At 40.0% G+C, this 56,014-nt stretch carries 64 protein-coding genes (2 of these 64 running past the window's edge); 22 read left to right on the top strand and 42 right to left on the bottom strand.

Features of this window, described 5'->3' with window-relative positions:
* From trmD to CYO89_RS03620, 15 genes are all read right to left on the bottom strand, one after another.
* Positions 1-160: the start of a tRNA (guanosine(37)-N1)-methyltransferase TrmD gene (gene trmD, locus CYO89_RS03690; RefSeq protein WP_103597170.1), read on the bottom strand. The gene continues 533 nt to the left of window position 1, outside the view; only the first 160 of its 693 coding nucleotides appear in the window; the start codon lies at positions 158-160; its stop codon lies beyond the left edge, outside the window.
* Entirely contained in the window at positions 157-687 is a 531-nt protein-coding gene (gene rimM / locus CYO89_RS03685) for a ribosome maturation factor RimM (protein ID WP_103597169.1), read from the bottom strand. Before rimM ends, trmD begins: the two co-directional genes overlap by 4 nt.
* Positions 680-922, bottom strand: coding sequence for a KH domain-containing protein (locus CYO89_RS03680; RefSeq protein WP_009293991.1), 243 nt, complete (start codon positions 920-922; stop codon positions 680-682). Before CYO89_RS03680 ends, rimM begins: the two co-directional genes overlap by 8 nt.
* Positions 922-1,149: a 30S ribosomal protein S16 gene (rpsP, locus tag CYO89_RS03675; RefSeq protein ID WP_009293992.1), complete on the bottom strand. Its 228-nt coding sequence runs from the start codon at positions 1,147-1,149 to the stop codon at positions 922-924. Before rpsP ends, CYO89_RS03680 begins: the two co-directional genes overlap by 1 nt.
* 71 nt (positions 1,150-1,220) lie before the next feature.
* Positions 1,221-2,561: a signal recognition particle protein gene (gene ffh / locus CYO89_RS03670; protein ID WP_103597168.1), complete on the bottom strand. Its 1,341-nt coding sequence runs from the start codon at positions 2,559-2,561 to the stop codon at positions 1,221-1,223.
* Between the two features lie 63 nt (positions 2,562-2,624).
* Positions 2,625-3,383 (bottom strand): RluA family pseudouridine synthase, encoded by a 759-nt coding sequence (locus CYO89_RS03665; protein WP_103597167.1) that lies wholly within the window; start codon positions 3,381-3,383, stop codon positions 2,625-2,627.
* Positions 3,380-4,516 (bottom strand): lipid IV(A) 3-deoxy-D-manno-octulosonic acid transferase, encoded by a 1,137-nt coding sequence (gene waaA, locus CYO89_RS03660; RefSeq protein WP_103597166.1) that lies wholly within the window; start codon positions 4,514-4,516, stop codon positions 3,380-3,382. Before waaA ends, CYO89_RS03665 begins: the two co-directional genes overlap by 4 nt.
* A gap of 8 nt (positions 4,517-4,524) precedes the next feature.
* The gene (locus tag CYO89_RS03655) at positions 4,525-5,232 is read right to left on the bottom strand and encodes a zinc ribbon domain-containing protein (RefSeq protein WP_002941798.1); all 708 of its coding nucleotides are present in this window, start codon (positions 5,230-5,232) and stop codon (positions 4,525-4,527) included.
* Positions 5,233-5,249: 17 nt separating this feature from the next.
* Positions 5,250-5,972 carry a Nif3-like dinuclear metal center hexameric protein gene (locus CYO89_RS03650; RefSeq protein ID WP_103597165.1) on the bottom strand — a complete coding sequence of 241 codons (723 nt, stop codon included), beginning with the start codon at positions 5,970-5,972 and terminating at the stop codon, positions 5,250-5,252.
* 6 nt (positions 5,973-5,978) lie between these two features.
* Positions 5,979-6,839, bottom strand: a complete 861-nt coding sequence (glyQ, locus tag CYO89_RS03645; protein WP_021084368.1) for a glycine--tRNA ligase subunit alpha — start codon at positions 6,837-6,839, stop codon at positions 5,979-5,981.
* 10 nt (positions 6,840-6,849) lie between these two features.
* A complete protein-coding gene (locus tag CYO89_RS03640; protein WP_103597164.1) occupies positions 6,850-7,266 on the bottom strand; it encodes a GyrI-like domain-containing protein in 417 nt (138 codons plus the stop codon).
* A gap of 3 nt (positions 7,267-7,269) precedes the next feature.
* Entirely contained in the window at positions 7,270-7,743 is a 474-nt protein-coding gene (locus CYO89_RS03635; RefSeq protein WP_002942132.1) for a DUF3972 domain-containing protein, read from the bottom strand.
* An 11-nt stretch (positions 7,744-7,754) separates the two neighbouring features.
* Positions 7,755-8,249 (bottom strand): 5-(carboxyamino)imidazole ribonucleotide mutase, encoded by a 495-nt coding sequence (gene purE / locus CYO89_RS03630; RefSeq protein WP_021088047.1) that lies wholly within the window; start codon positions 8,247-8,249, stop codon positions 7,755-7,757.
* Positions 8,246-9,505 carry a peptidase U32 family protein gene (locus tag CYO89_RS03625; protein ID WP_103597163.1) on the bottom strand — a complete coding sequence of 420 codons (1,260 nt, stop codon included), beginning with the start codon at positions 9,503-9,505 and terminating at the stop codon, positions 8,246-8,248. Before CYO89_RS03625 ends, purE begins: the two co-directional genes overlap by 4 nt.
* Positions 9,505-10,263: a chemotaxis protein gene (locus tag CYO89_RS03620; RefSeq protein WP_103597162.1), complete on the bottom strand. Its 759-nt coding sequence runs from the start codon at positions 10,261-10,263 to the stop codon at positions 9,505-9,507. Before CYO89_RS03620 ends, CYO89_RS03625 begins: the two co-directional genes overlap by 1 nt.
* 136 nt (positions 10,264-10,399) lie before the next feature.
* Between CYO89_RS03620 and CYO89_RS03615 the strand changes: the two genes are divergently transcribed.
* Positions 10,400-11,179 (top strand): histidinol-phosphatase, encoded by a 780-nt coding sequence (locus CYO89_RS03615; RefSeq protein ID WP_103597161.1) that lies wholly within the window; start codon positions 10,400-10,402, stop codon positions 11,177-11,179.
* A gap of 87 nt (positions 11,180-11,266) precedes the next feature.
* Complete coding sequence (gene glnA, locus CYO89_RS03610; protein WP_103587267.1) at positions 11,267-12,697, top strand: type I glutamate--ammonia ligase; 1,431 nt, start codon at positions 11,267-11,269, stop codon at positions 12,695-12,697.
* Between the two features lie 516 nt (positions 12,698-13,213).
* Here the strand turns inward: glnA and CYO89_RS03605 are convergent.
* A complete protein-coding gene (locus CYO89_RS03605) occupies positions 13,214-14,875 on the bottom strand; it encodes a DNA polymerase III subunit gamma/tau (protein ID WP_103597160.1) in 1,662 nt (553 codons plus the stop codon).
* A 117-nt stretch (positions 14,876-14,992) separates the two neighbouring features.
* On the opposite strand from CYO89_RS03605, the gene CYO89_RS03600 reads away from it, so the two are divergent.
* On the top strand, positions 14,993-15,601 hold the full coding sequence (locus CYO89_RS03600) for a LysE/ArgO family amino acid transporter (protein WP_258032517.1): 609 nt from the start codon (positions 14,993-14,995) through the stop codon (positions 15,599-15,601).
* Here CYO89_RS03600 and ccoS read toward each other — a convergent pair.
* Genes ccoS through CYO89_RS03585 form a run of 3 tightly spaced genes read right to left on the bottom strand, consistent with a single transcriptional unit; the run spans position 15,563 to position 18,800 of the window.
* Positions 15,563-15,805: a cbb3-type cytochrome oxidase assembly protein CcoS gene (gene ccoS, locus CYO89_RS03595; protein ID WP_103597158.1), complete on the bottom strand. Its 243-nt coding sequence runs from the start codon at positions 15,803-15,805 to the stop codon at positions 15,563-15,565. The two genes, CYO89_RS03600 and ccoS, sit on opposite strands and share 39 nt — an antisense overlap.
* Complete coding sequence (locus CYO89_RS03590; protein WP_103597157.1) at positions 15,805-18,183, bottom strand: heavy metal translocating P-type ATPase; 2,379 nt, start codon at positions 18,181-18,183, stop codon at positions 15,805-15,807. The genes ccoS and CYO89_RS03590 overlap by 1 nt, the downstream gene beginning before the upstream one ends.
* Complete coding sequence (locus CYO89_RS03585; RefSeq protein ID WP_103597156.1) at positions 18,180-18,800, bottom strand: helix-turn-helix transcriptional regulator; 621 nt, start codon at positions 18,798-18,800, stop codon at positions 18,180-18,182. The genes CYO89_RS03590 and CYO89_RS03585 overlap by 4 nt, the downstream gene beginning before the upstream one ends.
* A gap of 146 nt (positions 18,801-18,946) precedes the next feature.
* On the opposite strand from CYO89_RS03585, the gene CYO89_RS03580 reads away from it, so the two are divergent.
* From CYO89_RS03580 to CYO89_RS03565, 4 genes are all read left to right on the top strand, one after another.
* Positions 18,947-19,330, top strand: coding sequence for a RidA family protein (locus CYO89_RS03580; protein WP_002941830.1), 384 nt, complete (start codon positions 18,947-18,949; stop codon positions 19,328-19,330).
* Positions 19,331-19,351: 21 nt separating this feature from the next.
* The gene (locus CYO89_RS03575) at positions 19,352-20,437 is read left to right on the top strand and encodes a pyridoxal-phosphate dependent enzyme (protein WP_103597155.1); all 1,086 of its coding nucleotides are present in this window, start codon (positions 19,352-19,354) and stop codon (positions 20,435-20,437) included.
* A 163-nt stretch (positions 20,438-20,600) separates the two neighbouring features.
* The gene (rho, locus tag CYO89_RS03570) at positions 20,601-21,944 is read left to right on the top strand and encodes a transcription termination factor Rho (protein WP_009294026.1); all 1,344 of its coding nucleotides are present in this window, start codon (positions 20,601-20,603) and stop codon (positions 21,942-21,944) included.
* Between the two features lie 159 nt (positions 21,945-22,103).
* Positions 22,104-22,574: a hypothetical protein gene (locus CYO89_RS03565; RefSeq protein WP_103595116.1), complete on the top strand. Its 471-nt coding sequence runs from the start codon at positions 22,104-22,106 to the stop codon at positions 22,572-22,574.
* A 57-nt stretch (positions 22,575-22,631) separates the two neighbouring features.
* On the opposite strand, the gene CYO89_RS03560 is transcribed toward CYO89_RS03565, so the two are convergent.
* Positions 22,632-22,844, bottom strand: coding sequence for a transcriptional regulator (locus CYO89_RS03560; protein WP_103597154.1), 213 nt, complete (start codon positions 22,842-22,844; stop codon positions 22,632-22,634).
* A 161-nt stretch (positions 22,845-23,005) separates the two neighbouring features.
* On the opposite strand from CYO89_RS03560, the gene CYO89_RS03555 reads away from it, so the two are divergent.
* Complete coding sequence (locus tag CYO89_RS03555; protein ID WP_103597153.1) at positions 23,006-23,608, top strand: outer membrane beta-barrel protein; 603 nt, start codon at positions 23,006-23,008, stop codon at positions 23,606-23,608.
* 67 nt (positions 23,609-23,675) lie between these two features.
* Here CYO89_RS03555 and CYO89_RS03550 read toward each other — a convergent pair whose 3' ends face one another.
* Together CYO89_RS03550 and nusA are read right to left on the bottom strand one after the other, a co-directional pair.
* Positions 23,676-24,155, bottom strand: coding sequence for a GNAT family N-acetyltransferase (locus CYO89_RS03550; protein WP_103597152.1), 480 nt, complete (start codon positions 24,153-24,155; stop codon positions 23,676-23,678).
* Positions 24,155-25,258: a transcription termination factor NusA gene (gene nusA / locus CYO89_RS03545; RefSeq protein ID WP_012139939.1), complete on the bottom strand. Its 1,104-nt coding sequence runs from the start codon at positions 25,256-25,258 to the stop codon at positions 24,155-24,157. Before nusA ends, CYO89_RS03550 begins: the two co-directional genes overlap by 1 nt.
* 172 nt (positions 25,259-25,430) lie before the next feature.
* Here nusA and CYO89_RS03540 point away from each other — a divergent pair, with 172 nt between their 5' ends.
* The 9 genes from CYO89_RS03540 to CYO89_RS10325 all read left to right on the top strand — a co-directional run bounded on the left by CYO89_RS03540 (position 25,431) and on the right by CYO89_RS10325 (position 30,776).
* Positions 25,431-25,673, top strand: a complete 243-nt coding sequence (locus tag CYO89_RS03540) for an HP0268 family nuclease (RefSeq protein ID WP_002941786.1) — start codon at positions 25,431-25,433, stop codon at positions 25,671-25,673.
* Positions 25,673-26,974 (top strand): tRNA (N6-isopentenyl adenosine(37)-C2)-methylthiotransferase MiaB, encoded by a 1,302-nt coding sequence (gene miaB, locus CYO89_RS03535; protein WP_103597151.1) that lies wholly within the window; start codon positions 25,673-25,675, stop codon positions 26,972-26,974. Before CYO89_RS03540 ends, miaB begins: the two co-directional genes overlap by 1 nt.
* Positions 26,955-27,734 (top strand): lysophospholipid acyltransferase family protein, encoded by a 780-nt coding sequence (locus CYO89_RS03530; protein WP_103597150.1) that lies wholly within the window; start codon positions 26,955-26,957, stop codon positions 27,732-27,734. The genes miaB and CYO89_RS03530 overlap by 20 nt, the downstream gene beginning before the upstream one ends.
* Complete coding sequence (locus CYO89_RS03525) at positions 27,724-28,170, top strand: hypothetical protein (RefSeq protein ID WP_103597149.1); 447 nt, start codon at positions 27,724-27,726, stop codon at positions 28,168-28,170. Before CYO89_RS03530 ends, CYO89_RS03525 begins: the two co-directional genes overlap by 11 nt.
* Positions 28,171-28,230: 60 nt before the next feature.
* Complete coding sequence (locus CYO89_RS03520; protein WP_103597148.1) at positions 28,231-29,235, top strand: hypothetical protein; 1,005 nt, start codon at positions 28,231-28,233, stop codon at positions 29,233-29,235.
* Positions 29,232-29,753 carry a membrane protein gene (locus tag CYO89_RS03515; RefSeq protein WP_002941847.1) on the top strand — a complete coding sequence of 174 codons (522 nt, stop codon included), beginning with the start codon at positions 29,232-29,234 and terminating at the stop codon, positions 29,751-29,753. The genes CYO89_RS03520 and CYO89_RS03515 overlap by 4 nt, the downstream gene beginning before the upstream one ends.
* Entirely contained in the window at positions 29,746-30,282 is a 537-nt protein-coding gene (locus CYO89_RS03510) for a hypothetical protein (RefSeq protein ID WP_002942078.1), read from the top strand. The genes CYO89_RS03515 and CYO89_RS03510 overlap by 8 nt, the downstream gene beginning before the upstream one ends.
* A gap of 178 nt (positions 30,283-30,460) precedes the next feature.
* The gene (locus CYO89_RS03505; protein WP_103597147.1) at positions 30,461-30,673 is read left to right on the top strand and encodes a hypothetical protein; all 213 of its coding nucleotides are present in this window, start codon (positions 30,461-30,463) and stop codon (positions 30,671-30,673) included.
* Positions 30,666-30,776, top strand: coding sequence for a helix-turn-helix domain-containing protein (locus CYO89_RS10325; RefSeq protein WP_181001878.1), 111 nt, complete (start codon positions 30,666-30,668; stop codon positions 30,774-30,776). The genes CYO89_RS03505 and CYO89_RS10325 overlap by 8 nt, the downstream gene beginning before the upstream one ends.
* Before the next feature lie 45 nt (positions 30,777-30,821).
* On the opposite strand, the gene CYO89_RS03500 is transcribed toward CYO89_RS10325, so the two are convergent.
* The 4 genes from CYO89_RS03500 to CYO89_RS03485 are packed head-to-tail and all read right to left on the bottom strand — an operon-like array spanning position 30,822 to position 33,782.
* Positions 30,822-31,445, bottom strand: coding sequence for a tetratricopeptide repeat protein (locus CYO89_RS03500; RefSeq protein WP_103597146.1), 624 nt, complete (start codon positions 31,443-31,445; stop codon positions 30,822-30,824).
* A 12-nt stretch (positions 31,446-31,457) separates the two neighbouring features.
* On the bottom strand, positions 31,458-32,117 hold the full coding sequence (locus CYO89_RS03495) for a tetratricopeptide repeat protein (protein ID WP_087582363.1): 660 nt from the start codon (positions 32,115-32,117) through the stop codon (positions 31,458-31,460).
* Between the two features lie 10 nt (positions 32,118-32,127).
* Positions 32,128-33,468, bottom strand: coding sequence for a dihydrolipoyl dehydrogenase family protein (locus CYO89_RS03490; protein ID WP_103597145.1), 1,341 nt, complete (start codon positions 33,466-33,468; stop codon positions 32,128-32,130).
* Positions 33,465-33,782 carry a hypothetical protein gene (locus CYO89_RS03485; RefSeq protein ID WP_002941809.1) on the bottom strand — a complete coding sequence of 106 codons (318 nt, stop codon included), beginning with the start codon at positions 33,780-33,782 and terminating at the stop codon, positions 33,465-33,467. The genes CYO89_RS03490 and CYO89_RS03485 overlap by 4 nt, the downstream gene beginning before the upstream one ends.
* Positions 33,783-33,859: 77 nt before the next feature.
* On the opposite strand from CYO89_RS03485, the gene CYO89_RS03475 reads away from it, so the two are divergent.
* Positions 33,860-34,411 (top strand): tetratricopeptide repeat protein, encoded by a 552-nt coding sequence (locus tag CYO89_RS03475; protein ID WP_103597144.1) that lies wholly within the window; start codon positions 33,860-33,862, stop codon positions 34,409-34,411.
* 21 nt (positions 34,412-34,432) lie between these two features.
* On the opposite strand, the gene prfB is transcribed toward CYO89_RS03475, so the two are convergent.
* Positions 34,433-35,533 (bottom strand): peptide chain release factor 2, encoded by a 1,101-nt coding sequence (prfB, locus tag CYO89_RS03470; protein ID WP_103597143.1) that lies wholly within the window; start codon positions 35,531-35,533, stop codon positions 34,433-34,435.
* A gap of 120 nt (positions 35,534-35,653) precedes the next feature.
* On the opposite strand from prfB, the gene panC reads away from it, so the two are divergent.
* The 3 genes from panC to tilS are packed head-to-tail and all read left to right on the top strand — an operon-like array spanning position 35,654 to position 38,777.
* Complete coding sequence (panC, locus tag CYO89_RS03465) at positions 35,654-36,475, top strand: pantoate--beta-alanine ligase (protein ID WP_103575799.1); 822 nt, start codon at positions 35,654-35,656, stop codon at positions 36,473-36,475.
* Positions 36,476-36,477: 2 nt separating this feature from the next.
* Complete coding sequence (rimO, locus tag CYO89_RS03460; RefSeq protein WP_103597142.1) at positions 36,478-37,788, top strand: 30S ribosomal protein S12 methylthiotransferase RimO; 1,311 nt, start codon at positions 36,478-36,480, stop codon at positions 37,786-37,788.
* Positions 37,785-38,777, top strand: coding sequence for a tRNA lysidine(34) synthetase TilS (gene tilS / locus CYO89_RS03455; RefSeq protein ID WP_103597141.1), 993 nt, complete (start codon positions 37,785-37,787; stop codon positions 38,775-38,777). The genes rimO and tilS overlap by 4 nt, the downstream gene beginning before the upstream one ends.
* Positions 38,778-40,009: 1,232 nt before the next feature.
* Here tilS and CYO89_RS03450 read toward each other — a convergent pair.
* From CYO89_RS03450 to gmhB, 5 genes are read right to left on the bottom strand one after another with little or no spacing between them, the layout of a single operon-like run.
* Positions 40,010-40,405 (bottom strand): SseB family protein, encoded by a 396-nt coding sequence (locus CYO89_RS03450; protein WP_103597140.1) that lies wholly within the window; start codon positions 40,403-40,405, stop codon positions 40,010-40,012.
* 1 nt (position 40,406) lies between these two features.
* On the bottom strand, positions 40,407-40,976 hold the full coding sequence (gene gmhA, locus CYO89_RS03445; protein WP_103597139.1) for a D-sedoheptulose 7-phosphate isomerase: 570 nt from the start codon (positions 40,974-40,976) through the stop codon (positions 40,407-40,409).
* Positions 40,951-42,369, bottom strand: coding sequence for a D-glycero-beta-D-manno-heptose-7-phosphate kinase (gene rfaE1 / locus CYO89_RS03440; RefSeq protein ID WP_103597138.1), 1,419 nt, complete (start codon positions 42,367-42,369; stop codon positions 40,951-40,953). The genes gmhA and rfaE1 overlap by 26 nt, the downstream gene beginning before the upstream one ends.
* On the bottom strand, positions 42,362-43,351 hold the full coding sequence (gene rfaD, locus CYO89_RS03435; protein ID WP_103597137.1) for an ADP-glyceromanno-heptose 6-epimerase: 990 nt from the start codon (positions 43,349-43,351) through the stop codon (positions 42,362-42,364). Before rfaD ends, rfaE1 begins: the two co-directional genes overlap by 8 nt.
* Positions 43,348-43,863, bottom strand: a complete 516-nt coding sequence (gmhB, locus tag CYO89_RS03430; protein ID WP_103597182.1) for a D-glycero-beta-D-manno-heptose 1,7-bisphosphate 7-phosphatase — start codon at positions 43,861-43,863, stop codon at positions 43,348-43,350. The genes rfaD and gmhB overlap by 4 nt, the downstream gene beginning before the upstream one ends.
* Before the next feature lie 92 nt (positions 43,864-43,955).
* Between gmhB and CYO89_RS03425 the strand changes: the two genes are divergently transcribed.
* Positions 43,956-44,258 (top strand): c-type cytochrome, encoded by a 303-nt coding sequence (locus CYO89_RS03425; protein ID WP_087582377.1) that lies wholly within the window; start codon positions 43,956-43,958, stop codon positions 44,256-44,258.
* A 24-nt stretch (positions 44,259-44,282) separates the two neighbouring features.
* Here CYO89_RS03425 and CYO89_RS10535 read toward each other — a convergent pair whose 3' ends face one another.
* From CYO89_RS10535 to leuS, 10 genes are all read right to left on the bottom strand, one after another.
* Positions 44,283-45,074, bottom strand: coding sequence for a hypothetical protein (locus tag CYO89_RS10535; protein WP_258032516.1), 792 nt, complete (start codon positions 45,072-45,074; stop codon positions 44,283-44,285).
* A 31-nt stretch (positions 45,075-45,105) separates the two neighbouring features.
* Positions 45,106-45,657 carry a serine O-acetyltransferase EpsC gene (gene epsC / locus CYO89_RS03415; RefSeq protein WP_009294053.1) on the bottom strand — a complete coding sequence of 184 codons (552 nt, stop codon included), beginning with the start codon at positions 45,655-45,657 and terminating at the stop codon, positions 45,106-45,108.
* A 3-nt stretch (positions 45,658-45,660) separates the two neighbouring features.
* The gene (gene cysK, locus CYO89_RS03410) at positions 45,661-46,566 is read right to left on the bottom strand and encodes a cysteine synthase A (protein WP_103597136.1); all 906 of its coding nucleotides are present in this window, start codon (positions 46,564-46,566) and stop codon (positions 45,661-45,663) included.
* Positions 46,567-46,659: 93 nt separating this feature from the next.
* Positions 46,660-47,328, bottom strand: coding sequence for an endonuclease III domain-containing protein (locus CYO89_RS03405; RefSeq protein WP_103597135.1), 669 nt, complete (start codon positions 47,326-47,328; stop codon positions 46,660-46,662).
* Positions 47,325-48,089, bottom strand: a complete 765-nt coding sequence (locus CYO89_RS03400) for an ATP-binding protein (protein WP_021089571.1) — start codon at positions 48,087-48,089, stop codon at positions 47,325-47,327. Before CYO89_RS03400 ends, CYO89_RS03405 begins: the two co-directional genes overlap by 4 nt.
* The gene (mfd, locus tag CYO89_RS03395; protein ID WP_103597134.1) at positions 48,086-51,031 is read right to left on the bottom strand and encodes a transcription-repair coupling factor; all 2,946 of its coding nucleotides are present in this window, start codon (positions 51,029-51,031) and stop codon (positions 48,086-48,088) included. The genes CYO89_RS03400 and mfd overlap by 4 nt, the downstream gene beginning before the upstream one ends.
* Entirely contained in the window at positions 51,012-52,214 is a 1,203-nt protein-coding gene (locus tag CYO89_RS03390) for a Mur ligase family protein (RefSeq protein ID WP_103597133.1), read from the bottom strand. The genes mfd and CYO89_RS03390 overlap by 20 nt, the downstream gene beginning before the upstream one ends.
* Positions 52,211-53,785 (bottom strand): GGDEF domain-containing protein, encoded by a 1,575-nt coding sequence (locus tag CYO89_RS03385; RefSeq protein WP_103597132.1) that lies wholly within the window; start codon positions 53,783-53,785, stop codon positions 52,211-52,213. Before CYO89_RS03385 ends, CYO89_RS03390 begins: the two co-directional genes overlap by 4 nt.
* Positions 53,766-54,305 (bottom strand): LPS assembly lipoprotein LptE, encoded by a 540-nt coding sequence (gene lptE, locus CYO89_RS03380; RefSeq protein ID WP_103597131.1) that lies wholly within the window; start codon positions 54,303-54,305, stop codon positions 53,766-53,768. Before lptE ends, CYO89_RS03385 begins: the two co-directional genes overlap by 20 nt.
* A 3-nt stretch (positions 54,306-54,308) precedes the next feature.
* Positions 54,309-56,014 carry the 3' portion of a leucine--tRNA ligase gene (leuS, locus tag CYO89_RS03375; RefSeq protein WP_103597130.1) on the bottom strand. 760 nt of this gene lie beyond the right edge of the window, so only the last 1,706 of its 2,466 coding nucleotides appear in the window; its start codon lies off the right edge, out of view — the gene reads right to left on this strand; it ends in the stop codon at positions 54,309-54,311.

The following is a 56,014-nucleotide window of genomic DNA, read 5'->3' as shown; positions in this document are numbered from 1 at the left end:
TCATATAATCATCAACTTTATTGTGCTTATCGTTGGTAAAATTTCTTGGATTTATAAAATCAATTTCAATAAATTTATTACTAATCGCACGTTTTAAAATAGAATCACAAAAGTAAGGTTTGACTAAATTTTCAAAAAGTGTAATAAAAGTAAATTTCATGAATTTTCTAAGATATCTCTAGCGCCTTTTACTAAAATCTCTCCACTATCCAAATTTACGCTTTCTATAAAACGCTCCAAATATGGAATGTAGAAATTCTTTGGTTTGCTAGCTGCGATAAGCTCTTCATCAGTTTTTATGTATAAAAGTGAGTTTGCAAAATTATCTTGAATATCTTCTACAATACCCAAAATTTCACCATTTTCTACAACTTTTAATCCAATAATATCAAACTGAAAAAATTCATCTTTTTTTAGTTTGCAGTTTTTTCTAGTAAGCTCTTTTGTAGTGTAGATAGTTCTATTTACAAGTGTTTTAGCTAGGTCTAAGTCATCAAAATTTTCAAATAAAACCAGCTCTTTTGATCTGTTGTAGTCTTTTATGATGAGCTGATCATTGTTTTTATCAAAAAAGGTTGCACCTTTTTTAAATTGCTCTGGGAAGTCGCTCTTGTTGTGAAGCTTTAAATAGCCCTTTAAACCAACACATCTTCCGATGGTAGCGACTTCAACAATATCACTATTCAATAGCTTTTACCGTTACTCTATAACTTGTATTGTCTTTGGCTTTACAACCAATAATAACGGTTTTTATAGCATTTATCATTTTGCCGTCTTTACCGATAAGCTTTCCAGTATCAACCTTATCAGCGCTTATAATGATCTCGACAAAATTTTCACCAAGCTCTTGACGCTCGATAGTCACCTTTTCAGGAAAATCAGCTATCAGCTTGGCGTATTCGTATAAAAAATTTTCAACCATTATTTTGTAATTTGTGCAACTCTGTCGCTAAGTTTAGCGCCGACGCTTTTCCAGTAATCCAATCTCTCTTTGTTGAAATTTATAACATTTGGCTCAACCATAGGGTTGTAATAACCAATGCTCTCTATCCAACCGCTGTCGCGTCTTTTTCTGCTATCTGTAACAACTATACGATAAAAAGGTCTTTTTTTACGTCCCATTCTTGTTAGTCTTACTACTGTTGCCATATTATATTCTCCTCTTGTTTTTAAATAAAGCTTAAATTTAGATAACAAATATCCAAATTTAAACCCTTTTATCAAACAGGTCTTTTTAAATTTGCTTGTGAAAGCATATTTGCAAGTCCTTTTGCTCCGCCCTTTCCTGAAAATTTCTTAGCAAGCTTTGAGGCATTTTCAAACTGCTTCAAAAAGCGATTTACCTCTACTTGAGATAGTCCAGAGCCAGCTGCTAAACGCCTTTTTCTACTATTGTTTAAAAGGTCTGGATTTTCACGCTCTTTTTGTGTCATAGAGTTTATCATAGCCTTAATATGCAAAATTTCTTTTGAATTATCAAGATCTATATCTTTTATCTGATTTGCAATATTTGAAAGACCAGGTATCATCCCCATCAAAGATTTCATGCTGCCAAGCTTTTTAACGCTTTCCATTTGATCCAAAAAATCATTAAAGTTAAACTGACCTTTTTTTATCTTTTGATTTAGACGCTTCGCCTCTTTTTCATCGATAATGGTCGATGTTTTTTCGACCAAAGTAGCTAAGTCGCCCTCGCCCATTATGCGGCTTACGATACGATCTGGTATAAAGCTCTCGATATCAGCTACTTTCTCGCCAGTACCGACAAATCTAAGTGGGATATTTAGCTGTTTTGCGATACTAATAGCTACGCCACCCTTTGAGTCAGAGTCAAATTTAGAAAGGATAACTCCAGAAATTCCCAAAATTTCATTAAAACTTGTAGCTGTTTTTACAGCATCTTGTCCGCTCATAGCGTCAGCTACATAGAAAATTTCATGTGGATTTATCGCATTTTTTACATCTTTTATCTCTTGCATCAACTTTTCATCGATCGCAAGACGACCAGCGGTATCCACCAAAAGCACGTCATAAAGACCGCTTTTTGCTTTTTCTAGTGCTTCTTTTGCTACTTTTATAGGGTTGTTTTCATTTTCTATATAAAAAAGATCGATATCATTTGCAACGCAGAGCTGTCTTAGCTGCTCAACCGCCGCCAATCTTTGCAAGTCACAAGCCGCAACTAAAACTTTTTTCTTTCTTAGTTTTAGATAGTTTGCAAGCTTGATAGTTGTCGTAGTTTTACCGCTACCTTGTAAGCCAGCCATCAAAACAATGGTTGGCGCAACTGGCGCATAGACAAAGCCTTGATTACCAGGAGCTGTTAAGATAGTCGTTAAATTTGACTTGATCGCATCTAGAAAATTCTTTTGACCAACGCCAGTTTGCTTTAGTTCGCTTTCGATAGACGCGAGCAGATCTTTAGTGACTTTGTGGTGAACATCAGCTTTTAAAAGAGCTTTTTTTAGAACGTCAAGTGCGTTTTTTAGAGCTTTTTCGTCATCTACAAAACGTATCTTGCTAACGGCTAATCTAAAAGACTCGCTAATTTGTTCGAACACTAATCACCTTTCATAAGTTATTATTAAAGGGCGTATATTACTAAATAATTTCTTTATTGCTCTTTAAATTTCAAATTTATTAGATAGCTCAAATCCAAGAGAGTTAAATTCTTTTGGGATTGGCGCTTTAAATTTATAGTCTAAAAGAGCGATAGAATAAGCATGCAAAAACATTCTATTTGCCCTATTTTTGCCGTATTTCTCATCGCCAACGATAGGTAAATTTAAGCTGGCTAAGTGCACTCTTATCTGATGCGTTCTGCCTGTTTTTATGGCAACTTTTACCAGCGTTTTTTTACCCGCAACCATGAGCGGCGAAATTTCACTGATCGCCTCTTTGCCATCTTTTGATATCTTTGAAAAGGCGCCATTTTTATTTTTTATCGTTAGGATCGGCTCATTTACGACGACCTCCTCGCTCATGATGCCCCTAACTGCTGCCATGTAAATTTTCTCAACCTTCATCTTTTTAAACTCATTTATGGCAAGGCTCGCAAATTCGTCATTTTTTACAAGAAGCAGCACCCCGCTCGTATCTTTATCGAGCCTGTGAAGGAGTGGAAATTTATAAATTTGACTGATTTTTTCGCTAGTTATGGCAGCAGGCTTATTAATGGCTATTAAATTTTCATCTTCAAAGATAACGCTTGGCTTTGGCATCTCTTCGACGTTAAATTTTGTATTTTCGCTCATTAGCGCACGAGCGATCATCACCTTTTGCCCCTTGGCATAGACTAGTCCGCTGTCGATAAGATCCTTTGCCTCGTTGTTTGAGATATTTTTTTGCTTGGCTAAAATTTTATACGCTTTTTCTTCACTCATAAAGTGCTCCTTATATCTTCTATGATCGCATCAGCGCTGGCCCGCACGGCGATCTTGCTCTTTTTGGCGTCACTACCCATTATGCCGCCGATCTCGCTAGCCTTTGCTATGTAGATGTTTTCAACTAGGCTAAATAACGCCTTTTGGTTAAATATAAACTCGCCGCTAATTATCACTGGGTTAAATTGTGCGCACTCGATTGGATTATGCCCGCCGATATTTGGCACAAAACTACCGCCAAGTACGACTACATCGCTAATAGCATAAACATTTACAAGCTCGCCTAAAGTATCAAGCAAATTTACTTTAGCTTCAAATTTATATGTTTGGCTAAATTTAGCAAAGCTAAAGCCATACTTTTTAGCGTAATCACTCGCTAGCTTTTCAACCTCTGCAAATCTCTCAGGATGGCGTGGTGCGATGATTAAAAGATCGTTTTCTTTTAAATTTAAATTATCTAAAATCATCTCTTCTTCGCCCGCATGCGTGCTTGCTAGCACGATCACTCTAGCTTTTGGCTTTTCATAAATTTTACTCACACTTGGTAAAAATGCAGCTTTTATGTTGCCAACAACCTCTATTTCACCTGCTCCTAGCGTTTTTAGCCGCTCTTTATCAAGCTCGCTTTGGGCGTAAATTTTATCTATAAATTTAAAAAGATATCTGTAAAAAAAGCCAAATTTTAAATAACTTTTGTAGCTTCTATCTGAAATTCTAGCGTTTATGAGGATCACGCGGCTGCCTTTTAGCTTTGCCATGAAAACTAGCATAAGCCAAAGCTCAGCCTCAAAAATGACTAAAATTTTGCTCTTTTTTAGCCAAAATGGCAAGAAAATTTCAAATGGCAAAAACCTCGTGTTAGCACAAATTTTACTCGCCGCTTCAAAGCCCGTATTTGTCACCACGCTTATGGCTTTGCTGTCAAATTTTTGCATCAAAGGCTTAAGTGCTTGCACCTCGCCAAACGAGCAAGCGTGAAAATGCACATCTGCATCTTGAAATTTAGTATTATCAAAGAGAAAAAAACGTGCTGGGATTGATCTATGGTATTTTTTTTTGAAACTTAATAAAAGTAGAAAAATAGCCCCAAAAAAGTAGAGTATTGAGGCTAAAAAATAATATATTATTATCACGAAACGTGTTATTGCTCTTGTTTATACAAAATTCTGCCACAATGTGGGCAAGTAACGATATCTTCGCCTTTTACAACCGCAGAGAAAGTTTTATCATTTATCTGCATAAAGCAGCCATAACAAGCTTGTTTTTTAACAGGCACAACGGCTGTGTTGTGAGCCCATTTTCTGATCTTTTCATAAAATGCTAGGATTTTTTGGTTCATCGCAGCGACAAGTTTATCTTTTTTAGCATAAACCTCTTTGCGCTCTTTTTCGATCTTTTCAAGCTCAGATGAAACCTCGCTTTTTATCTTTTCTAAATTTCCTTCAAGCTCTGTTTTTTTAGCGTTTAGCTCATCTTTTTGAGCATTTTTATTGTCTATTAGTTTTTCAAGTCTAGCGATCTCTTCATTTGCTGCTTCGAGTTGCTCTTTTGCGATATCTTCTTCAAGACCTAGCGCTTTTATCTCTTTTTCGCTTTTTGCGCTTGAGCTTTTTTTAGCTACATCTTTGATCTTTGCGCTAAATTCTGCGATGTGAGCGTTTGTGCCTGATTTTTGTGATTTTAGATCATTTACCTCTTCGTCAAGTCTTTCTACATTAACCGCTATAGTTTCACACTCTTCTTCTATGCTTTTATAGGCTTTTTCTACTTCTTGTATGCGCGGCGTGAAACCATCTATTTGTTTGTCAAGATCAGATAATTCAACTAATTGTTGTAAATATTTATTCATAATGTTTCCTTTTTTTGTTAGCAATATGTAAATGGGTTTTTAGAATTGCTTATTATAACTTCAATTTTTAGATTTTGCAAATATTTTGCTAAAAAATCACTAAAATAACGCTCGCTTTCATAGTGGTTTATGTCGATCAAATTTAGTCCATTTTCCTTTGCATAAAGGGCTTGGTGATACTTTAGATCGCCTGTTAAAAAGGTGTCTGCTTTGACATCTTGCATGAGATCTGCGCCGCTTCCAGTACAGATGCAAATTTTAGAAATTTCATCTTTTGCATAAACTGCTCTTAAATTTTCAAGTCCAAGTTTTTCTTTTACAAATTTGCAAAGCTCGCTAAATTTCATATTCACATCAGCGTAGATCAAAAAGCCCTCTTTGCTTAAAATTTCAAGCCCCAAAACCTGCGTTACAAATTTTTCATTTAAAAACGCAAGGTCAGCATTTGTGTGAAGCGAGATGAGCGAGATATTTTTTATCATCATCTCTCTTATGAGCGAGCTTGGATAGAGGCTGTAGTCTAGGCACTTTAGCCCCTTAAAAATGAGCGGATGATGCGTAATAATGAGCGAGTTTGGTAAGACATTTTGCAAAAGCTCGCTATCTAGATCAAGGCTTAGATAAATTCGCTCAAATTCGCTATCAAATGAGCCAACTTGCAGGCCGCTATTGTCCCAAGACTCTTGGCTCGCAAATGGGCAAATTTCATCTAAGTTTTTATAAATTTCAGCTATTTTCATCAAATTTTACTTTTGCTCTAAGCTCTCTTTATATGTTAGCGCGCACTCTTTCGCAAGCTCGCGAATTTTTAAGATGTAGTCTTGTCTTTGCGTCACGCTTATCGCTCCGCGCGCGTCAAGGACGTTAAACGTATGAGCCGCAAGCATACAGTAGTCGTAAGCAGGCAGTGAAATTTTAGCTTCCAAGCAACGCTTGCACTCGTTAAATGCGTTTTCAAACTGGTTAAAAAGCATATCAACATTTGCCACTTCAAAGTTATATTTGCTCCACTCATACTCGCCTTGTTTATGTACATCAGCGTAGGTTACGATGTTGCCATTAGAGTCATCCCAAACGATGTCATAGACGCTATTTACATCTTGTAGATACATAGCTAAGCGCTCAAGGCCGTATGTTATCTCGCCAGATATGAGCTCGCATGCGATGCCACCAACTTGTTGAAAATAGGTAAATTGCGTCACTTCCATGCCATCTAGCCAGACCTCCCAGCCAAGTCCCCAAGCGCCAAGTGTAGGGCTCTCCCAGTTGTCTTCGACAAAGCGGATATCGTGATTTTTTAAATTTAAACCAAGTCTTTCGAGACTTTTTAGATAAAGCTCTTGGATATTTTCTGGACTTGGTTTTATGAGCACTTGAAACTGATAGTAAGCGCCAAGGCGGTTTGGGTTTTCGCCGTATCTACCATCAGTAGGACGGCGGCTTGGAGCTACGTATGCGGTTGCCCATGGCTTTGGTCCAAGGCTTCTTAAAAATGTCGCTTGGTGATATGTGCCCGCACCCGCTGGCATATCGTATGGCTGAAGTATGACGCAGCCTTGCTCTTGCCAATAGTTTTGAAGCGTTAGTATTATTTGTGAAAATGTCATTTTTTGCCTTTTATTTTATTGATATATAAATTTCTATTTTGTCTTTTAGGTATTTTTCAAAGTCTGTTTTATAGATTCTTTTTAGCTCGCTACTTTCAAAATATCTCCAAATTTCATCCCAAAATTTTGCAACATTTTGTGGCTCATTTGCAAAGCTAAAAAGAGCGTACTTTCCGCTTTGTATCTTTAAATTTTCATCGCCTTTTTGGCGTAATCTTGTGCCGATGAAGTTATCGTAATGTCCATTAAGATCACTTTCGTAGTTGCAGTAAACGCTGTAAATTTCACTATTGCCATCATAGTATTCACTCATAAATTTAGACCATAAAGCTGGAATTTTACCCTTGCCATCTATCTCATCTTCATTTTTAGTGCGAGTTTTTACTCCGTAAATTTCAAAGCTATCATCTAAATTTATAATCTTCATAAACTACTTTTGTCCGTTAAAATTTTCAACCGCTTGATTCCACATGAGCTTGTATTTTCGTTTTAAAAACTCAACTTCATCTTGTGAAATTTTAAGCTGTTTTGTAAGCGTCTCAACCGTTTTTCTATCCTCGTCATAGAGCTCTTGCATCGAAATGAGCGCCTCTTTTAAAAATTTATTCTCATTTCTTAAGGTTTCAAGCGTCTCATCTTTTGCGTCAAGCACCTTTTCGTGTAAATTTAATATCGTGCCAATCGTCTTTTCAACAAAGCTAAAACCATCTTGGCTTTGCGGCTGCAAGGATAAATTTTGCGAAACACTAGGCACCACGCTCATCGTTCCCTCGCTCGCTTCTATCAAAATTTCTCCATTTTCCTCTTTGGTCTTCAAAACGCCACGATTTATCATATCCTCGATAACTTCGCGCTCCAAGTGCACAAGTTTGCAAAATTCATCAACTCCAAGATAGGTCTGCACCGCTTCTCCTTTTATAGTATCACTTCAACCTTTGAAGAGTCTTCCTCTAAAGCCTTTATCTTTGCCTCTCTGTCGGCCTTTAGTGCGCTTGCTAGCCCCTCATCTTCAAGGGCTAAAATTTGCACCGCAAGATAGGCTGCATTTATCGCGCCAGCCTTGCCGATAGCCAAGGTCGCCACTGGCATGCCACTTGGCATTTGCACAGTTGAGTAAAGTGCATCAACGCCGCTTAAAGCCGATCCTGCCATTGGTATGCCGATCACTGGCTTTGTTGTGTTTGCAGCGATCGCTCCAGCTAGGTGAGCCGCCATACCAGCAGCTGCGATGAAGACTTTTGCGCCCTTTTTCTCGGCATTTGCGACGTATTCGCTAGTTCTTTTTGGGCTTCTGTGGGCTGAGCTGATTATCAGTTCATATTTTACGCCAAATTTCTCCAGAGTCTTTGCCGTCTCGCTAACGATCTCATAGTCGCTTTTACTTCCCATTATAATAGAAACAAATTTCATATTTTCTCCCTTAAAAAACTAAATTTTGGCAGCTTAACGCCGAGGTTTATCTCATTTTCATTGCCGCTGTGAATTTCGCTCATGACCTTGCCTTTTTTGGTGATGAGCTGCTTAAATTTTATAAATTTCTTGCCATCTTGCGAATAGACCTTTGAAATTTCATTTTCACTATCATCTATGTGCGAGCCAGTCGGTGCTACGATCTCGTAGCTCTTATCTGGGAAAATTTTATATTTACACTTAAAAAACTCGCCGTCTTCACTTATAGCATTTACCTGATGAGTGCCCTCTTCTAGGCTGCTCGTGTGATTTTGTGTATCGGTTCGCTCATAAGGTCTATGCACCAAGTAGCCGTCCGTAAAGCCGCGATTTTTCAGTGTATTTATCTCATTTTCATAAATTTGCGCGTCAAATTTATCATTTAGTGCGTCATCTATCGCCATTTTATAGGCTCTTGCTGTGCAGGCTGCGTAGTACTCGCTCTTTGTGCGACCCTCTATCTTAAAGCTATCAACGACACCGCTATCAACGATCTCTTTGATGTGTGAGATGAGGCAAAGATCTTTTGAGTTCATGATGTGAGTGCCGTTTTCGTCCTCTTCTAAGCGAAAAAGCACGCCGCTCTCTTCGTTTTTGGCGTAGAGTTCATATTTAAACCTGCAGTCATTTGCGCAGCTGCCGCGGTTTGACATACGTCCGCTTTGCACTGAGCTTACTAAGCACCTGCCAGAGTAGGCAAAGCACATCGAGCCATGGACGAAAATTTCGATATCAAGGGTTGGAATTTCCTCTTTTATCTTTATAACATCTTTTAAATTCATTTCACGTGCCACGACGATGCGTTTTGCGCCCATATCGTGATAAATTTTAGCGTCCAAAACGTTCATAACATTTGCCTGAGTAGAGAGGTGTATCTCGATATCTGGAGCGATCTCTTTTGCTAGGCTCATGACGCCTGGCGTTGCGATGATAAAGGCATCTGGCTTCATCGCTGAGATAGTTTGTAAGTGCCTTTTTAGTGGCTCTATCTGAGAGTTAAAAGGAAAGGCATTTATGGTCGCATAAAATTTCTTTCCCTTCTCGTGTGTGTAGTCTATCGCCTCTTTGAATGTTTCAAGGTTAAATTCTCTCGCCGATCTAGTCCTTAGTGAAAAGCTAGCCACCGAGCCATAAACAGCGTCAGCTCCATATTCAAGAGCGATTTTCAGTTTTGTTAAATTCCCAGCTGGAGATAAAAGCTCAGGCCTTTTTAGCACTATTTTTTACCTAGACTTTCTATCAAGGCTTCGATGTCATCGTTGCTGACAAGGTTTTCAGTCGTTGTATCACCAGCGATATGAACAGCTGAACCAACACGTTTATCATCATCGATACGACCTTCAAACAATGTATTCATATATTTGCTAAGCGCCCTCATAACGTTGATAACACGCTCGATCTTTTGTCTGTGGATGTCTTGATACTGCATCATATCCATAGCCATCATGATCTCATCTTGTCCCATTTGTAAATTTCCGATGATATTATCGATCGTGCCAAGAAGTGCGTTGTTTTTCTCTAAAGCCTCACTAAATGCAGCAATATTTGGAAATTTCTCACTTAGCGTTGTAAATAGCTCAACGTTTGAGTTTATCGCCTCTTTTAGGCTATTTGAGTCGCTCTCGGCATCCATAAAAAAGTTATTTATCGTCTCAAGCTTGTCAAACATCTGAGTAGCTTTCTCTTCGCTATCTCTGGTCACATCGTCAAGCTGGTGTACCATTTTGTGGTCTTCAGTCGGTGGTGGTGGTGGCCAAACGCCGTCTGCGCTCACTCTGTAGTTTTCGCTCTGTTTTGAGCTACTCTCTGACTTTGCTTGTGGCTCATCTGCTTTAGCACTCATTGCCTCTGCAACTTCTGCTACCTCGTCTGTTTCCTCTTTGACGTCCGCGACCTCTTGGCTGGCATCTTTAGTATCACCTAAATCATCCTCTAATCCGCCCGCCATAAGCGCGTCAAGTTCCTCTTGGGTCATAAAAGCTCCTAATAAAATTTGCCTTGATTATATAGGATTTAAATAAAAAGAAAGTTTAAAAAGTATGCGTTTATCTTTAAATTTATCAAATTTTAGGTAGCATTTTTGAAAAATAAACGACTTTAAAAGGCTAAAAATGACCGTCGATCTTCACAACCACACACCTCTTTGCAATCACGCAGTTGGCGAACCGCTAGAATTTGTGAGATGCGCCATAAAAGCTGGCACAAAATACTTTGGCTTTAGCGATCACGCGCCGATGAACTACGATGAAGCTTATAGGATGAAATTTGAGGAGATGCGAAGCTACGAAGACGAAATTTTACGTTTAAGAGATGAATTTAGCGGCGAGATAGAAATTTTACTTGGTTATGAGATGGATTTTTTAGATGGCTTTATGGATGAGCGAGTTTTTGCTAGAAAGGTTGATTATCTAATAGGCTCTGTGCATTTTTTTAACGGCTGGGCGTTTGACAACCCTGAATTTATCGGCGGCTACGAGGGCAAAGACTTGGATCAAATTTGGCAGGAGTATTTTGACCACATAGAAAGATCAGCTAAGCTTGGTAAATTTGACATCATGGGACACATAGATCTGCTTAAAATTTTTAAATTTTTACCAAAAAAAGACGTTAGAATTTTGGCCGCAAACGCCATAAAAGCGATAAAAGAGGCAAATTTAGTCGTTGAGATAAACGCAGCTGGCTTTAGAAAACCTATCGGCGAGCAGTATCCAAGCGTAAATTTACTTGAGCTAATCGCCGAAAATGATATCACTATCACCTTTGGCTCAGACGCTCACGTCAAAGAAGACATCGGCAAAAACGGTGAAATTTGCGAGCAGATAGCTAGAAATTTAGGGTATTCAAAGTGTGCGATATTTAAAAACAGAGATAGAGAATTAGTAAAATTTTAGTTTGGGGTCAAATAAAATATAAGAATAATCTTAAATATAAAATTTTGTGATACAATACGAAAATTAAAAACCAGAAGGAGATAAAAAATGGGAAAATTTGTCCAAAACATCGATCATTTTTTTGATTTTTGCAAAGAAAATGAAGTTAAATTTGTAGATTTTAGATTTACCGATCTAAACGGCGCTTGGCACAGCATAAGCTACAACATAAAAGCTGTTACAAAAGAGAATTTCACAAACGGCATCCCAATGGACGCTAGCTCGATGAACGGCTGGCAGCCTATCGACAAGAGCGATATGATAATGAAGCCAGAAGCGACATCTGCGTTTTTGGACCCATTTACCTCTGACATCACAGTCGTTGTTTTTTGCGATATCTACGACATTTACAAAGGTCAAATTTATGAAAAATGCCCTCGCTCGATCGCAAAAAGAGCGATGCAATATGTAAAAGATAGCGGACTTGGCGACGAGGCATATTTTGGCCCTGAGAATGAATTTTTTGTATTTGACAATGTAAAAATCATCGACAGCCCAAACTGTGCGATGTATCAAGTAGATAGCGAAGAAGGCGAGTGGAACGACGCTGCAGACTTCAAAGACAGCTACAACACAGGTCACCGCCCACGCAGAAAAGGCGGCTACTTGATGACTCAGCCAATCGACAGCATGGTCGATCTAAGGGCTGAAATGATGCAGGTTTTAGAGCAAGTTGGTCTTGAAGTATTTTTAGGACACCACGAGGTCGCACAAGGTCAAGGCGAGATCGGCGTGAAATTTGGCAACCTAGTCGAAGCTGCTGACAACGTTCAAATTTACAAATACGTCGTTCGCATGGTCGCTCACCTAAACGGTAAGACAGTTACATTTATGCCAAAACCACTCTACGGCGACAACGGCAGCGGTATGCACGTACATCAATCAGTCTGGAAAGATGGCAAAAATTTATTCTACAAAGAGGGCAACTACGCAAATTTAAGTGACTTTGCAAGGCACTACATCGGCGGCGTTTTAAAACATGCAAGAAGCGTTGCAGCCTTCACAAACCCAAGCACAAACAGCTACAAACGCCTAATCCCAGGCTTTGAAGCGCCATCTATCCTAACCTACTCTAGCCAAAACCGCTCAGCGAGCATCCGCATACCTTACGGAGCTGGCGAGAAGTCAGTTAGAGCTGAGATGAGATTTCCAGATAGCACAGCAAACCCTTATCTAGCCTTCTCAGCGATGCTAATGGCAGGGCTTGACGGCGTTAAAAACAAATACGAGCCAGTTGGTCCGATGGATGAAAATTTATTTAAACTTCACCTAGACGAGATCAGAGAGCGCGGCATCGAACAGCTCCCACACACACTTCGTGGCAGCCTTGAAGCGCTTATCCGCGATAACGAATACCTAAAACCGATAATGACCGATCTTTTCATCGACACTTATCAGCACATGAAATTTGAAACTCAGGTTTGGCCTTACGAAGCGCGCCCAACTGCTTATGAGTTTAAAACCTGCTTCTCTTGCTAAAACGCGATCTCCAAGCTCATTTTGGGCTTGGAGACTTTTTAATCAAATTTAAAATATAAAATCCTGCGATTATTAAATTTAGATCTAAATCCAATAAGCATTATCACTTAGAAATTTTTTAACCACAACAAATAAATTTTTTAAAAATATAAAATCTATATAGTTAAATTTTGAGCTAAATTTGGCTTTACACACAAGAATAAATTTTAAATTTAATAAGACCAAACTCATGCGAATTTAGAAATTTAAGCTTATATCTAAAAATAGCCACAGCAGATAAATTTTGAACTAAATTTGATTTTGCAAACAATGGTCAAATTTACCAGAATTTTAAATTTATCTACCTCATTAAAAGCTCAAATTTAATAAGCCCTAGCTCTTTTAAATTTACAACATAAATTTGAGATTTTATTTAGTCAGGATGGCAGTAGATAAATTTATTAAAAAAGCTAAATTTGAGCGCTTTTGTTTAGAAATTTACGCCAAAAAAGTCAAATTTACAAAAGAGCCAAATCCCTAGCTATTTTGCACTTCAGGCTGTCCAAAGAGCCTATTTGCCTCTTTTATAACGCCCTCTTCTCTTTGCTTTTTAAGCTCTTCTGGGCTTTTGCTCTGACTTAGCGACATCAGCTCTTTTGCAAAGTCATTTCGCGGCTGAGATAGCGCATTTACCCTAGTTTCAGGCGCAACAGGCTCGCTTCCTGGCTCATCTTTTTGCTCGTCTTGCTGCCTAGCCTTTATCTTAGCGATCTCCTCGTCAAGGTAGCTATATTTATCCTGTGGCTCTTGTGACGGAGTTTGCGGCTCAGGCTTTGCGGTAGGAATTTGTGTCTTAGCATTTACGATCTTTATTTTTTTACCAAAAATTGTATGTAAAATTTCATGCATTACGCCCCAGCTTTTTTTAAAAAATGCCAGCTCGTCGCCAGTTGCATTGACGACTAAGCCAAGCTCATTTTCATTTAAAAAGCTAAAACTTATATGATTTTTAAAAATTTCTCCAAGTTCAAAGCTTCTATCATAAATTTTTGCCACAAACTGCTCGTATGGCGACTTTGGCGCCTCTTTTATGGCTAAAATTTGCTCGCTCACACCAGCTTTTGGCTTGATCACAGCCACGCTAGGCTCGCTCTTAGCAAGCTTTATAGCTTCATCGATATCTTGCAGATTTAGCGCTTCTATCATCATAAAAAGCATTAGCATCAGCACAAAGCCATTGTCGCTTGACACGCTTAGCATCGACTTTGCCTGCGCCAAAATCCTAAAAAATCTCTCATATATAAGAAGTGAAAATTTTGGGTCGTTGTCCAAAAATCTCTGCTTTAAATTTGCCAAAATTTCATCTATGATCATCTCTGGCTCATAGGTCTCAAGCTCGGTCACAAGCACTCTAATGGCGTTTTTATCGGCATTTGCGACGTGTTCGATGATCTGCTCTATCCTACTTGGATCAAGAAGCCCGAGCATCTCCGCCACGCTTGATTTTGTGATATTGCCAGCGCCATAAATGATAGCTTGATCAAGCAGCGTTAGCGTATCTCTTAGCGAGCCGCCGCCACTTCTAGCTAGTATCTCAAGCGCCTCTCTCTCGTAGCTAACGCCCTCTTTGCTAAGGATAAATTCAAGATGTTTTACGATCTCATATCTGCTTATTTGCTTAAATCTAAAATGTTGCGTCCTTGAAAGCACCGTCGTTGGAAGCTTCAGCGGATCAGTCGTTGCTAAGATAAATTTAACGTAGCTTGGCGGCTCTTCAAGCGTTTTAAGCAGGGCATTAAACGCCTCTTTTGTTAGCATATGCACTTCGTCGATGATGAAAATTTTATATCTAGCAGCCGTAGGAGCGTACTTTGTCTGCTCGATGAGCTCTCTTATGTCGTCGATCTTTCTGTGACTGGCTGCGTCCATCTCGATGATATCCATGTGGCGCGACTCGTTTGCCATCACGCACTGCGCACAGACCTCGCAAGGCCTAGAAGTTGGCCCTTTCTCGCAGACCAAAGCCTTTGCAAATATCCTAGCGCTCGATGTCTTGCCACTCCCCCTAAGGCCTGAAAACAAATAGGCATGGCTCACTCTGTTCTCATCAAGTGCGTGGGTTAGGCTCTTGCTTACGGCTTCTTGTCCGATGAGCTCGTCAAAATTTTTTGGTCGATATTTTAGGGCTAGTGCTTGCAACTGCTTTCCTTTTTGCAATTTTAATTTGCTGATTTTATAAAAAAAGGCATAAATTTATGGTTATGATAAAGTTAAATTTTGCTAAATTTAAGCCAAACTTTAGCGGAAAGGATAAATTTGCAAGCATTTATATCTGGATTTTTCACCTCTTTATCGCTCATTTTAGCTATCGGCGCGCAAAACGCATTTGTGCTAAAACAGGGCATTAAAAGAGAAAATATCTTTATCATCTGCCTTATTTGCGCTATTAGCGACGCTCTCCTTATCTTTGCGGGAGTTTTTGGACTTGGTAGCCTCGTGCAAAATTTTTCTATCATCAAGCAAATAGCCCTATATGGTGGCTTTTTATTTTTACTTTTTTACGCGCTAAAGAGCTTTCACTCGTGCTTTTTTAAGGATCTTAGCATGGATACCAGCAGCGATTATGCCAGATCAAATTTAAAGAAAAATATCCTTTTAACGCTCGCTTTTACCTGGCTAAACCCTCACGTCTATCTTGACACCATGATACTAATAGGCTCGGTTTCTACTAAATTTAAAGATGAAAATTTGATATTTGGCGTGGGGGCCAGTCTTGCCTCGTTTTGTTTTTTCTTCTCACTTGGCTATCTGGCTAGGTTTTTAGCGCCCATTTTTGCAAGACCCATCTCTTGGAAAATTTTAGAGTTTTTTGTCGGCCTCGTCATGCTATCCCTTGCCTTCATGCTCCTTTTTGCTAGCTTCTAGCCTCTTTTTTAGCGCCTCTTTTTTGCGAAGTTCGAGCTGGTAGGCTTCATTTAGCGCGTCTTCGCCATCTAAATTTGCTCCGTCTAAAAATTTGCGGTAGTCTTCAAACTGCCTATTTTTTATCCCCCAAAGCACGCCAAAAAGCAAGGCCGCCCCCATCAAAACAGAGACCAAAACAAGCATCGCAAGAGTCGTTGTATCCACTATTTGTCCTTAAATTTTCTAACTATAAAAAGCGAGTTTAGTATGACGCTTAGCGAGCTTGCCGACATGAAAAGTGCGGCAAATAGCGGCATGACGTAGCCACAGACAGCAAATGGCAGGCTAAGGGCGTTATAAAGCAGGCAAAAGAGTAAATTTTGCTTTATCGTTTTATAGGTAAATTTTGAAATTTTCACCGCTTTTGCAAGGCTTTGCAAGCTATCATCAAGCAATACCACGTCGCTTTTTTCTAGGCTCACCGCCGCGCCACTTCCCATGCAAATGGCCACGTGAGCGAGGCTAAGTGCAGCTGCGTCGTTTATGCCGTCTCCAACCATCAGCACGTTTTTGTCTTGATGTTTGAGACCAGCTATAAATTTAGCCTTTTCATCAGGCATCATCCCTGCTCTAAACTCGCTCACACCAAGCTCATCTGCCACATTTTTTACCACATTTTGCACGTCGCCACTTAGGATACAAACCTTCATGCCAGCACTCTTTAGCTCCTCTATTAGCGCCTTTGCTTCGGGCTTTACACTATCTTTTAGGTAAAATTTAGCCACCAGCTCACCCTGCTTGCCCACAAAAAAGCTCACATTTTCTTCGCTCTCTTCAAATTTCACCCCATTTTCAGCCAAAAAGCGCTTGCTTCCAGCGACAAAGCTCTCGCCTGCGATATCAGCGCTAACTCCCTTTGCCACGCTTAAATTTGCATTTTCAAGCTCAACTTTTTTTGCGCCTTTTTGCTTTAAAAAATCAGCCACCGCCACGCTTATTTGGTGGTTTGAGATGAGACAAAGCGAGTAAATTTTATCAATACTCGCGCCCTCTTTTATAAAAAACTCGCCAACTTCAAATTTAGCCTTTGTGAGCGTCCCAGTCTTGTCAAAGACCGCCACATCGCACTTTGCAAGGCTTTCAAAAAATTTAGCCTCCTTAAAAAGCACCTTGTTTTTAAAGGCAACCCCAAGGGCGCAAACGCTGCTAACTGGCGTGGCAAGGGCTAGCGCACAAGGGCAAGCGATCACGATGACGCTCACGGCTGTCACCACCGCTTCTGAAAAGCTAAATTTAAAATACCAAAACCAAAATGTAAAAAAAGCCAGAGTTAGCACGCTAAGAGAGAATTTCGAGGCGATTTTATTGACTGCTAGCTCGATATTTGGCTTTTTTAGCTCTGCGTTTTGGAGCAAATTTATAAGTTTATTAAGATATGAGTTTTTAAAAATTTGCCCTGCCTCATAGACGATCTGCCCATTTAGACAGACAACGCCGCTTTTTACTTCGCTGCCAGAGCTTAGTAAAAGTGGCAAACTTTCGCCTGTTAGGCTTGAGCTGTCCACGCTCGCCTCACCGCTAAGCACCACCCCATCAAGCAGCGCCCTTTCGCCTGATCTAAGCACGATCTTTTCGCCTAAATTTACATCCTTTGGCTCTTTTAAAATGTCCTTGCCGTCCTCTAAAACGCACACCTTTGCAAGCAGCATATCACTTAAGAAATTTGAGGTCTCAAGCGCCTTTTTCTTGCCTAAAATTTCTAAAAATTTACCGATAAAAACAAAGGTTATGATCATCGCGACCGAGTCAAAATAGCTCTCACCGCTTCTTGTAAGCATCGCAAAAATGGAATAAATGTAGGTTATGCTAGCCCCAGTGATAACGAGCAGGTCCATATTTGGCGAGGCGTTTTTAATGGCGATCTTTGCCCCCTTAAAAAACTCGCTACCAGTGTAGAAAAGCACAGGCGTTGCCAGCACAAACTGCGCGAAGCTTAGCAGGTCCTTCACGTCGCTTCTGATGCCGCTAAAGTAGCCGCCATACTGCGCGATCGCCAGCCACATGATATTCATCGTGGCAAAGACGCCAACAAGCGCTTTTGCATAGAAATTTCGCCTTTTTTTGACTAGTTCGTCCTCTTTTTGGCTCGTCGCATAGGCCTTTGGAGTGTAGCCAACGGCATAAATTTTCTCAATTATTTGCTCCACCAAAAGCTCTTGCTCATCGTAAACGATGACTGCTTTTTGGCTAAGCGAGTTGATATTTACCTCTAAGATACCAGGCAGGCTAAAAAGCGCCTTTTCAAGCAGCCAGATGCACGCCGAGCAGGTTATGCCGTCAATGAGAAGAGAAATTTTAGAAAACTCGCCCTCTTTTGTCACTAGCTCGCTAAAATTTGCCGCTAAATTTTTGACATTTGCGCCGCTACTTGCAGGATTTAGCGTATTTTTGCCAAGTCGTTCATAAAACTCGCCAAGACCACTTTCATTTAAAATTTCATAGACACCTTTGCAGCCAGCGCAGCAAAACTTAAGCCCGCCTTTAGCCTCTATCATCGCACTTTCATCAAAGCTTTGCTTGCAGTGAGCACACCTACACTTCACGGGCGCTTCTTTTTAAGCTGGTCTAAATAGCCATATATCGTGATCTTTGAGACGTTTAGCTTGGCTGCTACGACCTCGATAGCGCCCTTTATGTTAAAAATGCCCTTTTCGTTCATAAAGCCCACGAGTTCTAGCTTTTGCTCCTTTTTGAGCTTTTTGCCCTCATTTTTGGCGATGATCTTGTCGATCAAATTTAAAACTATCTGCATCACGTCGTCGCTTTGCTCGCTCTTTGGCTCATTTTCACTCGTTTTTAAGAAATTCCCAGCCATTTCAAAAAGGCTCTTTGCCACACTAGCATCGACATTTACGCATATAGCCCCTATGATCTCACTGTGCTCGTCTCTGATAAATGCAGTTGAGGACTTCACTAGCTTTTCGTCCTTGGTAAAAAAGTAGTTCGCCACGTAGTCGTCTTTGAAATTTTTGCTGTTTAAGACCTCGCTTACAAGGTGGTCAAAGCTTTGTCCGACCTTTCTACCAGTGACGTCGCCAGCTACGTAGACGACTGAGTGCTGTGGGTGCGAGAGATCGTGCAGCACGACCTCGCAAGCAAATGGCGAGCTTTTTTGGATCAAATTTGCCGTTGGGATAAATGCCTTTAATATATGGTGCATAAGACGCCTTTTGTTTTTGTTTAAGTTTAGCCAAAATATTTTTAAATTTTCGATAATAAAAATATAATTTTTTATGAAAATTTATGAAATTTAAGTGGTAATAATAATTTTTTATCTATAATTTTTTAAATTTTTAAGGAGAAAATATGAAAATTTACGAAACCGAAATTTCAAAAAAGAAAAAGGCCCACTACTCTTTGGCGACCGAGCACAACGGCATCCTCTACATCTCAGGCCAGCTTAGTATGGACCCAGAGACTAGGCAGATCCCAGAGGGGCTAAAGGCGCAAACAAGGCAGGCTTTAAAAAACCTTGATAACGTGCTAAAGCTGGCAAATGCGACAAGAAACGACATCTTGATGTGCCGCATCTATACACCAGATATCGACTTTTGGGACGAGATAGATGACGAGTATGCGCTATTTTTTGGCGATCATAAGCCAGCTCGCGTCGTAGTGCCGACAAACAAACTTCACTTTGGCTGCCTGCTAGAGATCGAAGCTACAGCGATACTTGATAGAAAAATTTAAAAAGCTTTAAAAGGAGCAAAAATGCCTAAATTTATCTGCTCAAAGTGCGGCAAGAGCGCGAGTTTTGAGACACCTATATTTGCGTGCGAGTGCGGTGGGCTTTATGATCTGGAGTTTAAGCCGGCCAAATTTGATCTAAATTTGATCGACCAGCGCGAGTTTAGCCTCTTTAGATACCGCGAGTTTTTCCCTATCAAAAATGAGCTTTGGCGCGACATCAGCCTTGGCGAAGGGCTAACAAAGAGCGTGAAATTTGATGACGCACTCTATCTTAAAATGGACTATGCGATGCCAACGCTCTCTTTTAAAGATAGGGGTGCTGTGATGCTTATTTGGTTTTGTAAAACTCATGGTATCAAAAAGATCTTGCAAGATAGCAGCGGAAACGCTGGAAACTCGGTCGCTGCATACGCTGCTAGAGCTGGCATAGAGTGTGAAATTTACGTCCCAAAAGGCACGAGCGAGAAAAAGATAAAGATGCTAGAGTACTACGGCGCAAAGGCAGTTGTCTTTGACGGCACGCGCGATGAGACGGCAGATGCTTGCAGAAAAAGGGCAAAAGATGAGGGCATATTTTACGCAAACCACGTATTTAACCCGCTTTTTTACCAAGGCACTAAAACATATATATATGAAATTTACGAGCAGCTTGGCTTTGTCCCTGAAAATCTCTTTTTACCAGTTGGCAACGGCACCTTGCTAATTGGCTGCGAGATCGCTCTAAATGAGCTATATGAGGCTGGAGTGATCAAAAAACTACCTAAAATTTTCATCGTTCAAAGTGAAAAGTGCGCACCATTTTTAGGGGCGACAAGCGAGCCACTTGCGATCAAGCCAGAGCCAACTTTGGCTGAGGGCATAGCGATAGCAAAACCTGCTCGTGGCGCTGAGATATTAGCTAGCCGCTACGCGGGCGAGCGCGAGGTGATCACGATAAAAGAAGAGGATATTGAGCCAGCTAGAAATTTCCTAGCAAGCCGCGGTTTTTACGTCGAGCACACCACAGCAGCCATCTACGCGGCATACGCAAGCTACGCAAAATCACACAAGATAGAGGGCAAAAGCATCATCTCGATGTGCGGCGCTGGGCTAAAGAGCGAACACTGATTTAAATTTGCAGGTCATTTTGCCTGCAAATTTGCCTATTTTAGCGACTTTGGTTGTGGCATTTCTTGACAACAAAGTTTTATTTTTATAAAATGCCAAAACTTTCAAAAAACTTTTGAAGCCCAGAATTCTGCAATCTTATCCCCGCATTTAAAGAGGAAAAATGGAAAACAACAACCAAACCGAGCAAAGTGCTGCTCAAAGCGCAAAAACTACAAAAAAACATCAAGCATCAAGAACCCACGTACCAGTCGACGGACACAAGATCGAAGAGCTAAGAACGCTTAGCTTAGATGAGCTAGTGCAGATCGCAAATGGCGTTGGCGTCGAAAATCCACGCGAATTTCGCAGACAGGATTTGATATTTGAGATACTAAAAACCCAGACAAAACAAGGCGGCTTTATACTATTTACTGGAATTTTAGAGATAACAAACGAGGGCTACGGCTTTTTAAGGGCTGTTGATGCAAATTTAAGCGACAGCTCAAACGACGCTTATGTTTCAAACTCTCAAATCCGCAAATTTGCACTTCGTGTGGGCGACATCATCACCGGCCAAGTAAGAGAGCCAAAAGATCAAGAAAAATACTACGCCCTTTTAAAAATCGAAGCGGTAAATTATATGCCTCTAGCAGACGCAAAAGAGAGGCCACTCTTTGACAACTTAACCCCACTTTTCCCAACTGAAAAGCTAAATTTAGAGTATGATCCGATGAAGCTAACGGGCCGTGTGCTCGACCTTTTCACGCCTATTGGCAAGGGTCAGCGCGGCCTCATCGTCGCACCTCCAAGAAGTGGTAAAACTGAGCTTATGAAAGAGCTAGCTCACGGCATCGCTAAAAATCACCCAGAAGCCCAGCTAATGGTGCTTCTAGTCGATGAGAGACCAGAAGAGGTTACCGATATGCAGCGCTGCGTAAAAGGCGAGGTATTTAGCTCGACATTTGACCTACCAGCGCTTAACCACGTCCGCGTGGCAGAGCTAGTCATCGAAAAGGCAAAACGTCTAGTTGAGATGGGCAAAGACGTCATCATCTTGCTTGATAGTATAACCCGTCTAGCACGTGCCTACAACACAGTGACCCCACCAAGTGGCAAGGTGCTAACAGGCGGTGTGGACGCAAACGCACTTCACAAGCCAAAACGCTTTTTTGGCGCAGCTAGAAACATCGAGCACGGCGGCTCACTAACCATCATCGCAACCGCGCTAATCGACACTGGCTCACGCATGGATGAAGTTATATTTGAAGAGTTTAAAGGCACTGGAAACAGCGAGATCGTGCTTGACCGCAATATCTCAGACCGCAGAATTTACCCAGCTATCAACGTGCTAAAATCAGGCACCAGAAAAGAAGAGCTACTTCAAAAACCTGATGAGCTTCAAAAAATTTGGGCTATCCGCTCTGCGATCGCGACAATGGACGACGTCGAAGCGCTTAAATTCTTATACGCAAAAATGCTAAAAACAAAAGATAATAAAGAGCTTCTCTCTATCCTAAACGAGTAAATTTGACTGAGCTTGAGGCGCTTGCTTTGAGCTCAAATTTCTTTTTTTTACATCAAAATTTCTCAATAAATCTTTCATAGTTATACTAATTTAAATTTTTCAGTTTTATTTTTTTTTTTTGTAAAATCCAAATTTCTAACTTCTACAAAAAGGAAAAATATGAAAACAAAAGTCGTTCTTTCAGGTATTACAGCAATGCTTGCTCTTGCTCTAACTGGATGTGGTGAGCCAACTACTTTGGCTGAAATTTGCAAAGCTGACATGGGAAGTATCAAGCACTTTAAAGGTGAAGTGAAAGTTTATAAAAGGGTAAGTTATACGACCAAATACGATATCATGACAAATAAATACGAGCTAAAAGAAGATGGAAAAGGTTATCTGATAGTCGATAAAGATACAAAAGTTGATCTAGATAAATTTAATGAAAAGGAATCAGACGATTACAAGGTTATAAAAAGTAGCATAGAACAAGGAACTCCTTACTACTATGAAAGACAAAAATATGTCGAAATAGGTGATGAAAATGCAACAGAATTTTTAGCAACTCTTGAAACTTTAAATCCAAGATGCCTTGGAAGCAAAGAACTAAGTCTAAATTACAAAGACACAGAAATAACTCTAGCAAAATAAAAAAAAGGTGGTTCGCCACCTTTAAAACCTTACATCATCTCACTTTAAATTTATACGTCACTTACTAAATTTTTCTATGTCTTGATTGATTAAATTTTTATATTCGCAAAGCTCGTTGCAAGTCTTTTTACTCTGCTCGATAAGCTCGTCAAATTTAAATCCAAGCATCACGATACGATAAAGGTTTGGCTTGTGTTTTCGCCAGTTGTAAAGCGTTGCGACATCAACGTCTAAATGATAAGCCATATCACGTTTTGTCATCTTAGCCACTTTACACTCCTTTTTTTTCGAGTGATTTTATAAATTTTATTCTGATAAGAAAACAATTGAATTATTTTATGTTTTTTATTATTTTCATTGAATATTTAAACTTTATTTAATATAAGAAAATTTAAAATAGCCACGTAACATTTTTTAAATAAAGAGTAAAAATGAAAAAAGTAGTTTTAAAAGTTGCTTTAGGTTTAAGCCTAGCTAGTGCCGCTGCTTTAGCGCAAGGAGCCTTTGTAGGAGTTGAAGGAGACTACTCTTTTGGATCAAAGCTTACTGTAAAAGGCGATGACGGCTCAAAGATCAAATTTAAAAAAGCTCAACCAGGTCTTGGTATAAAAGCTGGTTATGACTTTGATGTGGCTAGAGTTTATGGTGCTTACATATATGATTTTAAAGTTAAGAAAACAGCAAATGACGAAGATAAAAGCGTAGCTGAGTGGAAAACTCATAAATTTATAGTTGGAGCTGACTACACTCCAAGCGTAGCAAAAGATCTTAAACTAGTTCTTGGTGGCTACACTGGTTTTTCAAAGCTTAAGCTAAGGGGTGGCGATGCTGAAAATCCGATGGAAAGTGCTAGCACAAACGGCTGGATACTAGGTGCAAGAGTTGGTGCCGAATACTCTATAAATGAAAACAATGCAGTTGAATTTGGTTTAAAAGCTGATAGAACTGACTACGGCAAGATCAGCAAATTTGATATGATTGATACCAAAGAGACAAACCTCGGTCTTTATATGGGATATACATATAAATTTTAATAATTCGCAAGCTCAAATTTCAAAGCAAATTTGAGCTTTTAGCCAACTATCATGCTTTTAAAATAAGCTATAAATTTAATAAATTTTCTAAATTTTCGCCGTCTAAGCGGTAGGTTCTCCACTCAAGAGATTGATTATTAGCGCCCATACTTTCATAAAATTTGATACTTGGCTCATTCCAGTTTAGGCAGCACCACTCAAGCCTTTTTAAATTTTCATCCTTGCAAATTTGAGCTAGAAATTTAAAAAATGCCTTGCCGATGCCTTGATTTCTAAACTCTTTTTTGACGTAGATGTCCTCAAGGTACATCCCGCCAAGCCCTAAAAATGTAGAAAATGTGTAAAAGTAGATAGCATAGCCAATAGCCCTGCCCTCGCTTTCGCAGATAAGGGCTTTTGCGTGATTTTTATTAAAGATGGAGTCTGCAAAAATTTCATTTGTAAAAGTGACTTGATCACTCATCTTTTCATAGCTCGCAAGCTCTCTTACAAGCTCGCAGATCACGTCTATATCGCCTCTAGTCGCTTTTCTTATTTGAAATTTCATTAGTTATCACCAAAGAGTGCTTTTAGATCCTTGACCATTTCGCCATTTTCACCACTGCTGCTAGTTTTTGAGCCAAGCTCGTTTAGCTCGATCTCATAGCCAGTTAGCATGCTTGCAAGGCGGATATTTATGCCATTTTTGCCGATAGCTTTGCTCTTTTGCTCGCTCGCAAGTGTCACGATCGCCTTGTTTTCTTCGATCTTTACAGATGTAATGATCGCAGGTGCCATAGCGCGAGCTACCAAGATCGCTGGCTCAGTGGTGTATTCGATCGCATCGATGCTCTCACCGTGAAGCTCTTTGCTTACGGCATTTATCCTAACGCCCTTTGTGCCAACAGTTGCGCCGACTGGATCGATGTTTGGAGTGGTTGAGATGAGTGCTACTTTAGCCCTTTCGCCAGGGATTCTCGCACTTCCTTGGATGATGATACCGCCATCTTTTATCTCAGGCACCTCTGAAGTTAGCAGCGCTTCAAGAAATTTAGGCGAAGTTCTTGAAAGCTCGACCTTTATGCCTAAATTTTTATCTGTAAAAACTTTTCTAATGACCGCTTTTACCACGTCGCCTACTTTAAATTTCTCGCCTTTTATGCGGTTTTTACGTGGCAAGATAGCACGAAGCTCGTCTATCTCGATAAATGTGTTTTCATCGTTATCTACCCTAACAACTGGTCCAAAGACCATGTGACCGCTCATCTCATTATATTTTTGTAAAATTTTCTCTTCAACTAAGCGCTGGATGTGATACTCAAGCTCTTTATGAAGCGTTTGAGCTGCGGTTCTACCAAGGTTATCAAGGCTTAGTTCGTAAGTGAGTTCATCGCCGATCTCTACGCCACTATCTATCTTTTTAGCCTCTTTTAAGCTTAAAAAGTGTTCATTGTCTTCAGCAAGCCTCTCATCGTCGTTTGCTACGATTGAAATTTTTTGATAAAGCTTTAAATTTTTATTAGCATCGATGCTCACGTCATACTCATAATTTTCGCCATAAACCCTTTTTGCAGTGTTTATCAAGGCTCTTATGACGCGTTCTTTTACATCTTCTATCTCTAAATTTTTCTCATTTGCAATTGACTCTATAATGTCTGAAATTCTTTCCATTTTTTCTCCATTGTGACGATAAATTTCGGGGATTTTTCGTGAAGTTTTGAAATTATACATAAGCCATACTTTTAATAACTTTAAGCTTGTTATTAACTTTTATTTAATCCTTTTTTTATGATGATTTGGGTATATTGACCGATTAAAATTTAAGATTTTGAAAGGATTAAAAATGGAGCTAAAACTTGCAAGAGCCGAATTAGACGCAAAACCAAAAACGATTTCACTAGAAAAGATAGAGGCGGCTGTCGAAAAAGAGGGTCAGAAAATTTTCTATTTTGATAAAGAAAACACGCACAAACAACTAATCGCCTTAGTCGAGCACTTTGAAGAAAAAGGGCTAAGCGTCTATCACAGAACCGTAAAATACGGGCTTGATGATAGCGATTATATGTATGAAGTGCATATACTTTAATGAGTAAAAAACTCTTTATCCAAACTCTAGGTTGTGCTATGAATGTTCGTGACAGCGAGCATATCATAGCCGAGCTCTCACAAAAAGAAGACTACTCCTTAACACAAAACATCGAAGAAGCTGATTTAATCCTTATAAATACCTGCTCGGTTCGTGAAAAGCCAGTTCATAAGCTCTTTAGCGAGGTTGGAGCCTTTGAAAAAGCCAAAAAAAGAGGGGCAAAAATAGGCGTTTGTGGCTGCACTGCAAGCCATTTGGGTAGTGAAATTTTTAGGCGCGCACCTTATGTTGATTTTGTCCTTGGTGCAAGAAATGTTAGCAAGATCACAAAGGCTGTAAATACGCCTAAATTTATCTCAACCGATATCAACCACGACGAGAGCGAATATGCATTTGGCGAATTTAGAGGCTCACCATACAAAAGCCACATCAACATCTCGATCGGTTGCGATAAAAAATGCACCTACTGCATCGTCCCACACACCAGAGGTGATGAAATTTCTATCCCTTCAAGCCTCATCCTAAAAGAGGTAGAAAAGGCGGCAAAAAGCGGTGCAAAAGAGATATTTTTACTAGGGCAAAATGTCAATAACTACGGAAAAAGATTTTCAGGCGTGCAAGAAAATATCGATTTTAGCGATCTGCTAGTGAAGATAAGTGAGATAGAGGGCGTTGAGAGGATAAGATTTACAAGCCCACATCCACTTCACATGGATGATAAATTTCTTGAAATTTTCACTAATAACCCAAAAATTTGCAAGTCTATGCACATGCCACTTCAAAGCGGAAACACCAAAGTTTTGCGCGAGATGAAGCGCGGATACACAAAAGAGTGGTTTTTAGACCGCGCGCTAAGACTTAGAAAGATGTGTCCAGACGTGAGCATCTCAACTGATATCATCGTCGCATTTCCAGGCGAGAGCGAAAGCGAATTTGAAGATACGATGGACGTGCTTGAGCAAGTTAGATTTGAACAAATTTTTAGCTTTAAGTATTCACCTCGTCCGCTTACAAAGGCAGCTACTTTTACAAATCAAATAGACGATAAAACCGCTTCAGAAAGGCTAACTCGCCTGCAAAATCGCCACAGCGAAATTTTAGACGAGATCGTGGCGGCGCAAAAAGATAAAATTTTTGATGTCTATTTTGAAGAACTAAGAGCAAATGGCGGCGTTGCTGGGCGAAGTTTTAACAACTTTTTAGTTCAAGTTGATGGCAGCGAAGAGCTTCTTGGCACTACGCAAAAAGTAAAGATCACAAACCCAAAGCGAATGATTTTGTATGGCGAGCTGCAAATTTAAAAACACCCTTGAAAAGGTCGCTCTAAATGTTGGCGTCTTTTTCATCTACATTTTAATGTGGCTCATTTTTCTAACTTGCAAGAAGAACTACACTCCAAATTTATTGCCACAAAATGGCTGCGTCGTCGTCTTTTGGCACGGCAGACTTAGCTTTATGAGCTTTGCCTACAGACGCTGGTGGAGCAGTCAAAACAGAAAACAAGGCAAGGTGATAATAAGCGACCACAAAGATGGCGAGCTCATCACCAGAATAATCAAATTTTTTGGCATCGGCACCATTAGAGGTAGCAGCTCAAAAGGCGGTGCAAGGGCGCTTATAGAAGCTCTAAGAGAGATAAAGCAAGGCCACGACGTCATCATCACACCAGATGGCCCACGCGGACCAAGACACAGCGTCGCAGACGGAGCTGCGGTGATCGCACAAAAATCATCTTGCGAAATTTATGCTCTAAATTTCGAAGCAAACTCGTTTTGGGAGTTTAAAAGCTGGGATAAGATGATACTTCCAAAGCCATTTTCAACTATAAATTTTAGTCTCTCAGCACCTTTTAGCGTGGCAAATTTAGAGCAAAAAGAGGCAAAAGAGAAGATACAAAACGAGCTTTGGCAGGCCTCACAAAATGACGGCGGCAAGAGCGTGCTACAAAATAAAGAGGACTTTAGGTCAAATTTAAAAATTTGGTGGAAAAAATATGCGCATAAAAATCCGCAAATAAGCGACGAGATAAGAGAAATTTTGGACGAAATTTATGAAAAATAAAATTTCTATCTTTATAGCCATTTTTATAATAGCTTTGTTTGGGCTCTTTTTTTACAGCGACAACTCCTACAAGCTCGCTCTTGAAGCGAAATTTTACTACGAGAGCAAAGAGTATGAAAAGGCTATAAATTTAAGCCAAAAAGCCCTTGATCTTGACGCCTACAACAAAATGGCCGCCACCACGCTTAATCAAAGCAAGGCAGCTATGAAATTTAACTCATACATAAAAAATGGCAAAGAGTATCTTGAACGCATCAAAAAAATGAGCCAAAATGGCGTCAGTAAGGCTGATAATGAGCGCATCAAAATGATGTGTGATGTGATGATAGAGGATTTTGAAAGCTTAAGAAATTCTGCACTGCTTGATGATGAGCTAAAAAGCGAAGCTCTGAAGATGAAAGAGGCGTTTGCAAAACTAAAAAACGAGCTGTTTTAAACTTATTTAATCCCTTTTTAGCTAACATACCAAAAATAATGCACTAAATTTAGGAGAGTTATGTCTTTTAGCATCAAAAAGCTTTTTTCAAACCTTTTCTTAAGCGCCGTGATCGAGGGCAATGAGTGCGTTTTTTACGGTCAGGTCTTTAGAAATGGCAAGCTTATAAAAACCATAAATGCTAAATTTACAGACATAAGCATCGAAAATGTCGATGAAAAGGTCATAAAATACATAGAAGAGCAAGAGAAGGCCTATTTTGGCGTCTATATTTCGCTCTTTTTTAACGACGACTCACAAGGTGCGCTGCCTACTGCTAACTTTGACGAGTATAAAAAATTTAACATCAACACGCAAAATTTAACCAGCCTTGTGATGCAAGATAGCTGGAGCATATATGCAAATTTAAATGCTATAAGAAGATATAAAAACCTCTTTGGGCAAGGTAGTGTCGATCTTATCTACTCGCCTATCGCCCTGCTCTTTCACGAGCTTTTAAAGCGTGGAATTTCGCCAAAAACCACACTATATCTCTACATCCACTCGCACTCTTTTGCACTTGCGATATTTAAAGACAAGCAGATGAAGCTCTCGACGTTTTTAAATATGAGCGATGCTGAAGAGGGCAACGAAGAGATCGAAAGCCTAAAAGAAGAGGATATAACAGACATCGACAACCTCATTGTCAAAGAAGAAGATGGTGCAACGGCGCTTGATGATTTTAAGAGTTTGGATGATTTTTTAAGCGATGATAAACCAAAAGAATTTGAAGATCTAAACTATGAGCTAAACATGCCAACTTCGACCAATGTCGAGAAGTCAGTAGCGATCTTTGGGCGCGATATGAAGATGTTTGACTACATCGCAAAGGCCATGAAAGAATTTTATGAAAATCCGATCTACGGCGGCGATTTTATCGAGCAGATCATCGTTTTTGAAAACACAAAAACAAGCGCAACCTTTTTACAATACCTACAATCTGAGCTATTTGTGGAGACATCAAGCTATCCGATCAACACAAATCACATCATGAATGAGATCATGCAAGAAGAGATAACACTATGAAATTTAGCTTTATCACCCCAGAACCAAGACCGCTTCTTTCTATCTTTAGTAAGCTCTGGCTAAGCCTCATTGGCTTTGTCTTTGTGGTGCTTTTGGTGGCAAATTTCTTCATCGTTTATAAAAACTACTCAACCAAAAAAAATATAGAATTTCTAGCAAACGAGCAAAAAGAGCTTAGCCAAAAGATAGTTACCACGGATGAAATTTCAGCCAAACTTGCCGTGCAGATAGACTCGGCAAACGACATCTTTACGTCAAATTCTATCCTAAAGCAAAGCTTGCACAACCTTTTTGACCTTGTGCCTGATAGCATCACGCTTGAAGAGGTCTTTATGGACAAAAACTCACTCATCATCCGCGGCATAACGCCAACAAAAGATGTCTTTAACCAGCTTTTGGCATCGCCACTAAGGTCGATTTTCACCACGTCAAACACTAGCTTTTATCAGAGCAAAAACGGCTGGTACGGCTTTATAAGCACAAATAAGATTGATAATTCTGAGGGATATAATGAGTAAAAAAGATACGAGCTTAGAAAAAATCGACCCAGTAAAGCTTTTACTTTTTATATTTGCTTTTATCATAGTTTGCTTCATTATGATATTTGGCTTTATCGTGCCAAATATAAAAGAATTTAAAAGCCTCTCAAGACAAAACTACTCGCAAACCTCATCATACACCAAGGTAAAAAATGAATTTGAAGCTAAATTTAAAGCACTTGAGGCGACAAGACAAAAAGATGGCGCTATCATCTTGGCTTATGATACAGCTTTTGATAAGGATAAATTTATAAATTTCGCATCGCAATTTTTTAGCGAAGTGAGCCTTAGCAAGATAGAAGAAGGCGAAAATAACGCAACTGAGAAGTTTTTTAGATACCGCCTAAATGTCACTAGCTCACTTAAAACCCCACAAAAATTTTATGACTTTTTAGATGCACTTAGCAGCTACGACAGCATCATAAAAGCCGAATTTCCTATCGTCATGAAGGGCGAAAACGACAAGATCCACACAACCTTTAACATAAAAGTTTTTGGGTTGAAGTAACCAAATTTAATAAATTTCTTCGCATCAAATTTAAAACTGCACCGCTTCTTAGCAAATACTTGGATATAAAAGCTAGAGCCATCTCTGCTACAAGAGGTCAAACAAGCTCTTACACGCAGATGCTGGCACACAAAGCGAGATTATAAAACTATGTAAAGAACTTCAAACCACGATCATAATGGCGGCAAAAGATCTTTTTGAAAGCAGGATCGAATTTAAAGAAATTTACGAATACGATATGAAGAGCAAGCAGCTTTTTAAAAATGGCGAAGAGGTGCAGATGCCAAAAAATGAGGCAAAACTCTTCTTTTTGCTCGTGAGTAATATAGAAAAAGTGGTGAGTTACGAAGTGATAGAAAACTATGTCTGGAGCGAAAAAATCGATGAGTAACGAAGCACTTAGAATGACTATCAAAAAAATAAGGGCAAAAACTGACGCCGACCTCATCAAAAACATCTCAGGCGTGGGATATAGACTTAGCAGATCAAACTAAATTTAAATTTTGTGTAGCTTTTATAAATTTAAGCTACACAAAATCTTATTTTTTATCCACACATTTGCCAAGTTGGCAGGCTCTTTTATAAAGTGCGTCCGCCTTTGTTTCATCGCCGCTTAGCTTTGCAAGCAAGAAGCATGACTGAGCATACTCAAGCTCGCAGCTCTTTGCCAAAAGCTTTAGCACCCTAGCCTCGGCCTTGGTTCTATCTATCTTATGAGTTTTTAAATTTTCGCTTTCGATGTAGGACTTTAGCCCCATTGCCTCGTTGTAGCAGCCAACGCCGTCGCCACTATCGCAAGCTAGTTTATAAAGCTTTAGAGCCTTTTCGATATCTTTTTGCTCATCAACTAGCCCCTGCTCATAAATTTGACCTAAATTTGAGCAAGCCGTCGCAAGCCCAGCGTTGCAAGCCTTTTCATAGTAGCCTTTTGCCTTTACAAAGTCCTTTTCGTTGCTAAAATTTACGGCTAGGTTGTTGCAGTCGATGCTATTTCCGTTCTCGCAGTTTTGCACCATCTTCTCTTTTTCAAGCTCAAGACGCTCCGCCCTAGCCTCCTCATCACTTTGCCAAAAGCCAAAGCTCACCATCTTTTGCCACGACCAGCAGCCACTTAGCATAAAGCTAGCAGCTACGATAAGCCCAAAATTTAAAACTTTTTTCACTTATTTTCCTGCTTACATGCCAAGCTTTGCGCCTAGTCTTTTCATCTGCGGGCACGCCTTGTTTAGACCACGAAAGCAAGCGACTTTGTAAATTCCATAAGCTCTCTTTTCGTCCTTGTTCATACCAAGGCCTAGCTCATACATTGCGCCGATATTTGCGCAGCTTGGGAGATCTCCAGCATTGCAAGCGTTTGTGTAGGCCTCCATCGCTAGGTAGTAGTCTTGTTTTACGATCTCGCCCTTGCGGTAGGCGTTGCCTAGATGATAGCAAGCTTGCACACCGCCACTATTGCAGCTATCTTTGTAAATTTCGACCGCTTTTTTTGGATCTTTTTTCACGCCAAGGCCGTTTTCATAGAGCGTGCCAAGATTTGAGCAAGCAAGCTGCACCTTCGCATCGCAAGCCTTTTTGTAGTTTGCGTAGGCATTGTCATACTCTTTCATAAGCTCAAAATTTACACCCAAATCGTTGCAAGCTTCAGCATCGCCGCTCTCGCACTTTGGTGTTAAAAGATCAATCGCATTTTTTGAAATTTGCTCTTTGTTTTGCACCACCTTTTCGTCCTTTGGCTGCTGCCATGAGTCATCTTGCTTTGGTGTATCCCCGATACCGATCACGTTTAAGCAGCCTGTGAAAAATAGAGCAGTTAAAAGTAGTAGATATTTTTTCATTTTTGTCCTTTTAATATTGTCCAAACAAGTCATTTAGGGCTTCGCTGATGCTTGGGTGAGTGAAAATTTGGTTTTTAAAGAAATTTGCACCTGCTTTTAAATTTATAGCGATCGCGATCTCATTTATGATCTCATTTGCGTAGATGCAGTGAAAGCTAGCCCCCAAAATCTCGCCACTACTAGCTTCAACGATCGCTTTTAGCATGCCCACATCGTGATTTAGCACCTTTGCTCCTGGCACTGCTGCCATGCTAAGCTTTAGCTCTTTGAAATTTAGCCCAAGCTTGCTAGCCTCTTTTGCACTCATGCCAACTCTTGCTAGCGGTGTGTCGGTAAATAGCACATTTGCATGGATGCTTCTGTTTTGTGTGGTGCGCTTTTTATCGCCAAAAATTTGCGAGAAAACTATCCTAAAATCATCCAAGCTAGTGTAGGTAAAAAGCTCTCCGCCGCGCACGTCGCCCACTGCGTAGATGTTTGATACATTTGTTTGAAGGCGCTCATTTGTCTTTATAAAGCCTTTTTCATTTAGCTCAACACCAGCTTCTTTTAAATTTAGATCATCTAAATTTGCCACTCTGCCAAGCGCTACTAAAAACGCGTCAGCCTTGATGAGCCTATCTTCATTATCTTGTTTGAAATTTAGTGCATTATCTTTTAGGCTCTCTATCTCGCAGCCCTCTAAAATTTCGACACCCTGCACGCTTAGCGCATCTTTTACACTCTTAGCTATATCTTCATCTTCGTTTTTTAGAAGTGGTGAGCGTCCGACGATGGTCACTTTTGAGCCAAAATTTGCAAACATCGATGCAAACTCGATACCGATAAATCCACTGCCAACGATGACAAGATGCTTTGGCATAGTTTTTAGATCGAGCAAGGTTTTACTTGAAAAAACGTTTGAGTTTGTTATCTCAAATGGCGCATACGCCTCTTTTGAGCCAGTGTTTATGATGATAAACTCGCCCTCAACGACTTTTTGCTCGCCACTTGAGGTTGTAACTAGGACGCTATTTTTATCTTTAAACGAGCCAACGCCATCGATCACGTCGATATTTTCTTTATCATTTAGCATCGCATAGTTTTTAGAATTTAAAGCTGAGATTAGCTTATTTTTATTTTCGATGCTAAGCGTGTAATACTCGTTTTCAACGCTATTATCTGCATATATCGCCTCTTTTGCAGCTGTGATTAGACGTTTTGTCGGTATGCAGCCCACGTTTATGCAAGTGCCTCCATACATCTTTGGCGATCTCTCGATTAGCGCGACCTTTTTGCCAAGCGCAGCAGCCTTTACAGCTAGCGTCTTGCCAGCCTTACCAAATCCAATAATAACAATGTCATATTTCATTTAATTTTTCCCATTATGTAGTATGTAGTTTCGTTTATCTTTTTGATATCCATTTTGTATTTATTTGCCCAGCTTTTGATGATCTCATCAACACGCTCTTTTATCTCTTTGACGGTTGCAACGTTTTTTATCTTTAGCCTATCCTCACTCCCGCTCATCGCTACAAAGCAAAGGTGTGGCTTTAGATGATCGTTTAGCTCGATCACACTCTTTGGCAAAAGGCCGTCAGTGTTGTTTAAAATTCTACGCATATGCTCAGTGGTCGTTTCATCTATGTTGTAGCCAAGCTGTGTCAAAAGTGCGTTATGATCCATATCGTTCCTTTTTGCTTAAATTTGCGATCATTATAAGATAAAATTCGATAAAATCGCCTAAATTTTCAAGGACAAATATGAAAAAATTTATCATTTTTCTATTTAGCATTTTGCTATTTTGGGGCTGTTCGGCAGATCAAATTTCGCAAAATTTAGGTCTTAGCGAGCCACCACTTGATCCTGAAGTCGAGCAGATAGCAGACGCCATCTATCTATATAACGAGGGCAACTACCCAAAAGCTTGCAAGAGATTTTACGACTACGCAAAAGATGGCAATGTCCTAGCCATGCAGCAAACTGGCGTTTGTTTTCGTGACGGCAAAGGCTTTAGCAAGGATATCTTAAGGGCACTTTTTTGGTTTGAAACAGCTGGTAGTTACGGCAACATAGATGGACTAAGAAGCGCTGGATATATCTACGAATACGGCCTTGGGGTCAATAAAAATTTAGAAAAAGCGATATATTTTTATGAAAAAGCCACAAGCCTTGGCTCAAGCGAGGCTAGCTATGATCTAGGGCTTATATATCTTGGCAAAAATGACTATAAAAAAGCGAGAATTTATCTTGACGAGGCTTGCTATCACGGCAAAAAAGAGGCTTGCGCAAAGCTAAAAGAGATGAAATTTTAGCTCTCATCTCTTTAAAATTTACTACGCCTCAGCCTTTTGAGCGATCAAAACACCCTCTATCATCTTTTTGATATCCCCATCAAGTATCGCATCAGTTTGCGAGTATGCCTCGCCACTGCGGTTGTCCTTTACTTGCTGATACGGAAAAAGCACGTATGATCTTATCTGATGTCCCCAGCCGATCTCGCTCTTTTCTACGCTGTTGCTCGCCTCTTGCTGCTTCATCAGCTCAAGCTCGTAAAGGCGCGACTTTAGCATTTTCATCGCTGTGGCTCTGTTTTTGTGCTGACTGCGGTCATTTTGACACTGCACGACGATGCCAGTTGGCACGTGCGTGATGCGGATGGCTGATTCAGTTTTATTTACGTGCTGACCGCCTGCGCCACTGGCTCTATAGGTGTCTATCTTTAGATCTTTTTCTTCGATCTCGATCTCGATATCATCATCTACTTCGGGGCTCACCATGACACTAGAAAAGCTTGTGTGACGGCGTCCTGCGCTATCAAATGGGCTTGTGCGAACGAGCCTGTGGATGCCATTTTCTGCCTTGAAGTAACCATAAGCGTTTTCACCTTTTACGATAAAGCTCACATCCTTTAGCCCCGCCTCTTCGCCCTCTTGAAAGTCCAGAGTCTCAACCTTAAAGCCCTCACGCTCGCAAAATCTAAGATACATCCTATAAAGCATGCTCGCCCAGTCGTTGCTCTCAGTGCCGCCAGCTCCTGGGTGGATCGATACGATCGCGTTTTTGCCGTCATCTTCGCCACTTAAAAGCATAGAAATTTCTAAATTTACTATCTTTTCATCTAAATTTTTAGCATCTTCAAATAAAGAATTTATAGTCTCCTCGTCATTTTCAGAATTTGCTAGCTCAAAGAGCTCCTTTGCGTCGCTAACTGCTTGGTTAGCGTCACTAAATTTAGCAAGCATGTTTGAAATTTTTGTCTTTTCTTTATTTAGTGCCCCAGCTTTAGCGATATCTTGCCAAAAGTCAGGGTCTTGCTCGGTCGCCTCGATCTCTTTTAGCCTAGCCTTTATCTCGTCAGGCTTTACGATAGAGCCTATGTTTTCAACTTTTGTTTGTAGCTTCTTTAAAAGCTCGTTGTATTCGTAACTATCCAAGTTTTTCTCCATAAATTTTTGCCGATTTTAGCCAAAAGTTGCTTACATTTTTAAATTTACGCCCTTTTAATCCTTTTTTGTTACAATGCCAAGTTAAAATTTAGATAAAAAGAGTCAAATATGCAGATCATAAGAACTATAAAAGAGCTTGAAAATTTTGTCCAAAATGCAAGCGGCAAGATCGGTTTTGTGCCGACAATGGGCGCACTTCACGACGGACACGTTAGCCTTATAAAAAAATGTGTGAGCCAAAACGAGACAAGCATCGTCTCAACGTTTGTAAATCCAACTCAATTTCTACCAGGTGAAGATCTGGACAAATACCCAAGAAAAGAGCAAAGCGATATCCAAATTTGCGAGCAAAACGGCGTTAGCGCTATCTTTATCCCAGACGCAAATGAGCTTTACTTTGAAGATGAGCCGCTCATCGTCGCTCCAAAGAAGCTTTCAGCCATTTTAGAGGGCAAAACTAGACCTGGACACTTTGATGGCGTCTTAAGAGTGCTAAACAAGCTATTTCGCCTAACTCGTGCAAATAGCGTCTATATGGGCAAAAAAGATACGCAACAACTAATCATCGTGCAAAATATGATAAAGACATTTTTCTTAAACATCGAGCTAGTGGCTTGCGATATCGTTAGAGAGCCAGACGGTCTAGCACTTTCAAGCAGAAACGTCTATATCTGCGACGAAGATAAGTGCAACGCGCTAAGGCTTTCAAGGTCGCTAAATAAAGCGCTAAATTTGATCCAAAACGGCGAAGAAGATGCAAGCGAGATCAAGGCAAATATGCTTGAAGTTTTAGAGCCACTAAAAGTTGATTACGTCGCGGTTACAGATAGAAATTTAAATGAAATTTCAAAGGTAGAAAAAGGCAACACCATCATCTTAGTAGCCGCCTATGTTGGCAAAACTAGGCTAATAGACAACATCTGGATCTAAAAATGCCAAAACTTCATCTTATCTCGCTTGGTTGTAATAAAAATTTAGTTGATTCAGAGATCATGCTAGGACGCTTGCAAAACTACGATATCACGGACGATATCAGCGACGCCGACGTCATCATAGTAAATACCTGCGGCTTTATCAAATCCGCCAAAGAAGAGAGCATCCAAACCATACTTGAGATGCACGAAGCTCGCAAAAATGGCTCTTTGCTGGTAGTGACTGGCTGTCTTATGCAGCGCTACAAAGATGAGCTCATAAAAGAGCTACCAGAGGTTGATCTCTTTACCGGCGTGGCTGATTATGACAAGATCGATGAGATCATCTTAAAAAAGCAAAATTTATTTAGCCCGCAAACTTATCTGCAAGCAAACGAAGAGCGTGTGATAACTGGCTCAAACTACCATGCCTACATCAAAATTTCAGAGGGCTGCAACCAAAAATGCAGCTTTTGCGCGATACCGACATTTAAGGGCAAACTAAAATCACGCTCGCTTGAAAATATCACAAATGAGGTCAAAAATCTAGTCAAAAAAGGCTACTACGACTTTAGCTTTTTATCCCAAGACTCAAGCTCATACATGCGTGATCACGGCATTAGCAACGGACTAATAAATTTAATAGACGAGATAGAAAAGATAGAGGGCGTAAGGAGTGCTAGGATACTTTATCTCTACCCAAGTACGACCAGCAAGGAGCTAATAGAGCGTATCATCGCTTCGCCTATCTTTCACAACTACTTTGACATGCCTATCCAGCACATCAGCGAAAATATGCTAAAGATAATGAAGCGTGGAAGTGGCGCTAAAAAGATAAAAGAGCTTTTAAATTTGATGAGAAATGCTAAAAATTCGTTCTTGCGAACTGGTGTCATCGTAGGACATCCAGGCGAGAGCGAGGAGGATTTTGAGGAGCTTTGCGAGTTTTTAGAAGAGTTTAAATTTGATAGAATTTCCGCCTTTGCCTACTCAAAAGAAGAAGACACAGCCTCTTTTGAAATGGAGCAAATCCCAGCTAAGATCATCTCAAAAAGGCTAAGCAAGATAGAAAAGATCACCAAAAAAGCGATAAATGAAAGCTTGCAAAAAGAGCTTGGCAAGCAAATTTATGCATCGCTTGAGGGCGTTAGCAGCGAGGGCGAGATGTTTTACGCTGCCAAAAAAGATATCTGGGACAAAGATATAGACGGCGAAATTTTGATCAATGAAAGCGACGTAAAAGAGCTTGAGATCGGCTCGCTCTACCTTTGCGAGGTCAGCGACGTGGTCGATCAAAAACTAGTCGCTACTATCATCAAAAAAGCAAAATGATAAGCCAAAATGTGCTTGATAGGCTAAGATCAGGCGCAAACCTGCTTGCCTTCTCGCACGGTATCGATAGCACTGCACTTTTTTATATTCTACACGAGACTGGGATAAAATTTGATCTAGCCATAGTCGATCACAACGCCAGAGAGCAGAGCAAATTTGAAGTTAAAAGCGCCAAAGAGCTTGCCAGTAAATTTGGCAAAACAATCTACATAAAAAGCGTAAATTTAGGTAAGTCAAATTTTGAAAAAAATGCACGCGAGGCGAGGTATGAGTTTTTTGGTGAAATTTGCCAAAAATTTGGCTATGAGAATTTGATCTTAGCACATCAATTTGACGATAAATTTGAGTGGTTTTTGATGCAGCTTGGCAAGGGAGCTGGGCTAAAAGAGCTCTTTGGTATGAGCGAGCTTGAGAAGAGAGAGCGCTTTTGGCTGGTTAGACCGCTTTTAAATTTACGCAAAAAAGAGCTTCAAAACTACCTTGACGAGCGAGGATTGCGCTATTTTGTCGATGAGACAAATTTAGATGGCAAGCTTAAAAGAAGCTTTGTGAGACTAAATTTTAGCGAGCCGTTTTTGGACGAATATTTTAGCGGCGTAAAAAAAAGTTTTGAGTTTTTGGAGGCTGATAGGCAAAATTTGCTGCCAAATATCACAAAAATGGATGATGAAATTTTCATTATAAAAAATGATAGCAACGTAGTTCGAGGCGTCGATATGGCAGCAAAAGAGCTAAATGTGCTCTTAAGCAAGGCTCAAAAAGATGAGCTAAGCGCAAACTTAGCAAAGCAAACAAGCGTGGTGCTAAGTGGCAAGATCGCTGTTGGTTACGCTAATGAATACATCCTAGTGACGCCATTTTGCAAAGCCGTAATGCCAAAAATATTTAAAGAAAAAGCTAGAATTTTAAAGCTCCCAGCGATAAATAGAGGCTATTTATTTGCAAAGGGCACTCAGATAGAAAATCTTTCTAAATTTTTTAGCAAATAGAGTATTTTAGGCTCTAAATTTGATCTACTAAAGGTTAATTTAAACTTTTTATCACCAAATTTTCTACAACAATCTTAACAAGCCTGCAAAAATTTAAATTTCTATCTGCGAATTTAATCTACAAAGATCAAATTTAAAACTAAATTTTGCTCCAACCATTAAACTAAAGCACCAAAAAACTGCGAATTTGATTTTGGCTATTTTTCTCTAACACAAACTGCTTTTGAGTTTAAATTTAGAGCATAAAGACAACAAATTTGACCCACAAAAGAGCAAATTTAAAGTTTCTAGCACCAAATTTTACCCTTACGATCATCACACTAGAGCGTTAAGTCTGCAAAATTTAAAATTTCTATCGGTAAATTTATTTATTTTTAGTTTATTACAACTATTTTTGGGCTTAAATTTAGCTACAAATTTGATCTAAAAAGTAAATTTTAAAGCCTTAAGCAGCAAATTTACTCAAGCTCTCAAGCAAATACCCGCTTCAACCTTGGCAAAAGTGGCACTAAACCTGCAAATTTTCTATGCTAAAAGTCAAATTTAATCTATCAAGAACCAAATTTAAAGCATCATCGAATAAATTTAATTTCACAGCTGTTTTAAATTGCAACCGCGCACCACAACAAAAAACTCATCTGCGATGTAAATTTCTCAAGCAAAAAACTCTAAATTTTATATATCAAATCTTTGTTACCAGCCAACTACAAATTTTCAGCCTTAAATTTAAAAATCACAGCAGTCTTGCGGCTTTAAAATCGCATATAGAAATTCGGCTTAACAATATTCATATTGCTTGCAAGCTATTAAAGAAAGTGATAAAACGTAAATCTTACATATGAAACTAAATTGTATAAACTAAATAATGGATTTTGCAGCTCATTAAATTTAAGCTCAGTTGCAAAATTTAGTCTTAGTTTATGTGATCTCTAGCAAAAACTAAATTTGCGCATCACTAGAGTGCTAAAATATAAATTTGAAATTTTCAGTCAATAAGCATTTAAAAATTAATAAATTTTGTGGTTCATTAAATTTAAACTCTCATGCAAAATTTAGCCTCAACCGATCTGTGATATCAAATTTAATAAACGCGTCCAAAAAGTCAAATTTATAAAAAAAGCGTCGAACATAACAAAAAGCCAACCCATAAAACAAATTTAAACAGACCAGCGGTTTAATTCTATCTCATCACAGCCATTTGCATAAAATAATGCGTAAAATTTTATTACGCACTAGGCGAGGATTTTTTCTATCAGCTCTCTTTTTAGCACAAAGTCATAGCTAAAAGCATTGACCACGACGCCAGCGTAACTGCTCTCTTTTAGCATCGCAAGATACTCTTTTAGACCTATCTCAATGCTCTCTTGCTCGCTGTCGTTTCGCCAAAGCTTCATCGCCTCTTTGCTTGTAAATGCCGGAAAATAGCTAAGCTTTTCGCCCTCATCTTCAAGCAGGATAAATTTGATATTTGAGCCCTCCTCCTCATAAACTACGCCACCATCAGGCTTTGCAAGCGCTTGATTTAAAAGCACTGGAGCAAAAAATGTGGCTTTTTTCAAAGCCGATATCAAATTTATCTCATTTTGCTGGCTAGGATCACTTAAAAATTTATCCATCGCTTCTTGCATTTTAGCCCCTAAAAGCCTCATCTACGGCCTGACAGATCGTGTGTATAAAAAAGATGTGCGACTCTTGAATTCTTGCTGTATCGCTTGAGCTAACGACTAAATTTAGATCACATCCTTCATTCATAGCACCACCGCCTTTGCCGCTAAGTCCAAGCACTGATGCGCCCATTTTCTTGGCACTTTTTATCGCCTCAAGGACATTTTTGCTGTTGCCGCTTGTTGAGATAGCCACGAGCAAGTCGCCCTCCTGCGCTAAAGCCTCAAACTGGCGTGAAAAAACATAGTCAAAACCGTAGTCGTTGCCAATGGCCGTAAGAGCCGAAGTATCGGTGGTTAGCGCGATACCTGGTAGTGGCTGGCGCTCGCTTTTATATCTGCCAGTTAGCTCGGCTGCAAAGTGCTGTGCGTCCGCCGCAGAGCCGCCGTTACCGCATATCAGTACCTTTTTGCCATTTTTTAGCGTATCAGCTACCATCTGACAAGCACGCTCCAAGTTACCCAGCAAATTTACATGCTCACTAAAGGTCTTTTGGTGAGCCTCAAGCTCATTTTTTATCATCATTTTTAGCATCTTTTATCCTTTTTATTATCCCTGTTGTGCTTTTGCCCTCGACAAAGTCAATCAGCCTGACCTCTTTTACGATCTCGCTGCCAACGACTTCTTTGCCCTTGTAATCAGCCCCTTTTACAAGCACGTCTGGCTTTATTTTGGTGATCAAATTTAAAGGCGTATCCTCATCAAATATCACGACATAATCGACAAATCCAAGCCCGCTTAGCACGCAGGCTCTATCATTTTGCGAATTTATAGGACGCTCATCGCCTTTTAGCCGCTTAACTGAAGCGTCCGAGTTTAGCCCAACGACCAAAAGATCGCCAAGCTCCCTTGCGCGCGCTAGGTATTTTACGTGCCCAGCGTGCAAGATATCAAAGCAGCCATTTGTGAAAACGACCTTTTTCTTGCCCTTTTGACTCAAAATTTCTTCTAACTCCTCGACGCTTTTAAGTTTATGCTCAAAATTTGCCCCAAATGAGCTATTTAACAGCTGCTCGATCTCGCTAAAACTAGCAGTTGCGCTGCCGATCTTAGCCACGACGACGGCTGCTGCGAGGTTTGCTATCTTTATTGCCTCTTTTATATCAGCCCCAGTTGCTAGCATGTAGCCAAGTGTGGCAAGCACCGTATCTCCAGCGCCAGTGACGTCAAAGACCTCTTTTGCCTTAGCAGCAAAGATGTGTAGCTTGTCGTCATAAAGCGCGATGCCCTCTTCTGAGATCGTGATGATCGAATAGGTCAAATTTAACTCGTCTTTTAGCTGTTTTATCGCCTTTTCAAGCTCGGCCTTGTCTTTTATCTTTAAATTTGTAGCCTCGCTCGCCTCTTTTTTATTTGGCGTTAGAAGGGTTGCGTTTTTGTATTTTGAGTAGTCGCTGCCTTTTGGGTCTATGAGCACTGGGATATTTAGCCTCACGCACTCATTTATGATCTCTTGGCAGACCTTTTCGCTAAGCACGCCTTTGCCGTAGTCGCTTAGCAAGACAGCCTTAAAATTTGCAAGGTTTTCTTTGACTTTTAAGACAAGCTCATCTTCTAAATTTATCTTGACAACGCTCTCTTTATCAATCCTGACAACTTGCTGATGAGATGCCATGATACGGCTTTTTATAGAGCTTTCACGCCCTTTTTCAGTGAGGATCAGCTCATCTTTTACATTTAGCTCGGCAAGCTTCTCTTTTATCTTTTTGCCAGCCTCATCATCTCCTAAAACGCTAGCCACGCTCACATTTGCGCCAAGAGAGAGTAAATTTCTCACCACATTACCAGCGCCACCAAGCGTGTAGGTTTCGTTATTTATCTTAACAACCTGCACTGGGGCTTCAGGCGAGATGCGCTCACAACTACCCCAGATGTAGTGATCTAGCATGAGATCACCGACGACTAAAATTTTAACTCTCTTAGCCATTTAGCTCTTCCTTATAAATTCTCTTTATCTCTGGTAAGTAGTCTTTGATCGCCTCTTCTAGGCTCCAAGTCGCACTAAAGCCAAATGCCTCTCGAGCTGGGGCTACGTCGGCCTCTGTGTGAAACTGATAAGAGCCTAAAAATGGGTTTTTGATATATTCGTTGCCTAAATTTACGCCGATCTCGCGTTGCAAGATGTCAGCGATATCTTGAAAGCTTCTAGCCTTGCCAGTAGCTGCGTTATAGACGCCACTTGGTGCGTCAAGCGCTTTTATATTTGCCTCAATGATATCTTTTATATAGACAAAGTCGCGTTTGATCTGGTCGCTGCCCTCAAAGAGTCTAGGGGTCTTGCCAGCTAAAATTTGAAGTCCAAACTGAAGCACCATCGAGGCAGTTTTATTTTTGAAAAACTCGCCCTTGCCAAAGACGTTAAAATACCTCAGTCCAACCACGCTCACACCGCGCTTTGTGTAAATTTTATTGATATTATCCATGCTTAGCTTGCTAAAGCCATAAACGTTATTTGGTGCTTCGCACTCGCCAACTGTTTGTGGGCTCTTTGCGTTGCCATAAGTCGCCCCTGAGCTAGCGTAGATCATCTTTGCGCCAAAACTCTCGCAGATATCAAGCAAATTTACAAAGGCATTTACATTTGTTTTTATTAGCTCGTCTTGCTCTTTTACGGTCGTATCTGAGATCGCTGCCTCGTGGTAGATGACGTCTGGGCGAAAACTTTTTATCTTCTCAAGCGTGCTCTCATCGTTGATATCGCCAGCGTAAATTTCACCCTTAAAACCAAGTAAATTTTTAAAATGTCCAAAGCTTTTTAGGTTGCCGTTGCTAAATGTCTCGTCGTTTCTAAATTTATCTACGACAAGCACGTGAGCATCTTTATAATTTTCATCAAAATAGTGCGCCAAAGCTGAGCCGATAAAGCCAGCACCGCCAGTTATAACTATTTTTTTTCCGTTTAAATTCATAGTGATTTTTCCTTTTTTAGCTTATTTAAAACATCTCTTACATCTTTAAAATTTATGCCATCAAGCAAGAAATTTTTGCCCACACCAGCCCTTTTGCCAGCCTCGATGTCGCTTGGCTTATCGCCTATCATTAGCGAGTTTTCAAGGTCTATGTCAAACTCTTTGCAAGCATCAAGTATCATTTTTGGATTTGGTTTTCTGCAGGTGCATTTTTGCTCTGGAGAGTGCGGACAAAAATAGACTTTGGTGATAAAAATTTGCTCTTTTTTAAAGCTTTCTAGCATAAATTTATTTAGAGCGTCAAACTGCTCCTGTGTGTAGTAGCCCCTGCCGATGCCTGATTGATTTGTCACGACAAAGAGCTTGTAGCCAGCCTTAGCAAATTCTCTTAACGCATCAAAAATGCCATCAATAAATTTAAAGTCTTTGATCTCGCAAACGTATCCAGCGTCTTCATTTATGACGCCATCTCGGTCTAAAAAAAGTGCTTTGTTGGCTGTTTCTTTTATCATTTGGTGATTATAGCCAAAATATTTTAACCCGCCCCTTGCAAATTTACATTTTTGTATTATAATGCCGGCACGTTTTTTAAAAAGGATGACAAATGAAAAAACTACTAATCGTTTCAAGTGTTGCAGCACTACTTTCAACTGCTGCTTTCGCTGCAGATGGCGCTACTATCTATAAAAAATGCGTTGCCTGTCATGGCGCTAAAGCTGAAAAAGTTTTCAATAACAAAGTTCCAGCTTTAACATCACTTGATGCAGCAGCTATCGAAGCAGCTCTAAAAGGCTACAAAACAGGAGCAAATAAATTTGGTCTTGGTGCTATGATGAAACCTATCGCTACTCCAATGAGCGACGACGACATCAAAGCAGTTGCAGAATACATCCAAACACTAAAATAATCATAGGGGCGCTCGCCCCTTTTTCTACAAATTTAAACTCACACCAAATTTCAAAAGCTCTTTTGGCAAATGATCGTCTAAATTACCGATCTTATCGTTATCTATCTCTATTAAATTTAAATTGTATTTTTTATAAAGCTCTATCTTTTGCTCTTTTCTTTTTAGATATGCCTCATCATCTTCATATCCCCAAAATTCTATATAAATCTTACCTTTTGGTATGTAAAAATCACAATAGACATCTTCTTTTATTGGTACTCTTTTTTCATAAGCGTAAGCTATGCCCTCAGCAAAAAGCCAGTTTGCTATAACTAGCTCAGCCCTACTTCTTACATAGTGACCGTCATTTGTTCGGTATTCAGCCTTAAATTTCTCTCTAAAGTCTTCTTTTTGCTCTTTTTTTCTAGATTTTTCGCCAACTTTTACGATCTCGTTTATGAAATTTTCATTACAAAGTAGCCTCTCGTCCCACCTAACGCTTGCTTTGCTCATGTAGTAGTTTTGCATGCCTCCATAGTATCTGCCAACATCTGTCACGTTGTAGCCGTTTTCACATTTTTTTATGAGGCCTAAATTTAACAAAACCTCATTTACATCTTTTGCATTTTTGCCAAATTTCTTCGCTATCTCTTTTGCGCTAAATGTATCAGCTATATTTCTTTGGTTAAATTTTACATAAGATTTTTGGTGCAGCTTTCGCCTGATAAATTTTGTTATCAAATTTACTAAAATGACAAATATTATAATAGGTAGCGCAAAGCTAAAAAACGCTGGCAACATTATGGATAGTAAATTTGCCGTATCAAAAATTTGCATTTTTATGGTGTAGTGGGAGTAAATTTAAATTTTAAATGATAAATTCTGGCTCAAATTTTGTCCCATTTACCCTGACAACTCTTGCTGGTATGCCAACTACGGTTGCATTTGCTGGGACGTTTTTTAGCACGACTGAGTTTGCGCCGATCTTAGCATTTTCACCAATCGTTATGGCACCAAGTATCTTTGAGCCAGCGGCGATAGTCACGCCATTTTTAATGGTTGGATGGCGCTTGCCACACTCTTTGCCAGTGCCGCCAAGTGTCACTTGATGATACATCATCACATCATCACCGACCTCAGCCGTCTCGCCGATAACCACGCCCATGCCGTGATCTATGAAAAATCTCCTACCGATCTTCGCTCCCGGGTGGATCTCGATGCCTGTTAGAAATCTTGCTATTTGCGAGATGAGTCTAGCTAGAAAAAACCACTTTTTCTCATATAAAAAATGAGAAATTTTATGAAACAAAACCGCATGGATGCCAGGAGTGTTTATAAGTATCGCCAAAAAGCAACAACTATGCACCGATGGGTCTTTTTCACGGACGGTTTGAACTAGCTCTTTTAGACTCTCCCACATATTTTACGCTCCGTAAAGCTCTGTACTTAGGTATCTCTCACCGTTATCTGGAGCTATGAAAAGCACTTTTTTGCCAGCGCCAAGTCTTTTAGCCACTCTTTTTGCAGCCACGTAAGAAGCGCCGCCACTTATGCCTATCATCAAGCCATCGCTCTTTGCGATCGCTCTAGCTGCATTTAGTGCGTCATCGTTGCTTACTCTTTCTACTTCGCTAACTAGGCTCATATCCATTGTATTTGGTAAAAATCCAGCTCCGATGCCTTGAATTTTATGTGGTCCTGGGTTGCCACCACTTAAAACTGGTGATGCTTCAGGCTCTACTGCGATGATCTTAGTGTCATAGCCTTTTTCTTTTAAAACCTTTGCCACGCCGCTTATCGTGCCGCCTGTGCCAACACCTGCTACAAAGGCATCAAGCTTGCTAAAATCAGCCACGATCTCAGCAGCTGTTGTTAGCTCGTGAGCTTGTGGGTTATACTTGTTTTCAAACTGGCTTAGCATTACGTGGTTTGGCTGAGAAGCTAGCTCAGTAGCTCTTGCGATCGCTGCTTTCATACCGCCAGCTGCAGGAGTTAGCTCAAGATGAGCGCCATAAGCTGCAACGATCTTGCGTCTTTCGATACTCATGCTCTCAGGCATGCAAAGGATCACTTTAAAGCCAAGTGCAGCACCGCACATAGCTACGCCGATACCAGTGTTGCCGCTTGTTGGCTCAACGATAGTGTCGCCATGTTTTAGTGTGCCATCAGCTAGCATTTTTGTGATCATATTAAATGCGATCCTATCTTTTACAGAGCCGCCTGGGTTAAAAAACTCTAATTTTACGTAAATTTCAGCCTCGTCAGCACCTGTTTTAACCTTTACGATAGGTGTATTACCGATCGTTTTTACGATGTTATCGTAGATCATCACTCCTCCTAAAATAAATTTCTCGTAAATTTAGCATAGAATTTAAAATAAAACATAAAAAGTCCTAATTTGCGCTAAATTTAAAATAAAAATTTAGTTTTTAATGCTATCAAGCACCTCTTGTCCGCTTTGGCTTAAAATTTTGCCTTTGAAATTCTCTTTGCAAAACTCCAAAATAAGTGCATGATAGAGCTTTAAAACCTCACTCTCGTCAAATTTCTCACTATCAAGAAATTTATAAATTTCATCATAATCAAGCGAGCTAAACCACTCAGCCGCCTCGTTGTAGCTCTCAAAAATGTAGTCAAAATATGCCATTATCCTAAGCGCATAAGCATCAACGACCATATAAGGCTTGCCGCAAGCATAAGCAAGTATCGCATCACAAGTCTCAGCGCCAACGCCTTTTACGCTTATGAGCCACTTGCGGCTAGCGTTTTCTTTAAAATTATCAAAGCTCTCAAATTCGTTTTTTATAGCTAGACAAAGCGTCTTTAGCCGTTTTGCCTTTGTGTTGTAAAAGCCACTTGGCTTTATGAGTGTGGCAACCTCGCTGTTTTCAAGCTTGCAAATGCCTTGCAGGCTATCTTTGCTCGCTTTTTTTAGATTGGCAAGAGCTTTTTCTACGTTTTTCCAGTTGGTATTTTGCACCAAAATAGCGCCCAAAATGACCTCAAAAGTGCCCTCACCTGGCCATTTTAGCTCGTCAAAATTTCTACTTTTGTGATTTAGCAAGGCTAAAAACAGATCAGTTGATCTCATTTTAAATTTTCTTTAAAAGTTAGATAAAACTGCTTTGCTGTCCTGCCACTTCTGCTGGCTCTTAAAGTGGCGAAATTTTTAGCAAGCGTGTGAAGCTCATCTTTGTCGCCAGTGTAGTCTTTAAAGTAAAAATCAACCATTTTTAGATACTCATCGTAGTTGCCTTGATAAAAGCTGATCCAAAGACCAAAGCGGTCCGAGAGCGAAATTTTCTCCTGAGCTGCGTCGCTGTAGTGAATTTCACCGTCTATTAGCTCTGAGTTTTCATTTTCGCTTTTAAACTCGCTTATTAGGTGTCTGCGGTTTGATGTGGCATATAAAAGGACGTTTTTTGGCGGCTTTTGGATAGAGCCATCCATGATAGGCTTTAGAAATTTATACTCATTACTGCCATTTTCAAAGCTTAGATCGTCGCAGAAAATGATAAATTTAAACTCGCTCTTTCTGATCTCGTCGATGATGTCGCCAAGGTATTTTAGATCCTCACATCCAATCTCAATGATGCGAAGTCCCTCTTTATAAAATTTAGTAAAAACAGCCCTTACAAGGCTTGACTTGCCACATCCTCTCTCACCCCAAAGAAGCACGTGATTTGCCTCGTCGCCCGCTATAAAATTTCTAGTATTTTTTAGCAAAATTTCTTTTTGCTTCTCTAGTCCATAAAGTGAGTCGATATCGACAAAATCGATATCCTCAACTGGCTTTAACATCCCTTTTGTGCTCTTATAAATCGCTGCGTACTTCATACCCCAATCTATCATTTCTTATCCTTTCTTAGATAGACCAAAATTTCAGCCAAAACATCGTCATCGTCCTTGCTACGTGACTTTAGCCTGATCTTCTCGTCATCATTTTTTGTTATTAGTATATTTTGTTCGCTGTTTGAGATCGTCTTTATGCCAGCTTTTAGAGCTAAAATTTTAATGATGATAAGGTCCAAAAACTGCTTTGTAAATGTATCTATCTTGCCAAATCTATCCTCAAGCTCACTTTGTATCTCATAGACTTCAGCGACCTCTTTGCACTTGCTAAGGCGCCTATAAATTTCAAGCCTTAGCCTATCTTCTCTTATAAATTCTTGATTTAAAAAGGCGCTCACACTAAGCTTTAGATCGATCTTGTCAAGCTTTGCGGAGTCTTGATTAAGAAGCTTGTTTATCTCATCTTCTAGCATCTTTAGATATAGCGAGTAGCCGATAGCCTCGATGTGACCGCTTTGCGCCTCGCCGATGATGTTACCACCACCCCTTATCTCAAGGTCGTGATAAGCTAGCACTGAGCCAGCGCCCAAAAACGAGTTGCCCTCAAGTGCGACAAGTCGTTTTAGAGCGTCTTTGCTAATGGCATCTTTATCCTCAACCAAAAAGTAGCAATAAGCCTGCTTGTCACTTCTACCCACGCGTCCGCGCAGCTGGTGCAGGTCAGCCATGCCAAATTTATTGGCATTTTCTACGATTATGGTGTTTGCATTTGGCAAGTGGATGCCGCTTTCAACGATGCTGGTGCAAAGCAGCAAGTCATACTCGCCCCGCTCAAATTTCATCATCTCATCTTCAGCGACTTTCGCATTTATCTTTGAGTGAAGTATCAAAATTCTAAGCTTTGGCAAAATTTTTCTTAGCTCATTTGCTGTCTGCTCGATGTCTGCGATGTGGTTATGGATGTAAAAGGTCTGCCCACCGCGTCTTAGCTCACGCATGATAGCCTCTTTGACGACCTTTTCGTCCCACTCTCTCACGCTTGTTCTCACATCCAGCCTCGAGCTTGGCGGAGTGGCTAAAATGCTATATGTTTTTATCTTGCTAAGCGCCATATTTAGGCTTCTTGGTATCGGCGTGGCGCTCATGCTTAGGATGTGTGAGTGCTGAGAAATTTCTTTTAGCTGCTCTTTTTGCTTAACGCCAAATTTATGCTCCTCATCAACAACGATAAGCCCTAAATTTTCAGCCTTTACACCAAGAAGCGCATGCGTACCCACGCAAACTATGGGCTCATTTTCTTTTAGTGCTTTTTGTAGGCTTGATTTCTCTTTGGCACTTGAGAAGCGATCCAGTCTAAAGACCTTTATGCCAAATTTACTAAATCTCTGGCTTAGCGTCTTGTAGTGCTGCGAGCTAAGAAGTGTCGTTGGCACAAAGAAAAATGCGCTAAAGCCTGATTTTATGCAGGTAAATATGGCATTCATCGCAACTTCGGTCTTGCCAAAGCCAACATCTCCGCTAAGCAGCCTATCCATCACCCTGCCGCTTTTTAGCTCATCTTTTATCTCATTTACCGCTTTTTGTTGGTCACTCGTATATGAAAAGCCAGCGTCTTGGACGAAATTTAGATAAGAGATATCCTCTTTTTTTAAAATTTTGCCTGCGATTAGCTCTCTTTTTGCCGCCATTGCCACGATCTTTGAGGCGATCGCGAAGAGTTTTTCTCTAACCTTCTCTTTTATCTTGGCAAAATTTGCCTTGCCTAAGCGATCAAGCACCGCCATAGAGCCATTTTGAGCGATGTAGCGGTCTATCAAATTTAGATGCTCAACCGGCAAAAGAAGCTTGTCGTCATTTTGGTAGGCAATTACTACAAATTCTTTCGTCGCACCCAAAACCTTGATCTTTTCAAGCCCTAAAAATCTGCCTATACCATAATCTTCATGCACGACGTAGTCATTTACTTTTAGCTCATCGACCACGAGACTTGAGCGCTTAACTCGCCTTTTTTTCTCAAATTTATTTAAAGAGACTACGATCTTGTCGCTTGAGGTTAAATTTACTACAAGGGGCGAAATTTCAAGCTTTACATTTGCAAAGCCATCAAGCTCATAGCCCTTAAAAAGCCCCTCATTTCTTGAAAGAACGGTTATGCTTTTGCTCTTGTTTAGCTCAAAAAAGTCAAAATTTAAAGTAACTTCTAAGTCTTTATAGACCTTTGGCTCAGGTAAAATTTCAATGCCCTTAAATTTCTCCTCAGGCGCATCATAAATTTCAAAATCGATCGTTTTAACAAGCTTTGAGTTAAAATCTTTTAAATAGTCGCTAAAGCTATCTATCGCCCAAAATCCAAGTGAATTTAGATCGCTCACCAAAGCATCACTTTGCATATCCTCGATCTTTTGGCTAACTTTTTCAAACTCATCTTTGCTCAAATTTGCGATAAATGGCACGATCTCGGCTTCGCTTAGCTCATTTTTGTTGCTAATTTGCGTGGCGGTGTTGTAGTTTCTGATACTCTCCACCTCATCGCCAAAGAGTAAAATTCTAACAGGATCGTCCATATTTACGCCGTAAATGTCGATCACTTCGCCACGAATGCTAAACTCACCAACGCTCTCAACGATATCGACGCACTCGTAGCCAAATCGTATGAGCAAGTCGGCAAATTCGCTTAAATTTAGATTGTCTTTTAGCTTGATCGTTGAGCTTTCTAGGTTTTTTTGCGTTGGAAGTGGGTTTAAAAGCGTGCTAAATGGGCTTACGATGATCTTTTTGCCATCAAATTTATAGTATTTGCTAAGAACGGATGAAATTTCAAAGAGCTCTTCGTTAAAGCTTCTTAGGTCATCGCCCTTTTTAGCTCTAAAATCAGGTAGTTTAAATGCGCTAAAGCCAGCAAAACTGGCCGCATCAGCGCAGAGTGCCGCCTCTTTGTCATCTTCGCAGATGAGAATTTGTGGGGCGTGCGTTAAAAGATACTCATAGACCTTTGCTTGCATAGTACTCTTTTAAAAAGGCTTCGGCTAGATGAAATGAGCCAAATGCTAGGTAAATTTTGCCGTTTTTTGCCTCTTTTATATCGTTCATATCGCTTGGCTCAAACTCTCTATGCGAAATTTCAAGCTCGTTTAGCGCTTTGTTTATAAGCTCTCCGCCAAGCTCCCTGCCCTCGCAGTGGTAGTGATAAAGCAGCACATCCTCGACAACTGGCTTTAGAGCTGCCAAGACTGCCTTGAAATCTTTATCTAAAAATGAGTTATAAACTAGAGTTAGCTTCTTGCCACCAAACTCTTCTTGGCTAAATTTCTTAGCCACAGCTTTTGCGCCAAGCTCGTTGTGACCGACATCAACGTATAAATTTGAAGCGATCTTTTCACATCTGCCACGAAGCGATAAGGCACCAAGCTTTTTGATATCTATGCTGCTATCTAAAATTTTAGCTGCGGCGTAGGCTAGAGTTAAATTTGAGCGTAAAAACTCTGGTAGATTAAATTTATCTGCGTAGTTTGCGATCTCATTTAAATTTTCTTTGTTTAAAATTTCTCTTGGAAAGCTCAGAGTTACACTCTTCTCGCTTGCGATCTCTTTTGCGATAGCCACACTTATCTCGTTCATCTCATCATTTAAAATAGCTCTTTTGCCCATAGCTTCAAATTTCGTGCGTGAAATTTCTTCTAAGCTATTGCCTAATATCGCCGTGTGGTCAAAGCCGATCGGAGTAAATATGCTTAGCTCTTTTTCAAAGACATTTGTCGCATCCAGCACGCCGCCCATGCCAGCCTCGCAGACAAAGTAGTCGCAACCCTCAAAAAGCACTGCAGAAAGCAGCGTCATATACTCAAAATAGCTCGTTTTTATCTTGTACTCATCACTCAAAAGAGCTTGCAAACGCTCGTGAGCTACCTCTAAAATTTCATCGCTAGCGACCTCGCCATTTAGCCAAAATCGCTCGTTAAATTTAAATATATGTGGGCTTGTGTAGTGTCCTACTTTTGCGCCATTTTGGCTTAAAATTTGCGCTAAAAAGCGGCCCGTGCTACCTTTGCCATTTGTGCCGATGATGTGGATTATCTTAAAAGGCTTTAGATGGCCTTTGATCGTATCATAAGCCCTTATGATCCTGCCATAGTCGATCTCTTTGTAGTAAAGTGGCTTGCCATCAAGAAATTTCGCTAGGCTCATTTTTCCTCGATTATCTTTGGCATGACTTGGTTTCTGCCGCCCTCTTTTGAAAGATAGAGCATCTTATCAGCGCCCTCAAGTGTCATCGTATCGCTTAAATTTGCACTTCTTGTCGCCACACCAGAGCTAATGGTAACTTTGATGCGCTCGTTTTTATAGATAAATTTGAAATTTTCGATCATGCTTCTTAGCTTCTCGCCAAATCTAACACCATCTTTTAGGCTCGTACTTGGTAGCAAAATGACAAATTCCTCGCCGCCATATCTGCCAACAAAGTCCACTTTTCTAGCATTTTTCTTAAGCACCTGAGCCACGGCTGAAAGGATCACGTCGCCAGCTTCGTGTCCGTAGGTGTCATTTATCTTTTTAAAGAAGTCGATATCAACAAAGCAGATCGAATAGTCCGTGCCGTAACGTTTATAAGCCTCTTCGATACGCTGGATTTCACTCATCAAAGCTCTTTTTGTAGCCACTTTTGTCAAAAAGTCCTCTTTGCTCTCAAGCTTAGCAGCTTCAAGCTCTTTTTCTAGGCTTGTAACCCTGTTTTGAAGCTCAGAAATGGTCGCTTGCTTGCTATTCATCTCAAGGCCAAGCTCCTTACTCTCGATCTCCAAGGCACCTGCGATCTCGATAAGCATGCTCTTTACATGATCGATGCTATTTGCATTTAAATTTACATTTTTAAGATCATTTTTGATGCTTTGCACCTTGGCTGAGCTACTTTTTGAGCTAGCTGCGATATCTGAAATCCTCTCGCCTATGCTTTGCAAGATGTTGTTTAATGAGCCAACCTTTTCGATGATCTCGGTTCTATCTTCTTCTATCCTGCGATCAACAAAGCCCTTTATCTTATCTTGAAATTCTTTGCTGTTTAGGCTTTGTGGATTTTGCTTCAAAACACTTCTAATACTGCTGAGCTCTTCGCCAAGCTCCTTTGTGATAGAAGGCTCAAGCGCAAAATTTAAAAGCTCCACTAAAGCATTTTCTTCTGTGTTTTCATTTTTTTGAGATAAGAATTTCTCAAGCTCAGCGCTCATAGTCTTTAGATCGTCAAAGTCTCTCACGCCATAATATTTCAAAAAGTCCAAAAATTCAGTATCGTAAGAGCTTACAAAGTCAAACCATTTAAGGCACATCTCTTCAAGATTTTTCTCATCATATCTTCTAGCAAGTAGCTGCATGCCCTGCTCTGCTAGAGCTTTTGCATCTTTGTTGTGAAGCATAGAGATGGCTTGGAGAATTCTTCTTGCAAAGGCGTTTAGTGACTTTAACTTTTTATCATCGACTACTTGGGCTGTGCCATTTTTAGTACCGTGAGAGAGCCTAGCGGTCATAAAAGCTACAAACTCATCAACCGTTTTTATATGAAGGCTTATAGCTTGCGCTTTATAGTCATCACCAAGCCTTGAGATATATTTTTCTATCTTTTTGCTCTCTTCGGTAGTAAAGCCATATTTTTTAGAAATTTCATTATAAACTTCGGTGTAATTTTCTGGCGTTAGCATCAAATGGCGATCTTTTATCTCGCTCAAGGCTTCCTTGACTATTTGACTAACGGTTACTGCTGCCATTTTTATATCCTTTTACAGCTAAATTTGCGATGTACTCATCAAACGCCTCTTTTGAAGCCTCTTTTATAGCTTCATACTTTTGAGTATCGCTAATGACACTATCTGCGTATCTTACGCTCTTTTGACGTCTTGCCACGCTAAAATCATACTCGCCAGTAGCAGGTATATCTACGACACGACCATCTTTAAATTTGGTTTTATAGTTTAGTGTTAAAAGTGCTTTATAAGATGTGATATAGCCATATTCATCATAGATTATTGCCTCGTAATTTAAACTTTTTACAGAAACTATTATCGAAGTATCAGCGCTATCTTTGCTTGATAGTGATTTATGCAGCCTTGCGACCATGCCCTCTTTTACTGCATCTTTTATCCAGACACTATTTTTTGGCTCTTCTTTGCTGATGATAACATCAACATAAACTCTATCTCCAACCAAATCCTGCGAGATCTTTGAAACTGGTTTATAGCCACATCCGCAGATAAATATAGCAATAAAAAACGCTAAAAAATATCTCAAAATTTATCCTTTAATGACAAAATTTACTAATTTGCCTTTTATATAAATCTCTTTTAAAATTTCTTTTCCTTCAAGCCATTTAGCCACATTTTGCTTAGCTTGTTTTAAAATTTCACTCTCACTTTCGCTCGCTGCCACTTCAAACTCAGCCCTTTTCTTGCCATTAACTGTAACTGCAAGAGCGATGCTATCTTTTACAAAGACCTCTTCTTTTACAGCTATCTTTGTGAAATTTTTTCTGCCAAAAAGCTCTTCGCTAAGCTCATTTGCGATATGCGGCACGATAGGCTCTAGTAAATTTAAGATGATGAAAAAGCCCTCAGCATTTACATCGTCATTATCTTGCGCATTTATAGCGTTTAATGCCTCCATACAAGCAGCGATTAAAGTGTTAAAAGCAAATGTATCGCCAAAAACCTCGGTTGATTTTTTAAGCGCTTCATAAATTTTAAGCCTTGCAAATTTTTCATCTTTATTTAAGCTTTCGTGATCTATCTCAGGTAGTTTATCTATCTTTTTGATAGTTTGTGCCTTCTCCCAAAGCCTATTTAAAAACCTAAATGCACCCTCAACCGCGCTGTCGTTCCACTCAAGCTCTTTTTGAGGAGGAGCGGCAAAAAGGATAAAAAGCCTTGCCGTATCAGCGCCGTATCTATTTATGATATCATCAGGATCTACGACGTTGCCCTTGCTTTTACTCATCTTTTTGCCATCTTTTAAGACCATGCCTTGAGTTAGTAAATTTTCAAACGGCTCATCATCTCTTAGATAGCCAAGGTCTCTTAAGACCTTTTGGAAAAATCTAGCGTATAAAAGGTGCAATATCGCATGCTCGATACCGCCGATGTACTGATCTACATTCATCCAATAATTCACGCTCTTTTCATCAAGTGCTTTTTGTTCCCAACTCTTCTCATCACTTGCAAATCTAGCAAAATACCAGCTACTCTCTACGAATGTATCCATCGTATCGGTCTCTCTGATAGCGTCTTGGCCGCATTTTGGACACTTTGTAAATTTCCAAGTTGGATGTTTATCAAGTGGGTTGCCCTCGCCTGTGATCTCAACATCTTCAGGTAGTGCGATAGGTAAATTTTCCTCTTTTTCAGGCACTACGCCGCAGCATTTGCAGTGCACGACAGGTATTGGCGCACCCCAGTATCTTTGGCGAGAAATTCCCCAGTCTCTTAGTTTGTAGTTTGTGATCCTTTTACCAAGGCCATCTTTTTCAAATTTCTCTATTATAAAGCTTTTGGCATCCTCTGAGCTAAGGCCGTTTATAAGCTCAGAATTTATAGAAACTCCATACTCTGAATACGCCTTAGAGCCATCACTCTCGCCCTCAAGCGGCTTTACGACTGGTTTTATAGGTAGATTAAATTTGCTTGCAAACTCGAAGTCTCTTTGATCATGAGCAGGAACAGCCATGATAGCGCCACTGCCATAGTCAGCTAGGATGAAATTTGCAACCCAAACTGGGATCTTTTCATTTGTGAGTGGATGAATGACGTAAATTCCTAAAAATTCTCCATCTTTATCGCTTGCTTGACGCTCTCTTGGGCTTTGATTAAGTATTGCTTTTATCTTTGCCTTTTTATTTTCGTCAAATTTATCACTTTCAAGAAGCGCTTTTACGATAGGATGCTCTGGCGCAAGGGCTGTGTAGCTAACGCCATAAATAGTATCAGGTCTTGTTGTAAATACCTCAA

The organism is Campylobacter concisus, from assembly GCF_002913765.1.
In the GTDB taxonomy this organism is placed as follows: Bacteria; Campylobacterota; Campylobacteria; order Campylobacterales; family Campylobacteraceae; genus Campylobacter_A; species Campylobacter_A concisus_BB.
Note: the sequence above shows the minus strand (reverse complement) of the source record. Positions and strands in the feature narration are given on the sequence as shown.

Bases quoted from the DNA above. Each gene is read 5' to 3' on its own strand.
- tilS (WP_103597141.1), top strand. From the start codon at position 37,785: ATGATAAGCCAAAATGTGCTTGATAGGCTAAGATCAGGCGCAAACCTG.
- mfd (WP_103597134.1), bottom strand. From the start codon at position 51,031: ATGCAAGCAAAGGTCTATGAGTATCTTTTAACGCACGCCCCACAAATT.
- CYO89_RS03565 (WP_103595116.1), top strand. From the start codon at position 22,104: ATGAAAACAAAAGTCGTTCTTTCAGGTATTACAGCAATGCTTGCTCTT.
- cysK (WP_103597136.1), bottom strand. From the start codon at position 46,566: ATGATCTACGATAACATCGTAAAAACGATCGGTAATACACCTATCGTA.
- CYO89_RS03580 (WP_002941830.1), top strand. From the start codon at position 18,947: ATGAAAATTTACGAAACCGAAATTTCAAAAAAGAAAAAGGCCCACTAC.
- rimO (WP_103597142.1), top strand. From the start codon at position 36,478: ATGCCAAAACTTCATCTTATCTCGCTTGGTTGTAATAAAAATTTAGTT.
- CYO89_RS03490 (WP_103597145.1), bottom strand. From the start codon at position 33,468: ATGAAATATGACATTGTTATTATTGGATTTGGTAAGGCTGGCAAGACG.
- CYO89_RS03390 (WP_103597133.1), bottom strand. From the start codon at position 52,214: ATGAGCCTAGCGAAATTTCTTGATGGCAAGCCACTTTACTACAAAGAG.
- CYO89_RS03505 (WP_103597147.1), top strand. From the start codon at position 30,461: ATGGCGGCAAAAGATCTTTTTGAAAGCAGGATCGAATTTAAAGAAATT.
- rfaD (WP_103597137.1), bottom strand. From the start codon at position 43,351: ATGAATTTAAACGGAAAAAAAATAGTTATAACTGGCGGTGCTGGCTTT.
- CYO89_RS10325 (WP_181001878.1), top strand. From the start codon at position 30,666: ATGAGTAACGAAGCACTTAGAATGACTATCAAAAAAATAAGGGCAAAA.
- CYO89_RS03515 (WP_002941847.1), top strand. From the start codon at position 29,232: ATGAAATTTAGCTTTATCACCCCAGAACCAAGACCGCTTCTTTCTATC.
- CYO89_RS10535 (WP_258032516.1), bottom strand. From the start codon at position 45,074: ATGCAAATTTTTGATACGGCAAATTTACTATCCATAATGTTGCCAGCG.
- CYO89_RS03400 (WP_021089571.1), bottom strand. From the start codon at position 48,089: ATGATAGATTGGGGTATGAAGTACGCAGCGATTTATAAGAGCACAAAA.
- CYO89_RS03485 (WP_002941809.1), bottom strand. From the start codon at position 33,782: ATGGATCATAACGCACTTTTGACACAGCTTGGCTACAACATAGATGAA.
- CYO89_RS03575 (WP_103597155.1), top strand. From the start codon at position 19,352: ATGCCTAAATTTATCTGCTCAAAGTGCGGCAAGAGCGCGAGTTTTGAG.
- gmhA (WP_103597139.1), bottom strand. From the start codon at position 40,976: ATGCTAAAAATGATGATAAAAAATGAGCTTGAGGCTCACCAAAAGACC.
- rpsP (WP_009293992.1), bottom strand. From the start codon at position 1,149: ATGGCAACAGTAGTAAGACTAACAAGAATGGGACGTAAAAAAAGACCT.
- CYO89_RS03650 (WP_103597165.1), bottom strand. From the start codon at position 5,972: ATGAAAATAGCTGAAATTTATAAAAACTTAGATGAAATTTGCCCATTT.
- nusA (WP_012139939.1), bottom strand. From the start codon at position 25,258: ATGGAAAGAATTTCAGACATTATAGAGTCAATTGCAAATGAGAAAAAT.
- CYO89_RS03495 (WP_087582363.1), bottom strand. From the start codon at position 32,117: ATGAAAAAATATCTACTACTTTTAACTGCTCTATTTTTCACAGGCTGC.
- CYO89_RS03550 (WP_103597152.1), bottom strand. From the start codon at position 24,155: ATGAAATTTCAAATAAGAAAAGCGACTAGAGGCGATATAGACGTGATC.
- CYO89_RS03665 (WP_103597167.1), bottom strand. From the start codon at position 3,383: ATGAGTGAAGAAAAAGCGTATAAAATTTTAGCCAAGCAAAAAAATATC.
- CYO89_RS03385 (WP_103597132.1), bottom strand. From the start codon at position 53,785: ATGGCAGCAGTAACCGTTAGTCAAATAGTCAAGGAAGCCTTGAGCGAG.
- CYO89_RS03540 (WP_002941786.1), top strand. From the start codon at position 25,431: ATGGAGCTAAAACTTGCAAGAGCCGAATTAGACGCAAAACCAAAAACG.
- purE (WP_021088047.1), bottom strand. From the start codon at position 8,249: ATGAAATTTGTTTCTATTATAATGGGAAGTAAAAGCGACTATGAGATC.
- miaB (WP_103597151.1), top strand. From the start codon at position 25,673: ATGAGTAAAAAACTCTTTATCCAAACTCTAGGTTGTGCTATGAATGTT.
- glyQ (WP_021084368.1), bottom strand. From the start codon at position 6,839: ATGACATTTTCACAAATAATACTAACGCTTCAAAACTATTGGCAAGAG.
- CYO89_RS03510 (WP_002942078.1), top strand. From the start codon at position 29,746: ATGAGTAAAAAAGATACGAGCTTAGAAAAAATCGACCCAGTAAAGCTT.
- rho (WP_009294026.1), top strand. From the start codon at position 20,601: ATGGAAAACAACAACCAAACCGAGCAAAGTGCTGCTCAAAGCGCAAAA.
- glnA (WP_103587267.1), top strand. From the start codon at position 11,267: ATGGGAAAATTTGTCCAAAACATCGATCATTTTTTTGATTTTTGCAAA.
- CYO89_RS03475 (WP_103597144.1), top strand. From the start codon at position 33,860: ATGAAAAAATTTATCATTTTTCTATTTAGCATTTTGCTATTTTGGGGC.
- epsC (WP_009294053.1), bottom strand. From the start codon at position 45,657: ATGTGGGAGAGTCTAAAAGAGCTAGTTCAAACCGTCCGTGAAAAAGAC.
- CYO89_RS03615 (WP_103597161.1), top strand. From the start codon at position 10,400: ATGACCGTCGATCTTCACAACCACACACCTCTTTGCAATCACGCAGTT.
- CYO89_RS03450 (WP_103597140.1), bottom strand. From the start codon at position 40,405: ATGCAAGAAGCGATGGATAAATTTTTAAGTGATCCTAGCCAGCAAAAT.
- gmhB (WP_103597182.1), bottom strand. From the start codon at position 43,863: ATGATAAAAGAAACAGCCAACAAAGCACTTTTTTTAGACCGAGATGGC.
- CYO89_RS03525 (WP_103597149.1), top strand. From the start codon at position 27,724: ATGAAAAATAAAATTTCTATCTTTATAGCCATTTTTATAATAGCTTTG.
- CYO89_RS03585 (WP_103597156.1), bottom strand. From the start codon at position 18,800: ATGCACCATATATTAAAGGCATTTATCCCAACGGCAAATTTGATCCAA.
- CYO89_RS03405 (WP_103597135.1), bottom strand. From the start codon at position 47,328: ATGAGATCAACTGATCTGTTTTTAGCCTTGCTAAATCACAAAAGTAGA.
- CYO89_RS03680 (WP_009293991.1), bottom strand. From the start codon at position 922: ATGGTTGAAAATTTTTTATACGAATACGCCAAGCTGATAGCTGATTTT.
- CYO89_RS03640 (WP_103597164.1), bottom strand. From the start codon at position 7,266: ATGAAGATTATAAATTTAGATGATAGCTTTGAAATTTACGGAGTAAAA.
- CYO89_RS03425 (WP_087582377.1), top strand. From the start codon at position 43,956: ATGAAAAAACTACTAATCGTTTCAAGTGTTGCAGCACTACTTTCAACT.
- CYO89_RS03655 (WP_002941798.1), bottom strand. From the start codon at position 5,232: ATGAATAAATATTTACAACAATTAGTTGAATTATCTGATCTTGACAAA.
- CYO89_RS03555 (WP_103597153.1), top strand. From the start codon at position 23,006: ATGAAAAAAGTAGTTTTAAAAGTTGCTTTAGGTTTAAGCCTAGCTAGT.
- panC (WP_103575799.1), top strand. From the start codon at position 35,654: ATGCAGATCATAAGAACTATAAAAGAGCTTGAAAATTTTGTCCAAAAT.
- CYO89_RS03530 (WP_103597150.1), top strand. From the start codon at position 26,955: ATGGCGAGCTGCAAATTTAAAAACACCCTTGAAAAGGTCGCTCTAAAT.
- CYO89_RS03620 (WP_103597162.1), bottom strand. From the start codon at position 10,263: ATGACCCAAGAGGAACTTGACGCGCTTATGGCGGGCGGATTAGAGGAT.
- rfaE1 (WP_103597138.1), bottom strand. From the start codon at position 42,369: ATGGCTAAGAGAGTTAAAATTTTAGTCGTCGGTGATCTCATGCTAGAT.
- CYO89_RS03520 (WP_103597148.1), top strand. From the start codon at position 28,231: ATGTCTTTTAGCATCAAAAAGCTTTTTTCAAACCTTTTCTTAAGCGCC.